Origin of the sequence: Streptomyces sp. NPDC015131 (genome assembly GCF_043079975.1) — a bacterium.
Taxonomy (GTDB): Bacteria; Actinomycetota; Actinomycetes; order Streptomycetales; family Streptomycetaceae; genus Streptomyces.
The window spans coordinates 1,054,496-1,111,433 of sequence record NZ_JBIBVB010000001.1; the positions used below are offsets into that span (position 1 = coordinate 1,054,496).

General features: G+C 75.0%; 52 protein-coding genes, 1 tRNA gene and 1 pseudogene (2 of these 54 cut by a window edge). 34 read left to right on the plus strand and 20 right to left on the minus strand.

What is annotated here, in order from left to right; translation table 11 throughout:
* The 7 genes and pseudogenes from ACF08D_RS04385 to ACF08D_RS04415 form a co-directional block, all read left to right on the plus strand.
* On the plus strand, positions 1-904 hold the 3' portion of the coding sequence (locus tag ACF08D_RS04385; RefSeq protein WP_392220986.1) for an aromatase/cyclase. 77 nt of this gene lie to the left of the window's left edge; the window shows 904 of its 981 coding nt (coding positions 78-981); its start codon lies beyond the left edge, outside the window; its stop codon occupies positions 902-904.
* Entirely contained in the window at positions 897-1,523 is a 627-nt protein-coding gene (locus ACF08D_RS04390) for a putative quinol monooxygenase (RefSeq protein ID WP_392220987.1), read from the plus strand. Before ACF08D_RS04385 ends, ACF08D_RS04390 begins: the two co-directional genes overlap by 8 nt.
* Before the next feature lie 105 nt (positions 1,524-1,628).
* On the plus strand, positions 1,629-1,841 hold the full coding sequence (locus tag ACF08D_RS04395; RefSeq protein WP_392220988.1) for an acyl-CoA carboxylase subunit epsilon: 213 nt from the start codon (positions 1,629-1,631) through the stop codon (positions 1,839-1,841).
* Positions 1,838-3,532: a fatty acyl-AMP ligase gene (locus ACF08D_RS04400; protein ID WP_392220989.1), complete on the plus strand. Its 1,695-nt coding sequence runs from the start codon at positions 1,838-1,840 to the stop codon at positions 3,530-3,532. Before ACF08D_RS04395 ends, ACF08D_RS04400 begins: the two co-directional genes overlap by 4 nt.
* Positions 3,529-5,295, plus strand: a complete 1,767-nt coding sequence (locus ACF08D_RS04405) for an acyl-CoA dehydrogenase family protein (protein ID WP_392220990.1) — start codon at positions 3,529-3,531, stop codon at positions 5,293-5,295. Before ACF08D_RS04400 ends, ACF08D_RS04405 begins: the two co-directional genes overlap by 4 nt.
* A 35-nt stretch (positions 5,296-5,330) precedes the next feature.
* Positions 5,331-6,563: an acyltransferase domain-containing protein gene (locus tag ACF08D_RS04410; protein WP_392220991.1), complete on the plus strand. Its 1,233-nt coding sequence runs from the start codon at positions 5,331-5,333 to the stop codon at positions 6,561-6,563.
* A gap of 366 nt (positions 6,564-6,929) precedes the next feature.
* Positions 6,930-7,262 (plus strand): annotated as a pseudogene (locus ACF08D_RS04415) (4'-phosphopantetheinyl transferase family protein); the annotation flags it as partial.
* 117 nt (positions 7,263-7,379) lie between these two features.
* Here ACF08D_RS04415 and ACF08D_RS04420 read toward each other — a convergent pair.
* From ACF08D_RS04420 to ACF08D_RS04435, 4 genes are all read right to left on the minus strand, one after another.
* On the minus strand, positions 7,380-7,994 hold the full coding sequence (locus tag ACF08D_RS04420; protein WP_392220992.1) for a DNA-binding response regulator: 615 nt from the start codon (positions 7,992-7,994) through the stop codon (positions 7,380-7,382).
* A gap of 40 nt (positions 7,995-8,034) precedes the next feature.
* Complete coding sequence (locus ACF08D_RS04425) at positions 8,035-9,168, minus strand: sensor histidine kinase (protein WP_392220993.1); 1,134 nt, start codon at positions 9,166-9,168, stop codon at positions 8,035-8,037.
* 257 nt (positions 9,169-9,425) lie between these two features.
* Positions 9,426-11,696, minus strand: coding sequence for a TOMM precursor leader peptide-binding protein (locus ACF08D_RS04430; protein ID WP_392220994.1), 2,271 nt, complete (start codon positions 11,694-11,696; stop codon positions 9,426-9,428).
* Positions 11,693-11,989, minus strand: coding sequence for a hypothetical protein (locus ACF08D_RS04435; protein WP_392220995.1), 297 nt, complete (start codon positions 11,987-11,989; stop codon positions 11,693-11,695). Before ACF08D_RS04435 ends, ACF08D_RS04430 begins: the two co-directional genes overlap by 4 nt.
* 258 nt (positions 11,990-12,247) lie before the next feature.
* On the opposite strand from ACF08D_RS04435, the gene ACF08D_RS04440 reads away from it, so the two are divergent.
* From ACF08D_RS04440 to ACF08D_RS04480, 9 genes are all read left to right on the plus strand, one after another.
* Positions 12,248-13,042 (plus strand): BTAD domain-containing putative transcriptional regulator, encoded by a 795-nt coding sequence (locus ACF08D_RS04440; protein WP_392220996.1) that lies wholly within the window; start codon positions 12,248-12,250, stop codon positions 13,040-13,042.
* 136 nt (positions 13,043-13,178) lie between these two features.
* Positions 13,179-14,768 carry an acyl-CoA carboxylase subunit beta gene (locus ACF08D_RS04445; RefSeq protein ID WP_392220997.1) on the plus strand — a complete coding sequence of 530 codons (1,590 nt, stop codon included), beginning with the start codon at positions 13,179-13,181 and terminating at the stop codon, positions 14,766-14,768.
* Between the two features lie 266 nt (positions 14,769-15,034).
* On the plus strand, positions 15,035-16,300 hold the full coding sequence (locus ACF08D_RS04450; RefSeq protein ID WP_392220998.1) for a beta-ketoacyl-[acyl-carrier-protein] synthase family protein: 1,266 nt from the start codon (positions 15,035-15,037) through the stop codon (positions 16,298-16,300).
* Positions 16,297-17,517, plus strand: coding sequence for a ketosynthase chain-length factor (locus tag ACF08D_RS04455; RefSeq protein WP_392220999.1), 1,221 nt, complete (start codon positions 16,297-16,299; stop codon positions 17,515-17,517). The genes ACF08D_RS04450 and ACF08D_RS04455 overlap by 4 nt, the downstream gene beginning before the upstream one ends.
* 144 nt (positions 17,518-17,661) lie before the next feature.
* Complete coding sequence (locus ACF08D_RS04460) at positions 17,662-17,931, plus strand: acyl carrier protein (protein ID WP_392221000.1); 270 nt, start codon at positions 17,662-17,664, stop codon at positions 17,929-17,931.
* A gap of 135 nt (positions 17,932-18,066) precedes the next feature.
* Positions 18,067-19,860, plus strand: a complete 1,794-nt coding sequence (locus ACF08D_RS04465) for an acyltransferase domain-containing protein (RefSeq protein ID WP_392221001.1) — start codon at positions 18,067-18,069, stop codon at positions 19,858-19,860.
* Positions 19,857-20,087: a DUF6059 family protein gene (locus ACF08D_RS04470; RefSeq protein WP_392221002.1), complete on the plus strand. Its 231-nt coding sequence runs from the start codon at positions 19,857-19,859 to the stop codon at positions 20,085-20,087. Before ACF08D_RS04465 ends, ACF08D_RS04470 begins: the two co-directional genes overlap by 4 nt.
* A gap of 175 nt (positions 20,088-20,262) precedes the next feature.
* The gene (locus ACF08D_RS04475) at positions 20,263-21,618 is read left to right on the plus strand and encodes a trypsin-like serine protease (RefSeq protein WP_392221003.1); all 1,356 of its coding nucleotides are present in this window, start codon (positions 20,263-20,265) and stop codon (positions 21,616-21,618) included.
* Between the two features lie 93 nt (positions 21,619-21,711).
* On the plus strand, positions 21,712-22,080 hold the full coding sequence (locus ACF08D_RS04480) for a DUF488 domain-containing protein (protein ID WP_392221004.1): 369 nt from the start codon (positions 21,712-21,714) through the stop codon (positions 22,078-22,080).
* Here the strand turns inward: ACF08D_RS04480 and ACF08D_RS04485 are convergent.
* Positions 22,070-22,939, minus strand: coding sequence for a hypothetical protein (locus ACF08D_RS04485; protein WP_392221005.1), 870 nt, complete (start codon positions 22,937-22,939; stop codon positions 22,070-22,072). The genes ACF08D_RS04480 and ACF08D_RS04485 overlap by 11 nt on opposite strands.
* Positions 22,936-23,712, minus strand: coding sequence for a phosphatase PAP2 family protein (locus ACF08D_RS04490; RefSeq protein WP_392221006.1), 777 nt, complete (start codon positions 23,710-23,712; stop codon positions 22,936-22,938). Before ACF08D_RS04490 ends, ACF08D_RS04485 begins: the two co-directional genes overlap by 4 nt.
* 155 nt (positions 23,713-23,867) lie before the next feature.
* Here ACF08D_RS04490 and ACF08D_RS04495 point away from each other — a divergent pair, with 155 nt between their 5' ends.
* Positions 23,868-24,479, plus strand: coding sequence for a TetR/AcrR family transcriptional regulator (locus ACF08D_RS04495; RefSeq protein ID WP_392221007.1), 612 nt, complete (start codon positions 23,868-23,870; stop codon positions 24,477-24,479).
* 3 nt (positions 24,480-24,482) lie between these two features.
* Here ACF08D_RS04495 and ACF08D_RS04500 read toward each other — a convergent pair whose 3' ends face one another.
* From ACF08D_RS04500 to ACF08D_RS04515, 4 genes are all read right to left on the minus strand, one after another.
* Positions 24,483-24,962: a DUF309 domain-containing protein gene (locus tag ACF08D_RS04500; RefSeq protein WP_392221008.1), complete on the minus strand. Its 480-nt coding sequence runs from the start codon at positions 24,960-24,962 to the stop codon at positions 24,483-24,485.
* Positions 24,963-25,034: 72 nt separating this feature from the next.
* On the minus strand, positions 25,035-27,266 hold the full coding sequence (locus tag ACF08D_RS04505; protein ID WP_392221009.1) for a GAF domain-containing SpoIIE family protein phosphatase: 2,232 nt from the start codon (positions 27,264-27,266) through the stop codon (positions 25,035-25,037).
* Positions 27,267-27,436: 170 nt separating this feature from the next.
* Positions 27,437-27,958 carry a 2'-5' RNA ligase family protein gene (locus ACF08D_RS04510; RefSeq protein ID WP_392221010.1) on the minus strand — a complete coding sequence of 174 codons (522 nt, stop codon included), beginning with the start codon at positions 27,956-27,958 and terminating at the stop codon, positions 27,437-27,439.
* 163 nt (positions 27,959-28,121) lie between these two features.
* Complete coding sequence (locus ACF08D_RS04515) at positions 28,122-28,469, minus strand: hypothetical protein (RefSeq protein WP_392221011.1); 348 nt, start codon at positions 28,467-28,469, stop codon at positions 28,122-28,124.
* 59 nt (positions 28,470-28,528) lie between these two features.
* Between ACF08D_RS04515 and ACF08D_RS04520 the strand changes: the two genes are divergently transcribed.
* Positions 28,529-28,786 (plus strand): DUF3253 domain-containing protein, encoded by a 258-nt coding sequence (locus ACF08D_RS04520; protein WP_392221213.1) that lies wholly within the window; start codon positions 28,529-28,531, stop codon positions 28,784-28,786.
* 8 nt (positions 28,787-28,794) lie between these two features.
* Here the strand turns inward: ACF08D_RS04520 and ACF08D_RS04525 are convergent, their stop codons facing one another.
* The 5 genes from ACF08D_RS04525 to ACF08D_RS04545 form a co-directional block, all read right to left on the minus strand.
* The gene (locus ACF08D_RS04525) at positions 28,795-28,932 is read right to left on the minus strand and encodes a hypothetical protein (protein WP_392221012.1); all 138 of its coding nucleotides are present in this window, start codon (positions 28,930-28,932) and stop codon (positions 28,795-28,797) included.
* A gap of 44 nt (positions 28,933-28,976) precedes the next feature.
* Entirely contained in the window at positions 28,977-31,361 is a 2,385-nt protein-coding gene (locus tag ACF08D_RS04530; protein ID WP_392221013.1) for an MFS transporter, read from the minus strand.
* Positions 31,362-31,418: 57 nt separating this feature from the next.
* Positions 31,419-32,648 (minus strand): beta-ketoacyl-[acyl-carrier-protein] synthase family protein, encoded by a 1,230-nt coding sequence (locus ACF08D_RS04535; RefSeq protein ID WP_392221014.1) that lies wholly within the window; start codon positions 32,646-32,648, stop codon positions 31,419-31,421.
* Between the two features lie 93 nt (positions 32,649-32,741).
* Positions 32,742-32,981, minus strand: coding sequence for an acyl carrier protein (locus tag ACF08D_RS04540; protein WP_392221015.1), 240 nt, complete (start codon positions 32,979-32,981; stop codon positions 32,742-32,744).
* 134 nt (positions 32,982-33,115) lie between these two features.
* Entirely contained in the window at positions 33,116-33,763 is a 648-nt protein-coding gene (locus ACF08D_RS04545; protein ID WP_392221016.1) for a TetR/AcrR family transcriptional regulator, read from the minus strand.
* 67 nt (positions 33,764-33,830) lie between these two features.
* On the opposite strand from ACF08D_RS04545, the gene ACF08D_RS04550 reads away from it, so the two are divergent.
* Positions 33,831-35,435 (plus strand): FAD-binding oxidoreductase, encoded by a 1,605-nt coding sequence (locus tag ACF08D_RS04550; RefSeq protein ID WP_392221017.1) that lies wholly within the window; start codon positions 33,831-33,833, stop codon positions 35,433-35,435.
* A gap of 10 nt (positions 35,436-35,445) precedes the next feature.
* Here the strand turns inward: ACF08D_RS04550 and ACF08D_RS04555 are convergent, their stop codons facing one another.
* Entirely contained in the window at positions 35,446-36,192 is a 747-nt protein-coding gene (locus ACF08D_RS04555) for a DNA alkylation repair protein (RefSeq protein WP_392221018.1), read from the minus strand.
* Between the two features lie 141 nt (positions 36,193-36,333).
* On the opposite strand from ACF08D_RS04555, the gene ACF08D_RS04560 reads away from it, so the two are divergent.
* From ACF08D_RS04560 to ACF08D_RS04580, 5 genes are all read left to right on the plus strand, one after another.
* A tRNA-Pro gene (locus tag ACF08D_RS04560) sits at positions 36,334-36,407 on the plus strand.
* Between the two features lie 236 nt (positions 36,408-36,643).
* The gene (locus ACF08D_RS04565; protein ID WP_392221019.1) at positions 36,644-38,146 is read left to right on the plus strand and encodes a Y4yA family PLP-dependent enzyme; all 1,503 of its coding nucleotides are present in this window, start codon (positions 36,644-36,646) and stop codon (positions 38,144-38,146) included.
* A complete protein-coding gene (locus tag ACF08D_RS04570) occupies positions 38,143-39,480 on the plus strand; it encodes a pyridoxal-phosphate dependent enzyme (protein WP_392221020.1) in 1,338 nt (445 codons plus the stop codon). Before ACF08D_RS04565 ends, ACF08D_RS04570 begins: the two co-directional genes overlap by 4 nt.
* A gap of 5 nt (positions 39,481-39,485) precedes the next feature.
* The gene (locus ACF08D_RS04575) at positions 39,486-40,694 is read left to right on the plus strand and encodes an aminotransferase class V-fold PLP-dependent enzyme (RefSeq protein ID WP_392221021.1); all 1,209 of its coding nucleotides are present in this window, start codon (positions 39,486-39,488) and stop codon (positions 40,692-40,694) included.
* 91 nt (positions 40,695-40,785) lie between these two features.
* The gene (locus ACF08D_RS04580; protein ID WP_392221022.1) at positions 40,786-41,547 is read left to right on the plus strand and encodes a class I SAM-dependent methyltransferase; all 762 of its coding nucleotides are present in this window, start codon (positions 40,786-40,788) and stop codon (positions 41,545-41,547) included.
* Positions 41,548-41,584: 37 nt separating this feature from the next.
* Here the strand turns inward: ACF08D_RS04580 and ACF08D_RS04585 are convergent, their stop codons facing one another.
* On the minus strand, positions 41,585-43,234 hold the full coding sequence (locus tag ACF08D_RS04585) for an FAD-dependent oxidoreductase (RefSeq protein ID WP_392221023.1): 1,650 nt from the start codon (positions 43,232-43,234) through the stop codon (positions 41,585-41,587).
* Positions 43,235-43,309: 75 nt separating this feature from the next.
* Between ACF08D_RS04585 and ACF08D_RS04590 the strand changes: the two genes are divergently transcribed.
* The 9 genes from ACF08D_RS04590 to ACF08D_RS04630 all read left to right on the plus strand — a co-directional run bounded on the left by ACF08D_RS04590 (position 43,310) and on the right by ACF08D_RS04630 (position 52,996).
* Positions 43,310-43,867: a helix-turn-helix domain-containing protein gene (locus ACF08D_RS04590; RefSeq protein WP_392221024.1), complete on the plus strand. Its 558-nt coding sequence runs from the start codon at positions 43,310-43,312 to the stop codon at positions 43,865-43,867.
* Positions 43,868-44,007: 140 nt separating this feature from the next.
* Complete coding sequence (locus ACF08D_RS04595; protein ID WP_392221025.1) at positions 44,008-45,402, plus strand: alanine racemase; 1,395 nt, start codon at positions 44,008-44,010, stop codon at positions 45,400-45,402.
* A gap of 31 nt (positions 45,403-45,433) precedes the next feature.
* Positions 45,434-46,414 (plus strand): ornithine cyclodeaminase, encoded by a 981-nt coding sequence (locus ACF08D_RS04600; RefSeq protein WP_392221026.1) that lies wholly within the window; start codon positions 45,434-45,436, stop codon positions 46,412-46,414.
* On the plus strand, positions 46,411-47,868 hold the full coding sequence (locus tag ACF08D_RS04605) for an MATE family efflux transporter (protein ID WP_392221027.1): 1,458 nt from the start codon (positions 46,411-46,413) through the stop codon (positions 47,866-47,868). Before ACF08D_RS04600 ends, ACF08D_RS04605 begins: the two co-directional genes overlap by 4 nt.
* Complete coding sequence (gene hisC, locus ACF08D_RS04610) at positions 47,865-49,004, plus strand: histidinol-phosphate transaminase (protein ID WP_392221028.1); 1,140 nt, start codon at positions 47,865-47,867, stop codon at positions 49,002-49,004. The genes ACF08D_RS04605 and hisC overlap by 4 nt, the downstream gene beginning before the upstream one ends.
* On the plus strand, positions 49,001-49,984 hold the full coding sequence (locus tag ACF08D_RS04615; protein WP_392221029.1) for a PLP-dependent cysteine synthase family protein: 984 nt from the start codon (positions 49,001-49,003) through the stop codon (positions 49,982-49,984). The genes hisC and ACF08D_RS04615 overlap by 4 nt, the downstream gene beginning before the upstream one ends.
* Positions 49,985-50,051: 67 nt before the next feature.
* Positions 50,052-51,074, plus strand: coding sequence for an ABC transporter substrate-binding protein (locus ACF08D_RS04620; RefSeq protein WP_392221030.1), 1,023 nt, complete (start codon positions 50,052-50,054; stop codon positions 51,072-51,074).
* Between the two features lie 9 nt (positions 51,075-51,083).
* On the plus strand, positions 51,084-52,181 hold the full coding sequence (locus tag ACF08D_RS04625) for a FecCD family ABC transporter permease (RefSeq protein ID WP_392221031.1): 1,098 nt from the start codon (positions 51,084-51,086) through the stop codon (positions 52,179-52,181).
* Positions 52,181-52,996, plus strand: a complete 816-nt coding sequence (locus ACF08D_RS04630) for an ABC transporter ATP-binding protein (protein ID WP_392221032.1) — start codon at positions 52,181-52,183, stop codon at positions 52,994-52,996. The genes ACF08D_RS04625 and ACF08D_RS04630 overlap by 1 nt, the downstream gene beginning before the upstream one ends.
* 41 nt (positions 52,997-53,037) lie before the next feature.
* Here the strand turns inward: ACF08D_RS04630 and ACF08D_RS04635 are convergent, their stop codons facing one another.
* On the minus strand, positions 53,038-54,039 hold the full coding sequence (locus ACF08D_RS04635) for a LacI family DNA-binding transcriptional regulator (protein ID WP_392221033.1): 1,002 nt from the start codon (positions 54,037-54,039) through the stop codon (positions 53,038-53,040).
* Positions 54,040-54,284: 245 nt separating this feature from the next.
* Here ACF08D_RS04635 and ACF08D_RS04640 point away from each other — a divergent pair, with 245 nt between their 5' ends.
* On the plus strand, positions 54,285-55,223 hold the full coding sequence (locus tag ACF08D_RS04640) for a carbon-nitrogen hydrolase (RefSeq protein ID WP_392221034.1): 939 nt from the start codon (positions 54,285-54,287) through the stop codon (positions 55,221-55,223).
* 24 nt (positions 55,224-55,247) lie between these two features.
* Here ACF08D_RS04640 and thiI read toward each other — a convergent pair whose 3' ends face one another.
* Positions 55,248-56,543 (minus strand): tRNA uracil 4-sulfurtransferase ThiI, encoded by a 1,296-nt coding sequence (thiI, locus tag ACF08D_RS04645; protein ID WP_392221035.1) that lies wholly within the window; start codon positions 56,541-56,543, stop codon positions 55,248-55,250.
* A gap of 13 nt (positions 56,544-56,556) precedes the next feature.
* A protein-coding gene (locus ACF08D_RS04650; RefSeq protein ID WP_392221036.1) for a ribonucleotide-diphosphate reductase subunit beta crosses the window boundary here: on the minus strand, positions 56,557-56,938 show its 3' portion. 308 nt of this gene lie beyond the right edge of the window; only the last 382 of its 690 coding nucleotides appear in the window; the start codon falls outside the window, past its right edge; the stop codon is at positions 56,557-56,559.

Genomic DNA, 56,938 nt, shown 5'->3' on the forward strand with positions numbered 1-56,938 from the left:
CGTCTACGGCCTGATCGCCGACGTCGCCGCCTGGCCCCAGGTGTTCGGCCCCACCGTCCACGTCGAGGTCCTCGACGACGTGCCCGGCGGCACCGGGGGCGAGCAGCTCCTGCGCATCTGGGCCATCGCCAACGAGCAGGTCCGCACCTGGACCTCCCGCCGCGTCCTCGACCCCGACGCCCTCACCATCACCTTCCGGCAGGTCGTCTCCGCCCCGCCCGTCGCGTCGATGGGCGGCGAGTGGCGCATCGAACCCGCCGAGGACGGCACCAGCCGGGTGGTCCTGCTGCACGACTACCGCGCCGCCGGCGACGACCCCGCAGCCGAGGAACTCATCGAACGCGCCGTCGACCGCAACAGCCGCGCCGAACTCGCCGCCCTCAAGACCGCCGCCGAGCTGGGAGACGCCCGCGACGAACTCCACTTCACCTTCCACGACTCGGAGACGATCGTCGGCGCCGCCGGCGACGTCTACGCCTTCCTGGACCGCGCCGACCTGTGGCCCGAACGGCTCCCGCACGTCGCGCGCCTCGACCTCACCGAGGACGAGCCCGGCATCCAGACCATGGACATGGACACCCGCAGCCCCGACGGCTCCCTGCACAACACCACCTCCGTACGGGTCTGCTTCGAGGACCGCCACATGATCGTGTACAAGCAGCTCAGAGTCCCCGTGGCCATGAGCGGCCACACCGGCCGCTGGGTCATCGAGTCCCAGGGCGACGGCACCGTGAAGGCCACCTCGTGGCACACCGTGACCCTCGACCCCGACGGCGTACGCAGCGCGCTCGGCCCGCAGGCCACCCTCGCCGAGGCCCGCGCGCTGGTCCGCAGGGCCCTCGGCACCAACAGCTCCACCACCCTGCGCCACGCCAAGGAATACGCGGAGGAAGCACGTGCCTGATCGCGACCCCAACGGGCCGATCACCGTCATCAACCGGTTCGAGGTCAAGGGCGACATCACCACGTTCGAACGCGAACTCCGGCGCCACCACGCCTTCCTGCGGCAGCGGCCCGGCTTCGACTTCCTCGTGACCGTCCGGCTCGCCGACCGGCCCAGGACCTACGTCCTGTTCGGCCACTGGAGCCGGCTCAGCGGCTTCCTGGACACCGCCCACGACGACGCGTTCGTCGCCCAGGTGCAGCGCCTGGGACCCCTGGTGGACACCGAGGCCGACCAGGCCCGCAGCGTGGAGCGGACGCTGCGGGCCGACGCCGCCGTCGGCGACACCGCCGTCGTCCTGCTCACCTGCCGGGTACGCGACCACAGCGCCTTCGAGAAGGCGTACGCCGCCCTCGGCGAGGTCTGCGCCCGCCTCGGCGGCTTCGGCGGCAGCGACCTGCTCCGCTCCATGGTGCGCCCGCTGTCCTACACCGGCGTCCAGTGGTGGCGGGACGCCGGGCACTGCGAACGGGCCCTGGCCTCCGGCGCCTACCGCGCCGCCCTCGCCGAACTGTCCGCCCACGCCACCGTCACCGCCGAACGCAGCCACCACCTGGCCTACGAACGGGTCGTCGGCTGACCCGCCCCGCACCGCGCACCGGCCGGAGCCGGGGACCAGCCGTCCCCGGCTCCGGTGCGTGCCGCCCGCGAGGCCCTCTCGAGCGCCCCGGCGCAGGCTTCCCCCATGGCAGAAGAGACAGGCATCACCGTGCTGCGCGGCGTGCCGGACGCGGCGGAACTCGCTGCCGTGACGACCGTGCTGCTGGCGCTGGCGCGCCGGCGGTCCCAGCCGGCCGACGAGCCGCCACCGGCCCCGTCCGCCGACTGGAGTGTCCGAGGCACCGGCGGAGCCACCCCCGCGGGCTGGCCCGCCCGACACCGGAGGGGGCGCCCGTGACCGCGTACCGCACCTACATCGACGCGTTCCACGACCGGGCCGCCGAGGCGCCCGGGCGCGACGCCCTCGTCCTGCTCGACGAGCGCGACGGACGGCTCACCCCCGAGCACATCACCTACGGGGACCTGGCCGCCCGGGTGCGCACCCTCGCCGGCCGGCTGCGCGCCCACGCCGCGCCCGGCGACCGGGTGCTCGTCCTGCACTCGTCCCGCAGGCTGTTCGCCACCGCGTTCCTGGCCTGCCTCCACGCCGGCGCCGTCGCCGTGCCCGTGGCACCGCCCGGCGGGCGCGGCCACCACGACGAGCGCGTCGCCGGCATCGTCAAGGACGCGGCGGCGGCCTGCGTCCTCACCGAGGCCGCGCACGCCGCGGACGTCTCGCAGCTGCTCGCCCGCACCGGCTTCGGCGAGGTCACCTGCCTGCTCACCGATGCGGCCCCCGCGGCCCCCGCCGCCCCGGAGCCGCCCGCCGCCGCGCCCGCGCCCGACGACGTCGCCTACCTCCAGTACACCTCCGGCTCCACCCGCGAACCGCGCGGGGTGATGGTGAGCCACCGCAGCCTCCTCGCCAACCTGGAGGCCATCCGGACCGCCCTCGGCACCGGCCCCGCCTCCCGGTTCGGCGGCTGGCTGCCGCTCCACCACGACATGGGCCTCGTCGGACAGCTGCTCCACCCGCTGTGGCTCGGCACCACCACCGTCATGCTCTCCCCGCAGAGCTTCGTCAAGAAGCCGTTCCACTGGCTGGACGCCGTCTCCCGGTACCGCCTCACCGTCAGCGGCGCGCCCGACTTCGCGTACGACCTGTGCCTGCGGCGCATCAACGACAGCCAGATCGCCTCGCTCGACCTGACCTGCTGGCGGACGGCCGTCGACGGCGGCGAGCCGGTGGACCCCGCCGTCCTCGCCGCCTTCGCCCGCCGGTTCGCCCCGGCCGGTCTCGACCCCCGCGCGCTCACCCCCGCCTACGGGCTCGCCGAGGCGACCCTGATGGTCTCCGGCGGCCCCGTGGACGGCGGCCCCGACCCGGCCGGCGGGCAGCCGGCCGTGTCCTGCGGGGCACCGGCGTCCGTGGAGGTACGGATCGTCGACCCGCGCACCGGCGCCGAGGTCCCCGCCGGGCGCACCGGCGAGATCTGGGTGCGCGGCGACAGCGTCGCCCCGGGCTACTGGCGGCGGCCCGCCGAGACGGCCGAGACCTTCGGCGCCCGGCTCGGCGACCAGGGCGGCTACCTCCGCACCGGCGACCTCGGCACCCTGGACCGGCACGGCCTGCTGCGGGTCACCGGCCGCATCAAGGACATGATCGTGGTCGCCGGGCGCAACCTCTACCCGCAGGACGTGGAGCGCACGGTCCAGCAGGTCAGCGGACTGTTCGGGCCGGCCAGCGTCTTCGCCGTGCCCGGGGCGCGGGAACGCGTCGTGGTGGTCCAGGAGCTGCGCGCCCGCGGCCACTACGACATCGACCTCGCCTCCCTCGCGGCCAGCGTGGAGGCCCGGATCGGCGAGGAGCACGAGGTGCGCACCGGGGGCCTGCTCTTCGTCCGGCCCGGCACGGTGCGCCGCACCACCAGCGGCAAGGTCGAACGCGCCGCGATGCGCCGCATGTTCCTGCGCGGCGAGCTGAGCCCGCTGCACCAGCGCGTCGACGGCGAGGTCGAGCGGCTGCTGACCGCGGGAGGCGGCACATGACCGCCCGGCGAGAGCACCCGGCGCCCGGCCGCCCCACCGCAGGACCGGACCGCGCCGACACCCTGGAACGGTCCTTCGGCCCCCTCGACGACCCGGCGAACCCCCTCGGCGGGGCCGCCTTCGTCGGCGCCGACCGGGCCGGGGCGCTGCCCGCCGGGGCCGAGGCCGTCCTCGACGCATACGGGATGAACGAGGAGTTCGTCCCCGAGGCGCTCGGCGGCCGGCTGCGGCGGATGGACGAACTCGGGCGCGTGCTGCGGCCCGTGTTCCGCCGCGACGCCTCCCTCGGCTTCGGGTACGGGCTCAACTGCTTCTTCGCGGCCACCCCCGTCTGGACCGCCGGCGCCCCGCACCAGCGCGAGCGGACCGCCCGGCTGCTCCTGGACGGCGAGCGCGTCGCCGTGGCCCGCCACGGGGTGGCCCACGGCAACGACTTCGTCCGCGACGAGTTCACCGCCCGCCCCGGACCGGACGGCACCCTGCTGCTCAACGGCAGCAAGACCGGCATCGCCAACGCCTCCCGGGCCCGCGGCCTGGTGGTCTTCGCCCGGACCGGCACACCCGGCCGGGCCCGCAGCCACACCGTGCTGTTCCTGGACCGCGCCGGAGTGCCGCCCGGCCGGGTCCTCGACCTCGGCCGCCGCAGCACCCACGGCATGCGGGGCGCCGAGTTCGGCGGGCTGACCTTCGACGACTGCCCCGTCGAGGACACCGCCCTGGTCGGCGCGGTGGGCGACGGCTACGAGCTGTCGCTGCGCTCCTCCCTGGTCATCCGGGGCCTGATCCCCTCGATCGTGCTGGCCGGCGGCGACACCGCGCTGCGCACCGTGGCCGCCTTCGCCGCCCGGCCCCGGGCCGACGGCCGCTCCTCGCTGGACGTCCAGCACGTCCGCTCGGTGCTGACCGGCGCCTTCCTCGACCTGCTGCTCATCGACTGCCTGGCCCTGGTCGCCACCCGGGCGCTGCACCTGATGCCCCGGCAGATGAGCGCCTACGCGGCGGTCGCCGCCTATCTGGCGCCGAAGCTCACCGCCGAGGCGATGGACGAGATGTCGGCGGTGCTCGGCGAGGAGACCTTCGCCCAGGACGGGGCGTACGGGATGTTCCAGAAGCAGCTGCGGGACCTGCCGGTCACCTCCCTGGGCCACGCCGGCAGCGCGGGCCGCCAGCTCAGCATCCTGCCGCAGCTGCCGTTCTTCGCCCGGCACGCCTGGTTCGCCGACCCCGAGCCGCCGGCCGGGCTGTTCGCGCTGGACGGCGCGCTGCCGCCGCTGGACCTGGCGCAGCCGGCGCTGCTGGGCGACGCCGACCCGCTGGCCGCGACCCTGGTGGCCAGCACCGACCTGCTGGAGTCCGCCCGGCCGCCCCGGGCGGGCCGGGACACCGGCGTCCTGCGGTTCCTGGTCCGGGCGTTCGCGATCGAGCTGGGCGATCTGCGCAAGGCGTTCGCGGAGGTGCCCCGGACCGACCGCGCCGCGCTGGCCAGCCCGCACAGCCTGGCGCTCGCCGACCGCTACACGCTGGTGCTGGCGGCGGCGGCCTGCCTGGGCGTGTGGCGGGAGCAGCAGGCGGCGGGGGGCGCCGCGGACCGGTTCCTGGCCGACACCGCGTGGCCGTCGGCCGCCCTGTACCGGCTGGCGCGGCGGCTGGGCCTGGCCCTGCCGGACCGGCCGGCGTCCGCGGAGCAGCGGGTGCTGGCCGAGGTCATGGCCCGGCTGCACGGCCGGCGCAGCTACGACCTGTTCAACTCCCCGCTCGCCTGACGAGCCCGCCCCTCGCCCCCGAAGGAGCACACACCATGCCCGCGCAGGAACCCGAACGCCCCGGCGGGGCCCACCGTGAATGGCTGCTGGAGCGGCTCGGCCACTATCTGGGCCGGCCCGTGGACGACGCGGTCCCCCTGTCCGAGTACGGCCTGGACTCGGTGGCCGCGCTGAGTCTGTACGGCGACATCGAGGAGGAGTTCGGGCCCCTCATCGACCTCGACGACATCCGGGCGTACCCCACGGTGCGCGAGCTGGCCCGCCACATGGTCCTGCGCGACGTCCGCCGGTCGGGCGCGCACCGGGCGAGGGCGGCGTTCGTGTTCACCGGGCAGGGCAGCCAGTACCCCGGGATGACGTCGGCGCTGTACCTGGACTCCGCCACCTACCGGGCGCACCTGGACGAGATCGCCGGGGCGCTGACCCCGTACCTGGGGCTGTCGGTGGTCGACCTGGTCCTCAGCGAGGACCCGCGCGTCCACCGCACCGCCTACACCCAGCCCGCGCTGTTCGCGGTGGAGTACGCCCTGGCGAGGACGCTGGAGAGCGCCGGGGTGGTGCCGGTGGCCGTCCTGGGGCACGGGATCGGCGAGTTCGCGGCGGCCACGGTGGCGGGCGCCCTCAACGCGGCGGACGCGGCGAAGCTGATCGCGATGCGCGGCGCCTTCATGCAGTACCTGCCGTCCGGCGGCGGCATGATGGCCGCCTGCGTCTCCCCGTACGAGATCGCCGAACTGGTCGTCGGGGAGCCGGGGGTGGGCATCAGCGCCGTCAACGCGGCCCGGGCGACAGTGCTGTCCGGCGAGGTGGCCGGGCTGGAGCGGATCGAGGCGGAGCTGGCCGGGCGCGGCATCACCTGCCGCCACCTGCCGGTGTCGCACGCCTTCAACTCGCCGCTGATGGAGCCGGTCGTCCCCAAGTTCGAGGCGGTCGCCCGCCGTGTGCCCGCCGGGACGCCGCGGGTGCCGTTCTACTCGACGGTCCTCGGCAGGCTCGCCACCGAGCCGCTGTACGCCTCGTACTGGACCGAGCAGCTCACCGCGCCCATCCGGTTCGCCGACGCGGCGCGCGGCATGTTCGCCCAGCAGACGCCCACGCATGTGGTCGAGATCGGGCCGCGCCCGGTCCTCTGCCCCTACCTGCGGCGCATGGGCGGGCCCGTCTGCATCCCGATGTGCCCGCGGCCGGACGCCGACGCGGTGGACCTCGCCGGGGTCATCTCCGCGCTGGGCGCCGGTCCGCTGGCCGCCGAACTCGCGGGAGCCTGAGTGGGCGCCCGTATCGGCCGGCCGCTGCCGGCCCTGGGACCGGGCGGCCCGTGGGACCGGGTGGGGGAGACCCTGGCGGGCACCGGGAGCGTGCTGGTGTACGGGACGATGCCCGGCTGGCTGCCGCGCGGCGGGAACGACTCGGTGCGCCGCCTGCTGGGCCGCGACTGGAGCCGGTACGAGCGGTTCGACCGGCCCCGGATGAGGGACCGTTTCGTCGCCTCCCGGCTGTTCCTGCGGTACACCGCCGCCATGGTGCTGGACACCACCCCGGACCTGGTCGACCTGTCGTACCAGCCGGGCGGCCGGCCCTATGTGCGCGGCTGCGACCAGATCGACGTCAGCCTCAGCCACACCGAGGAGATGATGGTCGTCGGGGTCACCCGCCGGGGCCGGATCGGCGTGGACGTGGAGCGCGCCGACCGCAGGCTGGCGGGCACCGGTTCGGAGCTGCAGGCGTGCACCCCGTACGAGAGGGCGCTGCTGGACGCCGGCGGTGAGCGGAGCCGCAACGACACGATGGTGCGGCTGTGGACGCTCAAGGAGGCGTACAGCAAGGCCCTCGGGCAGGGACTGCGGTTCCGTTTCACCGAGTTCGGGTTCGACCTGGGCGGGCACGGTGCCCGGCTGGTGCGGCCCGACGGGACACCGACCGGTGGGGACGAGTGGACGTTCGGCACCTTCGGGGTGGGGGAGCGGTACGTCGTCAGTGCCGCCGTCCACGACGCCGGGTTCGGCGACCTGTCGGACCTCTCGGTGGACACCGTGCTCGACCAGGGCATGCTCGACACCCTGCTGGGGGCGTCGGGGGGCGGGTCAGGGTATCCAGCCGGCCTCCTCGGCGATCCGGATGGCGTCGATGCGGTTGCGGGCGCCCAGCTTGCTGACGATGGCGGTGAGGTAGTTGCGCACGGTCCCCTTGGACAGGAACAGGCAGCCGGCGATCTCCGCGGCGTCCGCGCCCTGGGCGGCGAGCCGCAGGACCTCCAGCTCCCTGGGGGAGAGCGGGTTGACCGGTGAGTCCCAGGCGGTGAGCGCCAGTTGGGGGTCGACCACCCGCCGGCCCACGGCCACCGCGCGCACCGCCGACGCCAGCTGGTCGGGCGGGGAGTCCTTGAGCAGGAAGCCGGTGACATGGGCGGTCAGGGCCCGCCGCAGGGTGCCGGGCCGGCCCAGGCTGGTGAGGATCAGGGTGCGGCAGCCGGGCAGTTGTTCATGCAGGTCGGCGGCGGCGGTCAGGCCGTCCGTGCCGGGCAGGTCGATGTCGATGATCGCGACGTCCGGCCGGGTCTCCAGCGCGGCCTTCACAATGGTGTCCCCCCGGTCGACGGAGGCGACGACCTCCAGGTCCGGCTCCAGTTCCAGCAGGGCGATCAGAGCGCCGCGGATCATGTGCATGTCCTCGGCGAGCAGAATCCTCACGCACAGCATCGGTCCCCCCGCGCGCTACAGGTCCAGAAGGTCGTCATGGTCAGGCGGCGGCCGGTTCGGTCCTCCTGGGTACCGTCCCCCTCGCGTCGTCGTCCGCCGCCCGCGGTCGAACGGGCGCGTACGCCTCCAGGTGGAAGCGTCCGTCGTCACCGGGGCCGGCCGTGAGGCGGCCGCCGATCCTGGCGAAGCGCTCGCGCAGATTGTCCAGTCCGCTGCCCCCGGTCGGTGCCGGCGCGGGCGCCTTCCCCAGGGGCGCACCGTCGTTGACCAGGCTGAGCAGGACCGTTTCGGCGTCGATCGTGGCCGAAATGCTGCACCTCTGCACCTTACTGTGCCGGAGGATGTTGGTGACACCCTCGCGCAGCGCGGTCGCCAGCGCGGTGTCGACGACCGGGTGGAGGCGGCCGCAGTCGATGGCCACCTCCGCCCGCACGTCGGCCGCCGCGAGGATGGCCGCCGCCGTCTCGGCCTCGTCGCGCAGCGACATGTCCCGGTAGCCGCTGGACACCAGCCGTACGTCGGCCAGCGCCTGGCGCGCCACCGCGAGCAGCTCCGCCGTCTCGCCCCGGGCCTGCTCGGGGCGGACCTGGATGAGCCGGTGGATCAGCTCACCCTTCAGCGCGATGGCCGACAGGCTGTAGCCCAGCAGGTCGTGCAGGTCCCGGGCGAACCGCAGCCGCTCCTGGGAGACCGCCATCCTGGCCAGTTCCTCCCGGGTGGAGTGCACCTCGTGCACCAGGTCGGTCAGCCGGCTGAGCCCGTAGATCACCAGTCCGCACAGCATGCCCGCGATCAGGAAGTAGCCGACCTGGGGGGCCGGCTGGCCGAGCGCCGAGGCGTACGCCGGGATGCTCACCACCACCAGCCCGAACAGCGGCCAGGCCACCCGCGTCCGGAACGTCAGCAGCACCGAGGCGGCGAGCGGGCCCTCCATGCTGCCCCACGACAGCCCGTACCAGAACAGCGGCAGATAGGTCAGCAGGGTCTGGAAGGAGAGGAAGCCGACCTTCCGGCGCATGGACCAGGTACGGGCCGCCGGGGCGGACACCACGAACTGCACGGAGAAGACGACCAGCACCAGGCCGACGCAGACGGCCAGTTCGGCGCCGTGGGCCACCCCCGCCCGCAGCACGTTGAGCACGGTGACCGTCGCGTAGCAGAGCAGGGCCACCACGGTGATGCCCCGGGCCAGCCGCGGGGCGGGGATGTCGGGACGCGGGTGCGGACTTCCTGGTCCCGACGTGGAATGGCCGGGTTCCGTCCCTTCGTCTTTGGCCGAAATACCTGTGTTCTGTTCTCTGTCGTCGAATCTGTGCGGAACGGCATTCGGGGCGCGGTCCGGCATCTCGGCCTCCTCGGAAGGACAGTGGCGAACCGCATGCTAATAAGCAACTGTTCGGACTTGCCACCGATGGTGAGAAAAGCCGGGGATCATACGAACAACGGAACGGGATTCAGCTGATCGCAGGGGAGCGGACGATCCCGCCAACCCATGCGTACGGGCACGTCGAAGAGGCGTCCCGGCGCGAACCGGGCCCAGAAGTGCCGTAATCCCGGAACGAGGACTTTGACGACGGGCAGGCCCACGTCCGGACGCGTCTGATCGAGCACCAGCAATTCCATGCCATGGGCACGGACAAGGGATTCCGCGGCCTCCACGTCCCCGAGCAGATCGGCCCGGGGAACGTACCCGTAACCGGCCGGGCCGCGAGGCGTTTCCGCGGGATCGGGAAGAAGATACGGCTGGTTCCGGACGGTCGCCCCGCACCACCAGGCGCGCAGCGCGGCCGGTACGCCGGGTCTTCGGCGCAGCTCCTCCGGCGCACCGGAGTCCGGCGGGGGCAGCAGCTGGCACATCTCCGTGACCGCCCGCCGCAGCGCCAGCCGCGGGTCGAAGTGGGCGCCGAAGCCGAACGAGATCCGCTCCTCGCCCCCGCCCTCCCGCCGGGAGACCGCGGCCATCACCGGGATGCCGAAGTCCGCGGTGAGGTCCAGGACCCACAGCTCCCGCCCCGCCCGGGCGTACGCGGCGCGCGCCCGCGCCAGCCACGGCTCGTCGAACAGGTCGAGGTCGACCGCCGGACGGCGCAGCCGGTTGTACCACCACAGGGCCACCGCGTCCCGCTCCACCAGCTCCAGGAACCCCTGCACCACGGCGTCCTCCGGGCTGCTGCCGGCCGCGTTGCCGTTGGAGTCCGCCCACGGCGCCCGCTCCGCGCCGTCCGGCCCGGGCCCGAAGTACAGCATCGAGGTGGGCAGCAGCCGGTGCCGCCGCGCGGTCAGCGACCACACCGGGGTCCACTCCCGCCCGGCCGTCTCGTCGAACGGCGGCGGCACCGCGTTCATCGGAGTGCACCCGGCGTTCCACCGCTCCCGGTCGCGGAACTGCCACGCGGCGTACAGCTGGACGCGCCCGGGGTGCACGGCCTCGTCCCCCAGCTCCGCGAACGAGGCCCGCACCACCGCCTCGTCCCCGTGCCGGGTCCCGCAGTAGCGCTCCACCGCCTCGCACAGCGCGCCCGCCTCGGCCTCCTCGGGGGTCACGCCCTTGCCGCCGCTGTGGCCGCGCAGCCCCTCCGGGGCCGTGCCGCGCAGCGCCAGGTTCCGGCCTGCCACCCAGTGGTTGAGGCCCTCCGGGGTGCCCGGCGCCGGCCGCAGCCCGGCCACCACACCGGTGACCGGATCGACCAGGTGCCGGTAGCGCTCCAGCACCTGACCGGGCGTCAGTGACCGGTGGTTGCCCCCGGTCCCGCTCGCCTTCGGCCGGGACACCAGCACCACCGGCCGCCGCGCCCCGGCGGCGACCAGCCCCGCGTCCCCGCACCCGGCGCACTGCGGGCGCCGGGTCACCGGGTGGTGCGTGGTGCTCAGCGCCCGGGTGTCGAGCCGGCACACCGCGCCCTGCCCCGCGTACCGCATTCCGGCGGCCCACTTGAGGGCCTCCAGCACCGTGGTGTGCAGTCCCAGCATCCGCACGGCCGCCAGCGACGCCTCCGGCAGCGGCACCGGACCCGGCAGCCCGAGGGCGTGCCGGACCGGTGTCTGCGACGAGCGGTGCCCGCGCAGCCGGTGCGCCAGACACGACCAGCACGGCCCGTCCGCGGCGCCGAACACCGGCCCCACCCACACCTCCGGGCCACCGGGCCGGGCCAGCAGCCACGGCCGGCCCGCCGCCCGGTGTCGCGCGTCCACCTCGGCGAGCGCCGGGTCCAGATAGTCGTCGCACAGCACCAGACCGAACGACGCCCGGTCCTCGGACGGGGCGAGGACCAGCCCGGCGGCCCGGCACTCCGCCCGGGCCGCCGCACCGTCCGTACGCCCCAGCGGCACCACGTGCACCGGAGTCGACCGGACCGCCGCGGCGACCCCGGGCGCCCCGATCCCGGCCAGCTCCCAGTACGCCTCGGCCGCCGCGTCGTCCGCCGCCGGGTCCCGGTAGCCGACCAGGTCGGCCCGGGCCAGCGCGGCGATCACCCGGCCCGCCTCGGCCGCCGGCACCGCGGCCGTCGCCTCCGCGATCACCGCCGGGAGCGTCCGCGTGCCGTCCAGCAGCGGGGCCAGCACCTCCACCTGCGGGCCCCGCAGCACCGTGGTGCCCCGCTCCGACAGCAGGTACACCGCCTCACCGCTCACCGTCTCCACCCGCAGGTGCCGCTTGAAGCCCACCGGGAGACCGGCGGGAGCCGGATCGGTGACGGTCACGAGCGCTCCGCGGCGGACGGCCCGAAGCACGCCGGCCCGTGGGTGAAGTTGCAGAACGAGGCGGCGCCCGCGCCCGGCTGGTCGAGGTTCTCGACGAACACGTCCTCCGCGCCCACCAGGTAGACCGGCTCCGCCCCGGCGAGGCCGAACTCGGAGAGCACCGACAGCGGGTCGGTGGTGTACCGCTGCGCCAGGTCGGGCTCCAGACCCGTACGGGCGGTGAGCAGTGCGAAGCGGTGGGATGCGTCCACCGACGGGGCCGTACCGGTTTCGATCATCGTCGAGCCGATCATGAGTTCCCCTCCTGAGACGGTGCCCGTCCGGGCTCTCGCCCGGCGAGCCGTCGCCGACGTCCTGTGGGTCAGGATTCTGCGTCGCGTCTCTCCCGGCGGCACAGTGCCGGCTTCACCATCCCGCCATGACATTTTCACGTCCCCCTTCATGAGCCGCTCACTGGGGCACGGCCGCCCCCGGTGCCAGGCTCGAGCCACGCTCCGCTCCGAGGGCCGGCAGCGGGAGTGACGGGGAACCGAGGCAAACGGGAACGAACAATGGAGATCAACGTACTGGGACCGCTCACCGCCATCGAGCACGGGATCTCCGTGGTCCCCACCGCGGGCAAGCCGCGCCAGATCCTCGCGCTTCTCGCCCTCCAGGCCGACCGTGTCGTCACGGTCCCCACCCTGATGGAGGAGATCTGGGGCGAGGACATCCCGCGCAGCGCGGCCACCACCCTCCAGACGTACATCCTCCAGCTCCGCCGCAAGATCGCCGCCGCGCTCGACGGCGACCCGCTCCGCCGCGCCAAGGACGTGCTGGTCACCCAGCACGGCGGCTATCTGCTCCAGGTCCAGCCCGGCCGGGTGGACGCCCAGGAGTTCGGCCGCCTCGCCGCCGCCGGGCGCGACGCCCACGAGGCCGGCGACCACCGCGCCGCCTCCCGCCTCCTCGGCCGCGCCCTGGACATGTGGCACGGCCCCGCCCTGGTCGACGTCCGCGTCGGCAGCGTCCTCGAACTGGAGGTGCTGGGGCTGGAGGAGGACCGGATGGCCGCACTGGAGCGGCGCATCGACGCCGACCTGCACCTGGGCCGGCACACCGAGATCGTCCCCGAGCTGCGCGTCCTGGTCGCCAAGCACCCCATGCACGAGAACTTCTGCGCCCAGCTCATGACCGCGCTGCACCGCTCCGGCAGCTCCTGGCGCGCCCTGGAGTCCTACCAGCGCCTGCGCACCACCCTCATCGACGAGCTGGGCCTGGAGCCCTCGCCCCGCCTCCAGCGGCTGCACCAGGCGGTCCTCTCCTCCGACCCGGGCCTCGACCTGCACGTGCCCGCCACCAGCTGACCCGCCACCAGCCGACCCGCCCCCGGGCCGTCCCGCACGGCCTCCGCCCCCGAACCGCCCCCGAGGCGGGCCGGGGGCGGTGGCGCGCCCCCGCCTGCTCCACCGCCCTTCGAGGCGGCGTTCCTACGTTCGGCCAATGACGATCCTGGACGAGCTCACGGTCACCCCCGCCGCCCCCGACCTGCGGCGCGCCACCGGCGAACTGCGCCGCCTCAAGGAGGAGGTGAGCCGCGGACCCGACCCGGTGGCCACCCGGCGGCAGCACGAGAAGAACAAACTCACCGCACACGAACGCCTGGAACTCCTCTTCGACGCGGGGACGTTCACCGAGATCGAGCCGCTGCGCCGGCACCGCGCCACCGGCTTCGGCCTGGAGGAGCGCAAACCGCACGGCGACGGCGTCGTCATCGGCTGGGGCCTGGTGCACGGCCGCACCGTCTTCGCCTACGCCCACGACTTCCGGGTCTTCGCCGGAGCCCTCGGCGAGGCGCACGCCGCCAAGGTCCACAAGGTCATGGACCTCGCCGAGGCCGCCGGGGCACCGCTGGTGAGCCTCAACGACGGCGCCGGCGCCCGGATCCAGGAGGGCGTCACCGCGCTGGCCGGCTACGGCGGGATCTTCCGCCGCAACGTCGCGGCCTCCGGGGTGATCCCCCAGATCAGCGTGATGCTCGGGCCCTGCGCCGGGGGCGCCGCCTACTCGCCCGCCCTCACCGACTTCGTCTTCATGGTCCGCGACACCGCGCAGATGTTCATCACCGGACCCGACGTGGTCCAGGCGGTCACCGGCGAGCGGATCAGCCACAACGGACTCGGCGGCGCCGACGTCCACGCCACCACCTCCGGCGTGTGCCACTTCGCCCACGACGACGAGGAGACCTGCCTGGAGGACGTGCGCTACCTGCTCTCCCTCCTCCCGGCCAACAACCGGGAGATGCCGCCCGCCGCCGCCTGCGACGACCCCGCCGGCCGGCGCACCGAGGCGCTCACCGACATCGTCCCGGCCGACCCCGGCCGCTCGTACGACATGCGCGCCGTCATCGAGGAGATCACCGACGACGGCGAGTACCTGGAGATCCACGAGAACTGGGCGCCCAACGTGGTGTGCGCGCTCGCCCGCCTCGACGGCCACCCCGTCGGCATCGTCGCCAACCAGCCCGCCTCCCTCGCCGGCGTCCTCGACATCCACGCCTCGGAGAAGGCCGCCCGGTTCGTGTCGACCTGCGACTCCTTCAACATCCCGCTGGTCACCCTGGTCGACGTCCCCGGCTTCCTGCCCGGCGTCGACCAGGAGCACAGCGGCATCATCCGGCACGGCGCCAAACTGCTGTACGCGTACTGCAACGCCACCGTGCCCCGCATCTCCCTGGTCGTCCGCAAGGCGTACGGCGGCGCCTACATCGTGATGGACTCCCGCTCCATCGGCGCCGACCTCTCCTTCGCCTGGCCCACCAACGAGATCGCCGTGATGGGCGCCGAGGGCGCAGCGAACGTCATCTTCCGCCGCGAGATCGCCGCCGCCGACGACCCCGAAGCGGTGCGCGCCCAGCGCATCAAGGAGTACAAGTCCGAGCTGATGCACCCGTACTACGCCGCCGAACGCGGGCTCGTCGACGACGTCATCGACCCCGCCGACACCCGCGCCGTGCTCATCAGGTCGCTCGCCATGCTGCGCACCAAGCGGGCCGAGGTGCCCGCCCGCAAGCACGGCAACGTCCCCACGTAGTGGGGCGTCCGGGCAGGTCCACGCCCGCGCGAGCCACGGTCGAGAGCACAGCCGTTCCATGGCTCCACCGGACGGGGCGGCCCGCCAAGAGCGGGCCCGCCGGCCGGTGCCCGGCGGGCCGGGGCGGGGAGGCCCTGACCCTGAACCGCCCCGGCCGCCCAACCGATGCAGGAGCGTCACGGACGAAGGGATCGACAGTGACCCCCACAGTTCCATCCGGCTGGTGCGCCGCGCCGCACCCGGCCCCGTCGAAGGCCAGGTAGCCCATGCGCAGAGTCGCCATCACCGGCCTGGGCGTCGTGGCCCCGGGAGGGGTCGGTGTCAAGGAGTACTGGGACCTGCTCACGGCGGGACGCACCGCCACCCGCAGGATCACCTTCTACGACCCGTCCCCGTTCCGCTCGCAGGTCGCCGCCGAGTGCGACTTCGACCCCCGGGCCGCCGGGCTGTCGCCGCAGGAGATCCGCCGGCTCGACCGGGCCGCGCAGTTCGCGGTGGTCTCCACCCGCGAGGCCCTCGCCGACAGCGGCCTCGACACCTCCGCGCTCGACCCCGGGCGGGTCGGCACCTCGCTGGGCAGCGCGGTCGGCTGCACCACCAGCCTGGAGCGCGAGTACGTCGTCGTCAGCGACGGCGGCCGGCTGTGGAACGTGGACCACACCTACGCGGTCCCCGAGCTGTACCGGCACTTCGTGCCCAGCTCGATGGCGGCCGAGGTCGGCCGGGCGGCGGGCGCCGAAGGACCGGCCGCCGTGGTCTCCACCGGCTGCACCTCCGGCCTGGACTCGCTCGGCCACGCCGTCGAGCTGATCCGGGAGGGCACCGCCGACGTGATGATCGCCGGCGCCACCGAGGCCCCGATCTCACCGATCACCTCGGCCTGCTTCGACGCCATCCACGCCACCACCCCGCGCAACGACACCCCCGAGAGCGCCTGCCGCCCCTTCGACCGCACCCGCAGCGGCCTGGTCCTCGGCGAGGGCGCGGCGATCCTGGTCCTGGAGGAGCTGGAGAGCGCCCGGCGGCGCGGCGCGCACATCTACGCCGAGATCGCCGGATTCGCCTCCCGCTGCAACGCGTACCACATGACCGGACTCAAGCCGGACGGCCGCGAGATGGCCGAGGCCATCGACGTCGCCCTCGCCGAGGCCGCGCTCGCCCCGGACTCCGTGGACTACATCAACGCCCACGGCTCCGGCACCAAGATGAACGACCGCCACGAGACGGGCGCCTTCAAGCGCAGCCTGGGCGCCCACGCGTACGCGACCCCGATCAGCTCCATCAAGTCCATGATCGGGCACTCGCTCGGCGCGATCGGCTCCCTGGAGATCGCCGCCTGCGCCCTGGCCATGGAGCACGGTGTGCTGCCGCCCACCGCCAACCTCCACGAGCCCGACCCCGAGCTCGACCTGGACTACATCCCCCTGACCGCCCGCGAGAAGAAGACCGACGTGGTCCTCAGCGTCGGCAGCGGCTTCGGCGGATTCCAGAGCGCCATGGTGCTCGCCCGTCCGGAGAGGAGAACCGCATGACCACGGCAACGGTGGTGACCGGACTGGGCGTCACCGCACCCAACGGCCTGGGGACCGAGCAGTTCTGGAAGGCCACCCTGGCCGGGCGGTCCGGCCTCGGACCGGTCACCCGCTTCGACGCCGCCCCCTACCCCTCGCGCGTGGCCGGCGAGGTGTCGGACTACGTCGCCGAGGAGCACATCCCCAGCCGGCTGATGCCGCAGACCGACCACATGACCCGCCTCGCGCTGACCGCCGCCGACTGGGCGCTGGCCGACGCCGGGATCGACCCGGAGCGGATGCCCGAGTTCGGCATCGGCGTGGTGACCTCGGCGTCCGGAGGGGCCGTCGAGTTCGGCCAGCGCGAGCTGGAGAACCTGTGGAGCAAGGGCAAGGAGTACGTCAGCGCGTACCAGTCCTTCGCCTGGTTCTACGCCGTCAACACCGGCCAGATCTCCATCCGCCACAAGCTGCGCGGCCCCAGCGGCGTGCTGCTCACCGAACAGGCCGGCGGCATCGACGCCATCGGGCAGGCCCGCCGCCACGTCCGCAAGGGCTTCCCGGCCGTCATCTCCGGCGGGGTCGACGCCGCGATCTGCCCCTGGGGCTGGGTCCCGCAGATCGCCTCCGGGCTGATGAGCACCGTGAACGACCCGGAGCGGGCCTATCTGCCCTTCGCGGCCGGCGCCTGCGGCTACGTCCCCGGCGAGGGCGGCGCCATCCTCATCACCGAGGACGAGCGGTCCGCCCGCGACCGGGGCGCCGAACGGGTCTACGGCGAGATCGCCGGATACGCGGCGACCCTCGACCCGGCGCCCGGCACCGGCCGCCCGCCGGGGCTGCGCAGGGCCGCCGAGAACGCCCTGGCCGACGCCGGGATCACCCCGGCGGACGTCGACGTCGTCTTCGCGGACGCCGCCGGCACCCCCGCGGCCGACCGCGAGGAGGCCGAGGCCCTCGCCGCGCTGTTCGGGCCGCACGGCGTCCCGGTCACCGCCCCCAAGACCATGACCGGACGGCTGCTCGCCGGCGGCGCGGCCCTGGACGTGGCGACCGCGCTGCTCGCCCTGCGCGACGGGGTGATCCCGCCCACCGCCCATGTCACGGAGCCCGCCCCCGAGCACCGGATCGACCTGGTCACCGGGGAGGCCCGGGAGGCCCGGCTGCGCACCGCGCTGGTGCTCGCCCGCGGCCACGGCGGCTTCAACTCCGCGCTGGTCGTCCGCCGGACGGCCTGACCCCCGGTCACCCCCGGGCCGCATCCGCACCGCCCACCCCCCACGGCACACCCGCACCACACCCCTCCGCCGGACGCACCACTCAGGAACCGGCGGCGGGCCGGCAGTGACACCGAACAGCCCAACGAGAGGACGGCACCGACCATGACCACGACGACCACCACCGTCACCCTGGCCGACCTGACCCGCATGCTCCGCGAGAGCGCCGGCGAGGAGGAGGGCGTCGACCTGGACGGCGACGTCATCGACACCCCCTTCATGGACCTCGGCTACGACTCCCTCGCCCTGCTCCAGGTGATCGGCCAGATCCAGCGCGAGTACGGCATAACGATCCCCGACGACGCCGTCGTCGACGCCGAGACCCCGGGGGCGCTCCTCGCCCTCATCAACGCCGGCCAGGGCTCCGCCGCCTGATCCGGTCCCCAGACGCGGCCGCCCCGCCGGCATCCCCCGGTGGCGGGGCGGCCGCCCGGACCCCGACCCCCGGTCCGCCCCGCACTCCGTCACGCACCCGCCGGCCGCCGAGCCGCGGCCCCACGAGGAGGAAGCATGTCGCTCACGTCGGACAGCGCGGTCGTCCGGAGACTGGTCGTCAGCCCCGGCCCCGCACACGAGCAGCGGGCCCAGTCGGTGGCCTCGGCCGCCGCCGTCTCGGCGGTGCTCCGCGCCTTCGGCCGGCCGCCCGGGCAGCTCCCGGTGCGCACCGTCGTCTACCTCGGCGCGGCGGCGCTCGACCCCGACCTGGGCCCCGTCCAGGAGGGCTTCACCGTCCGCACCGCGCTCACCCCCGGCCGCGCGCTGCGCCTGGCGCACCGCGAACTCCACGACGGCACCGCCGACTTCGCCATGGTCGCCGGCTTCGGCGAGCCCGACCCGCACACCATCACCGTCCACGCGGTCAAGCGCGCCGCCGAGGCGGTCGCCGACGCCGACCGCGTCCTCGGCGTCCTCGACGTGTCCGGCACCGACGAGGACGCCGTCCCGCCCCTGCGCCCGCTCCACCACGGGCGCCGCTCCACCGCGCCCGAGCACCACCGGCTGCTGCTCTGGTCCGGCCGCGACGCCGACGACGAGATCCGGGTGCGCGGCGAACTGCTGCCGATGCTGAGCGGACTGCACGGCGAGGCGTTCCCCGCGCTGCCCACCGCCGTGCCCTGCGGGACGCCCCCGGGGCCGGTGCGCGGCGCGGCCGTGACCGTCGCCGCGCTGGCCGCCGGGGCGGTCCACAAGGCCACGGCGGTACGGGCCGGACGGCCCAGGCCGGTCGCCCTCCTCTTCCCGGGCCAGGGCTCCCAGCACTCCGGCATGGCCCGGGGCCTGTACCGCAGGGAGCCGGTGTTCACCGCGGCCGTCGACGCCGTGCTCGGCCACATGGGCGAGGAGGGCGCGCGGATCAGGCGGGACTGGCTCACCCCCGGCGAGCCGGTGATCCCGGTCGACGACGTACGGCGCGCCCAGCCGCTGCTGTTCGCCGTGGACTACGCGCTCGGCCGGATGGTCCTCGGCTGGGGCGTCCGCCCCGCGGCGCTCCTCGGGCACAGCGCCGGCGAGCTGGTCGCGGCGGTGATCGCCGGGGTGGTGTCACTGCCGGACGCGGTCGCCATGGTGATGAGCCGGGTCCGCGAGGCGGTCCGGATCCCGCCGGGCGGCATGCTCGCCGTCGCCGCGAGCGAGGACCAGGTGCGCCCGTACACGGGCGGGGACGTCGCCGTCGCGGCGGTCAACGCCGCCCAGCAGGTGATGCTCGCCGGTGCGGCCGGGCCGCTCGCCGAGGCCGAGGCCCGGCTGCGCACGGACGGCTTCACGGTCGTCCCGGTGCCGGCCACCAGCCCCTTCCACTCCCCGGCGATGGCGCCCGCCTCCGACGCGGTCGAGGCCGACTACCGCCGCATCCCGTTCCGGGAGCCCGCCCTGCCGCTCTACTCCGGCTACACCGGCGCGCTGATGCGCCCCGAGGAGGCGCTCAGCCCCCGCTTCTGGGCGCGGCAGATCACCGACACCGTGTACTTCCGGCCGGCGCTGGAGGAGCTGCTCGCCATCGAGGACGTGCTGCTGGTCGAGGCCGGGCCGCGCCAGACGCTCACCGCGTTCGCCCGCAGGCACCGGGCCGTACGCCTCGGGGCGAGCGCGGTGACCCCGCTGCTCCCGGCCCGCCGGGGCACCGCGGAGGGAGACCGCCAGTCGGTGCTGGCCGCCGCCGCGCGAATCTGGACGGAGGGCCACGACCTCGACATGGACGCCGTGTCGCGGGTGTGGACCTGGAGCGACGAGGAGGCGCCGGCCCCGGTGGCCGCCGGCGGCGCGGCCGGCCCGCGCGAGCCGGCGGCGGCCCTGGGCTCATGAGGACGGTCGCCCGTTTCCTGCGCGGCTGCTACGACGCGCTCACCGCGGCCGGCTGGGTGTGGCTGGGCGTGCCGGTGCCCCCGCCGGCCGCGCCGCCCCCGCCGCTGCGGCCCCCGCCGCCCGGCCACCCCGAGCGGCTCCGCCCGGACCTGCCGCCGAGCAGCGCCGAGCGGGCGCTGTGGCGGCAGTTCGGGGAGCCCATGGGCCGGGCGGGGAAGGAGCGGTGAGCCCCGGGGGCGCGGGGGAGCGGTGAGACCCGGGGGCGTTACGCCGCATGGCGGGCGCCCCTGTCTCCCGTAAAGCCGAAGAAATGACAATCCGACATCGATGGACGCCCCGTCGGAAACCTCTGGATCGGCACGTCTTCCCCGGAAGAGACCCCCGAACAGAGGTGACCCCTTGATGCTCCACAGACACGCCACAGCCGCGTGCGCCACGCTCACCGCCGTCGGCGCGCTCGTGCTGGCCGGCTCGCCCGGCGTGTTCGCCGCCGAGGCCCCCGCGCCCCCGTCCACCCCCGCGGTGGCCGGCCCGCCCGGCGCCGACAAGCCGTCCCCCGCGCTGCTCGACGCCCTCCAGCGCGACCTCGGCCTCACCCGCGAACAGGCCGAGACCCGGCTGAAGAACGAGGCCGAGGCGGGCGCCCGGGCCGGCCGCCTGCGCAACACCCTCGGCGAGCGCTACGCCGGGGCCTGGGTGAGCGGCCCGGTCTCCGCCACCCTCACCGTCGCCACCACCAGCGCCGCCGACACCGCGGCGATCCGGGCGGGCGGCGCCGAGGCGAAGGTGGTCCGCCACGGCCTGGCCCGCCTGGAGGCCGCCAAGGCCAAGCTGGACAAGGGGTCCCTGCGGACCAGGACCACCGACGCGCCCGTCTGGTACGTCGACCTCCGCGCCAACACCGTGACGCTGGAGGCCGCCGAGAACAGCGCCGCCGACGTCTTCCTCACCGCGACCGGCGTCGAGCGCGACCTCGTCAGCGTCAAGGCGACGACCGAGCGCCCGCGGCCCTTCGCGCACGACATCGTCGGCGGCCACGCCTACTACATCGGCAGCAGCCGCTGCTCGGTGGGCTTCTCCGTCACCTCCGGCGACCAGCAGGGCTTCGTCACCGCCGGCCACTGCGGCCGGCCCGGCGCCGAGACCAGCGGCCACAACAAGGCCGCCCAGGGCGCCTTCAAGGCGTCCACCTTCCCGGGCAAGGACATGGCCTGGGTCGCCACCAACGCCGACTGGACCGCGACGGCCCACGTCAAGGGCCAGGGCGAGCAGAACGTCGAGGTCGCCGGCTCCACCGAGGCCATCGTCGGCGCCTCCATCTGCCGCTCCGGCTCCACCACCGGCTGGCACTGCGGCACCGTCGAGCAGCACGGCGCCAGCGTCTCCTACCTCCAGGGCACCGTGAAGGGCCTGACCCGCACCACGGTCTGCGCCGAGCCCGGCGACTCCGGTGGCCCGTACGTCTCCGGCACCCAGGCCCAGGGCGTCACCTCCGGCGGCTCCGGCAACTGCAAGGACGGCGGCACCACCTTCTACCAGCCGGTCAACCCGATGCTCCAGGAGTACGGGCTGACGCTGAAGACCGGCGCCGGCGAACCGGGCGACACCGGCAAGGCCGGCACCTGGGCCCCCGGCAAGGTCTACCGGGCCGGCGACCGGATCACCCACGAGGGCGTCGCCTACCGCTGCGTCCAGTCCCACCAGGCGCAGCCGGGCCGGCTGCCCTCGGGCACCGCGGCGCTCTGGCAGCGCGCCTGACGACCGGTCGGGCGGGCGGGGCCCGGACCGGCCACCGGCCCGGGCCCCGCGGCGAAGCCGCCCGGCCGGCCCCACCCACCCAGGAGGAGACGCATGGCGCGAGCCGACCGGAGCCCCCGGGTCCGCCGGGTGTACGAGCCGGCCGGGGACGGCGACGGCCCGCGGGTCCTCGTCGACCGCCTCTGGCCGCGCGGGCTGTCCAAGGCCGACGCCCGCATCGACGAGTGGCCCAAGTCCCTCACCCCCTCCACCGAGCTGAGGCGCTGGTACCACACGGCCGGGGACGACGCGTACGAGGAGTTCCGCCGGCGTTACGAGGCGGAGCTCGCCGCGCCCGAGGCGGCCGACGCCCTCGCCCGGCTCCGCACCCTCGCCCGGGAGGGGCCGCTCACCCTGCTGACGGCCTCCCGCGACCCCGGGCGCAGCCACGCGGCCGTCCTGGCCGACCTGCTCAGGGCGTGACCGGACGCGGCTCGGGCTCCGGCGCCCGGGGCGCGGGCACCCGGCCCGGGCCGCCCGCCGTCAGCAGCAGTACCCCGCGCGCGGCCACCGCGCCCGAGACGGCCGCCACCGCCCAGCCGGCCGCGCCGCCGCGGAAGGACTCGCCCAGCAGCGCCACCCCGATGACGGCCGCCGCCGCCGGATTGGCGAGGTTCACCACCGCCAGCGGAGCCGCGAGCCCGCCCCGGAACGCCGCCTGCGACAGCAGCAGCCCGCCCGCCGCGAACATTGAGACCAGCACCGCGAGCAGCGCCGTCTGCCACCAGGCGGGCGCCTGGCCCGGCAACTGGCGCGCCACGGCGGCCGTGACGGTCTGCGTCAGCGCCGACGCCACCCCGGACGCCACGCCCGACGCCGTCGCCAGCCCCAGGCCACGGCCCCCGCGGCGTACCAGCACGGCGATCCCCGCGGCCGTCACCGCCGCCACCGCCAGCGCCTCCGGCAGCGACAGCGCGTCGCCCGGCCGCGCCGGGCCCACCACCGCGACCAGGCCCAGCAGTCCGCCGAGCGTCCACAGCGCCCCGCGCCACTCCGCCCGGCCCACCCGCCGCCCCTCGTAGGCCGCGCCCACCGGCAGCGCGGCGACCAGCGTCAGCGCCCCGAGCGGCTGCACCAGGGTGAGCGGCCCGTAGTGGAGGGCCGCCACATGGGCCAGCGCCCCGGCGGCGTTCAGACCGACCGCCCACCACCACAGCGGGCGGCCCAGCAGCGCCCTGGCGCCCGCGCCCCCGGCGGCCAGCCGCGCCTGGGCGACCGCCGCCAGGGCGTACCCGCCCGCCGACGCCAGCGACAGCACCACGGCGAGCACGGTGGCCCTCACGGCGTCACCGCCACCGGCCGGAGCACCGGCCGCCGCCGGACGGCACCGGGCGGCCGGACCACCAGCAGGACGGCGCCCAGCAGCACCGAGGCCACCAGGGCGTCCAGCCAGTAGTGGTTGGCCGTGCCGACGACCACCAGCAGGGTCAGCAGCGGGTGCAGCAGCCACAGCGCCCGCCACCGCCCGCGGGTCGCGGCGATCAGCCCCACGGCGACCATCAGCGCCCAGCCGACGTGCAGGGACGGCATCGCCGCGAACTGGTTGGCGAGCCCGTCCGCCTCGGGGACGGCGCCGTAGACCGACGGCCCGTAGACCCGCGCGGTGTCCACCAGCCCCGCCTCGGCCAGCATCCGCGGCGGCGCCAGCGGCACCAGCAGATGGAGCGCCAGCGCGGCGGCGGTGAGCCAGGCCAGGGCGCGCCGCGCCCAGACGTAGTGCGCCGGGCGGCGCCAGTACAGCCAGGCCAGGAAGGCGACGGTGGCGGGGAAGTGCACCCACGCGTAATAGGCGTTGGCGGCGCGCACGAACGTCCCGCCGTCCAGCAGCAGGTGCTGCACCAGCGCCTCGCCGGGCAGGTGGGCGGCGCGCTCCAGGTCCCAGACCCGGCCGGCGTTGCCGAAGGCGCGCCCCTCGTGGCCGTCCGCGAGGAGCCGGCCCGCCTTGTAGACGAGGAAGAGCGCCGTCACCAGCACCAGTTCGCGGACCAGGGGCGGCCGTGGCACAGCGGTCGTCTCCGGCCCGGCATGACGTGTCCCGGCGGTCCCGGCAGCCATTTCCCGGCCTCATTCACAGTTCAATCGGACGCAAACGAGTGAAGCGTAGATCTGTTCTTATCGAGACGCAAGCGTATCGATACGCTTGCGTCTCGTTTGAGCGGGTCATACTCTCGGACGTGCACCGACGGGCCCCGCTCCCCCTGGAGGAAACGATGTCCACGCAGGCCGCGACCGCCGCCTCGCGCCGCAGCAGGATCAGCCCGGAGCGCGAGCAGGAGCTGTACGGGGCGGTGCTCGACCTGCTGCGCGAGGGCGGGTACGACGCGGTCACCATGGAGGGCGTCGCCGCCCGCACCAAGTGCGGCAAGGCCACCCTCTACCGCCAGTGGAGGACCAAGTCCCAGCTGGTGACGGCCGCGCTCGACAAGAGCCGGTGCGCGCTGTTCACCGGGATCGACACCGGCACCCTCGCCGGCGACCTCCGCGCCGCCGCCGTCGCCGTCGCGGCCCGCCGGGGGCGCGACACCGAGCTGATGGAGGCCGTCGGACAGGCGTACCTCCAGCACCCCGACCTGCGCCGGGCCCTGCGCGAGACGGTCATCGAACCGGAGGTCGCCGCGCTCGACGCGATGCTCCGGCGCGGCGTGGAGCGCGGCGAGATCGCCGCCGGGAACCCGGCCGTCCCCTTCGTCGCCCCGGGCCTCCTCGGCGTCCTGCGCGTCGAGCGGCTCTTCGAAGACCGGCTCGGCGGCGCCGAGGCCCTCCCCGCGTACGTCGAAGCGGTGATCCTCCCCGCCCTGGGCCTCGCCCCCGGCGCGCCCTGACGGTCACCCCAGGAGCCGGGGCGCCTCCGCCGCCGCGTCCACCGGCTCCGCCGCCGCCCCCACCCGGCCCGCCAGCGTCCGCGCCCACACCACCAGGCCCGGCACATCGAGCCCGTACGGCCGGCCGGTGAACCCCGCGACCCGGTCCGCGCCCCGCTCCAGCAGCCGCGCCCCGCCCGCCGTGTTGCCCCGCGCCGCGTGCGTCAGCCCCACCGCGAGCTGGGCCAGCCCCCGCCACAGCTCCCGTTCCGCCTCCGGCCCCGCCTTCCAGGCGTCCTCGAACACCTCATGGGCGTGGAACGGCATCCCCGCGTCCAGCAGCCGCTGCGCCTCCCGCAGCGTCTCGGCGGGATCGCGCACGACCCCCTCCGGCTGCCGCTCCACCCCCGCCGCCCCGTACGGCAGGGGCCGCCCCAGCCCGTCCCTGGGCCGCGCGTTGCGCGCCCGCCCCTCCTCGTCCCGGTCCCTGCGTGCCCTGTCCATGCCCCCATTGTGACCAGCTACGGGCCCCGCAATCCGCGCCCCGGCCCGTCCGCGTACCGCCGCGAAGGCTCCTCAGCCGGCGGGCAGCGCCGTCAGGACCAGCGCGGCCTGGTCGTCGTCCACCGCGCTGCCGCCGGTGAACGCCCGCACCGCGCGGGTCACCGCGCCCAGGGCGTCCTCGGCGGTACGGTGCGGCCCCCCGCTCACCGCGCGCACCAGGCGCTCCTCGCCGAACTGCTCGCCCCGGCCGTCCCGCGCCTCGGTGATGCCGTCCGTGTACAGCAGCAGGCTCTCGCCCGGCGCCAGCCGCAGCCGGTGCGGCGGCAGATGCGGATCGGCGCTGATGCCGATGAGGCAGCCCGCGCTGTGCACCGGCCGGGCGGGCTCCCCGGGGACCAGGTGCAGCGGATAGGTGTGGCCCGCCCGGACGAACGACACGTCCAGCCCGCCGCCCGCCACCGGGGTGAGGCGACCGCACAGCAGGGTCACAAAACCGGTCCCATGGCTGTCCGGCCGGTCCAGCAGCGCCCTGTTGACCGCCTGGACGACCGCCTCGGGGCCCGGCAGCAGGGGCGCGACGGCCCGCGCGGTGTGCCGCACCAGGGCCGTGGTGCTCGCTGCGGTGGCACCGCGCCCGCACACGTCGCCCAGCAGGAACGCCCAGGTGCCGTCGGCGAGCGGAAACACGTCGTAGAAGTCGCCGCCGATGTCCAGGCCCTCGCCCGCCGGGTGGTAGTACGTGGCGATCTCGGTGCCCGGCACGGCCGGCACCCGGGGCAGCAGCAGCCCCGCCTGGAGGTCGCGGGCCAGCGCCGCCCGCTGGGTGTACTGGCGCGCGTTGACGGCCGCGGCGGCGGCCCGGCGGGCCAGCTCCTCGGCGAGGGCGACGGTGTGCCCGTCGAAGACGTCCTCACCGGTGCTGAACAGCGACAGGGTGCCGAAGGCGTGGCCCCGGTCGAGCAGCGGGACGCACAGCCGGCCGGTGACCTTCAGCTCGTGCCACGGGCCCGGCCCGGCGGGCGCCCTCCGGGCGACCTCGGTGGTTCCGGAGGCCAGCACCCGCGCCACCGCGTCGTCACCGCCGGCGGACGGGCCCGCGACCGGCACGGACGAGGACAGCAGCTCCTCCTCGTACGGCCCCGGCGCGGCCACGGCGACCCGGCACAGCCGCCCGGTGTCGACCACGTCCACCGCGCACAGCGGGGCCAGCGCGGGCGTACAGGCGGCGGCGAGGCGCTGGAGGGTCTGGTGGTAGTCCAGGTCGGCGCCCAGCGAGGTGCTGGCCTCCAGCAGGAACGCCAGGTCGTCGCGCGCCGCCTTCTCCCGGGCCTCGGCGGCGGCGCGGGCCTGCTCGACCAGGTGTCGCTCGATCGCCAGCGCCGCGGTGTCCGCGAACACCCGGGCCAGCGCGAGATCGGACTCCTGCGGTCTGCGGGGCGTGCGGTGGTACATCGCGAACGTGCCGAGCAGCGCCCCGTCCCGGCCCATGATCGGGGTCGACCAGCAGGCCGCGAGCCGGGCGCGCACGGCCAGGTCGCGGAAGTCGTCCCAGTAGGGGTGGGTGGCGATGTCGCTGACGACGACCATCTCGTGCCGGTGGGCGGCGGTGCCGCACGAGCCGACGCCGTCACCGGTGGCGATCCCGTCGATCGCCCGGTTGTAGAAGTCGGGCAGGCTCGGGGCCGCGCCGTGCCGCAGGTGCCGGCCGTCCGCGTCGGCCAGCAGCACCGACACGATGACCTCCTCCGGGGACAGCTCCTCGATGACCCGCGCCATGCCCTCCAGGACCTGGCCCAGCGGCGCCTGGCGGGCGATCTGCTCCAGCAGCGCCCGGTGCTCCGCCGTCAGCCGCTGGGCGTGCTTCGCCTGGGTGGTCTCCACCCCGATCACCCGGACGCCGACGACCCGCCCGGCCGCGTCCAGCCGCGGCTCGTAGGTGAAGTCGAAGAACGCCTCCCGGGTCTCGGCCCCGGAGCCCAGCAGCACCCGGGCGTCCCGCCCGGTGTGGCTCCGGCCGGTGCGGTAGACCCGGTCCAGCAGCGCCAGGAACCCCTGCTCGGCCAGCTCCGGCATCAGCCGCCCCAGCGGCACCCCCGTACGGACCCGGGAGTCGCCGCCCACGGCGTGGAGGAAGGCCGGGTTCGCGGCCTCCAGCAGGTGCTCCGGCCCCGTGAGCGACGCGAACAGGGCCGTGGAGCGGCCGAACAGCGCGCGCAGGTCCCGTTCCGCCGCACCGTCCGGCGCGGCGGAGCGGCCCTCCCGGCCCTCCCGAGGGTGGTGCTGCTCTTGCGGTACGCGGGCCATCACCCGGTCACCCTCTCACTCGCCGAACGTGTCGTGGACCGGTGCCCGCGTCGTTCTGTCTCCACCTGGCCCTGATCGGACCTTCCGATGATAGATACTGCCCGCGAACCCCCGATCGGAACGGCCCCGCCGCCGGTGAGGGGCACCGCCCCGCCCGCGCGGCGGCGGGCTCAGACGGCGGCGGTCGTCCGGGTCACCGAGTCGTAGGTGCGCGCCGCGACCCACCGCCCCGCGAACACGCCGCCCGCCGCCCCGAACAGCTCCCCGTCCGTGAGCGGCCAGACCGCCCCGCGGCCACGCCCCAACGTGAGGTGCGGGCACCACCGCACCGGGTCGTGCAGCGGGTTCGGCGGGGCGCACCCCGAGGCGTCCCGCAGCGCCCGCCACACCGCCCCCTGCAGCCGCAGGAGGGGCTCGTCGCGCCGGACCGCCCAGGCGAGCACGTTCGCCCGCCCGCCGAACCGCACCGTGCCGTCGAGGACCAGCGGGACCGGCAGCACCCGCAGGGCCTCCGCCAGCCCGGCGCGCGCCCCGGGCGCCGGCTCCGCCGCGGCGGCGAGCGTCAGATGCGGCCGGTTCGTCGGGTGCCGGTGCGCCGCCAGGCTCACCAGCCCGGCCCGCCGCAGCCGGGCCCACACCTCCCGGACGGCCCGCTCGGTCGCCTCGTCCGGGAGCAGCTCCACACTGAGCACGCGCGTCCTAGGTCGTGTCTTCAAAGTCCCGTCTGGCCGTCGACTCCTGGCACGCACGCTCGCGGCGTTGTCGTCAGTCGCCAATGCTCCGCAGTGGCTCCTTCCTCCGCCTTGCGATCGCACGCACCAGACGCCGCCGGCCCCGCCCTCCGGGCGGACGACGCTACTTTGAAGACACTCCCCAGCCGCCGTCCGCCGCGCGGTCCAGCTCCGCCAGGCCCCGGCTCCAGCGGGCCCGCCGCTCCGCGTCCGTCTGCTCCCACCAGGGCGTGCCGCGCTCCCCGAGGGCGGTCTTCGCCGTCCCCACCCGGTCCCGCGCGGCCCGCTCCGCCTCCGGGTCCCCGGCGCGCCGGGCGGCGCCGACCGCGCGCCGCGCCGCCATCAGATGCACCCGCAGCCGCGCCGCCGCGTCCTCGGGGATCTCCGGGTCGGTGGCCCGCCAGCGGCGGCCGTCCACCACGATGTACCGCCCGTCGGGGGTGCGGCCGGGCTGCCGCGCGTGCGCCGTCACACCCACCAGCCTGCCACCGGGGGTGGGACACTGGCAGGGTGACCGACGGCGGACAGCGCATGGAACGGCGCCTGGAGCAGACCATCCTGGAGCTGCTGGAGCGCCGCGCCCCCACCGCCACGATCTGCCCCTCCGACGCCGCACGGGCCGTGTACGAGGGGGACGACGACGGCTGGCGCGCCCTCATGGAACCGGCCCGGCGCGCCGCCCGGCGCCTCGTCGAGGCCGGGGAGGTCCAGATCACCCAGTCCGGCCGCCCCGTCGAACCGGACGCGGCCCGCGGCCCGATCCGCATCCGCCGGGCCCGCCACCCCTAGAGCCTCTCTCACCGCCGCCGCCGCCGCTGCCGGGCCCGGGCCGCGAACGCCAGGCCCGGGCCGGCCACGATCATGAGGACGAGCGCCCACCAGGGCAGCCCGTCGAGTCCCTTGTAGGCGTACGGGGCGGAGCCGGCGGGCACCATCGGCAACCTCCTCGGTCGGATGCCTCACGCCTGCCCCCGGCACCTCACCCCACGCCCCCGCCGCCCGGCTCGACCGCCGCCGCGCCGGGCGCGGGCACCGGCCCGGCACCGGCCTCGGCGGCTGCCCGCAGGACGGCCGGGAGGGCGTGCCGCACCTGGTCGGCGTACCCGGCGGGGGAGGGATGGCAGCCGTCCTCGCTGAACATCCCGGCCGGGTCCGCCCGGAAGCGGTCCACGGGTAGGGTGACGGCCCGCGCGCCCGCCCGCTGGGCCGCGTCCCGCTGGAGGGCGGCCAGCCGCCGGGAGCGACGGGCCGCCGTGCCGTGGATCCAGCGGCGCGTGCCGGCCGCGACGGTGTAGTCCGGGCAGGTCACCACCACGACCGACCAGCCACGACGGCGCAGCTCGGCGGCCACGGCGCCGAGCCGGCGGGCGCACCGCGACAGCCGTACCGGCAGCATCACGTCGTTCCCGCCGACCACCACCACCGCGACACCCGGCCCGGTACCGGCGCGGGCCACCTGGTGGCGCAGCGCACCCGTGACGGCGCCCGCGTGCGCGTGCACCCGCAGCGCGACGGGCGCGCCCGTGTGCCGGGCCACCTCGCGGGCGATCAGCGCGCCCGGCGTCGTGTCCCGGCCGTCCGCCCCCACCCCGGCGCCGAGCGAGTCGCCCAGGACGGCGAGGACGAGCGGGGCGCCGGCGCCGGTCCCGTACCGCCCGGTGGCGAGGGGCACCCGGAGTGCCGCGACGGTGGTGGGGCGGGTCATGACGGCGGTCATGTACGCCCGGACGAGCGCGGTGCGCAGCCGGACGCCGGCCCGGCGGCGGGGCCGGGCGGCCGGTGCGGCCCTCCCCGTGGTGGGCAGGCCCCGCCACGCCACGGCCGTCCCGAGGGCGGCGACCGCTGCCGCGACGGCGGCGGCGCCGGTCAGCCCGTCCAGGAAGGCGTCCTCGGCGGCGGCCAGCAGGGCGGACCCGCGGGGGCCGTCCAGCGAGGCGGCGGCGGTCCGGGCGGCGAGCACATTGTCGCTGACGGCCTCGACCCAGGCGGGCGGGGCGGCCACCCCGGCGAGCGTCTCGCGCAGGTGGCCGGTGTAGAGGGCGGCGAGGACCGAGCCCTGGACGGCGACCCCCAGCGCCGAACCGACCTGCCGGGTGGCGTCGTTGACGGCGGAGCCCACCCCCGCCCGGTGCGGCGGCACCGCGCCCATCACGGTCTCGGTCGCCGCCGCGGCCGTCAGCCCGGCCCCGATCCCGGCCAGCACCTGGACGGCGAGGAGCCGGGCGTACCCCGACGAACTGTCCGTACCGGCCAGGACGGTGAAGGCGACCACCACCACGCCCAGGCCCGCCGTCACCGGCAGCCTGGGCCCGTGCCGTGCCATCAGCGGCAGGGACAGCGCGGCTCCGGCGGCGAGCCCCGCCGGCAGCGGCAGAGTGCGCAGACCCGCCTCCCAGGGGGTGTGCTGCCACACGCCCTGGAGGTACAGCGTGATGACGAACAACGCGCCGAACAGGGCGAACGACATCAGCGCCACCGAGACGGACGCCGCCGCGACGCCCGGCAGGCGCAGCAGGCGTGTTGGCAGCATGGGGTGCGGGCAGCGGGCCTGCTGCCGGGCGAACGCGGCCAGCAGCAGGACGGCCAGGGCGAAGGCCAACAGGATCCCGCCGCTGGTCCAGCCCCGCGCCGGGGCCTCGATGACCGCCCAGACGAGGGTGAGCAGCCCGGCGGCCGACAGCACGGCGCCCGTCAGGTCCAGCGGCCCCCCTCGGGCCCCCCGCCCGCCGCCGGACGCGGAGGCCGGGACCAGCAGCAGGGCCAGGGCGGCGGCGGTGAGGGCGATGGGGACGTTGACCCAGAAGGCGGCGCGCCACGAGAAGTGCTCGACCAGCCAGCCGCCGGCGAGCGGCCCGGTCATCCCGCCGAGCCCGCCGACGGCGGTCCACAGCGCGATGGCCCGCCGCCGCAGGGCCGGTTCGTCGAACAGGCCGCTGATGAGGGACAGCGTGGCGGGCATCAGCAGCGCGGCCCCGGCGCCCATCGCGCAGCGCGCGGCGACGACCTGGCGCACGTCGTCGGTGGCGCCCCCGGCCGCGGAGGCCGCCGCGCACACCAGCAGCCCGCCGACGAACGCCCGCCGCCGCCCCAGGCGTTCGGTGAGCGCGCCGGCGGACAGGACGGTGCCGCCGAGGAGCAGCGCGTACCCGTCGACGGTCCACTGCACCTGCGTCATGGTCGGGCCGAGGTCCCGCTGGAGGTCGGGCACCGCGACATTGAGGACGGTCAGGTCCAGGCCCAGGAGGAACAGGCCCAGGCACACCACGGCGGTGGCGGCCCAGCGGCGCACGGGGGAGGGCGGCGGGCCGCCGGACGGATCGGTGGGGGCGGTCGGTCGCGGCGGGTGCGGCTCACTGGTGTGCATCACTGTCCGGTCGTCCGGGGAGGGCGGCGTGGGGGGAGGGCGGCGTCGGGGAGGGGGTCAGGGCGCGGCCAGGACCAGGACGGCGTTCTGCCCGCCGAAGCCGAAGGAGTTCGACAGGGCGACGTCGAACGCCACCGGGCGGGGGCGCACCGTGACGAGGTCCAGTTCCCGGCCCTCCTCCTGCCGGCGGGTGTTGGCGGTGGGCGGGACGGTCTGGCGCTCCAGCGAGAGGACGGTCAGCGCCGCCTCGACCGCGGCGGAGGCGCCCATCGCGTGGCCGAGGACGCTCTTGGTGGCCGTCACCGGCGGCGGGGAGCCGTGGAACAGCCGCAGCAGCGCCAGCGCCTCGGCGGTGTCCCCGGCCGGGGTGGAGGTGCCGTGGGCGTTGACGTGCCCGACGTCGCCCACCGCGCAGCCGGCGTCGGCCAGCGCGGCGCGGGCGGCGCGCTCCGCCCCCTCGCCCGCCGGGTGCGGGGCCACCGGGTGGTGGGCGTCGGCGCCCGCGCCGAACCCCCGGAGCACGGCCCGGACGCGGGCGCCGCGCCGGCGGGCGTGCTCCGGCCGCTCCAGCACCAGCACCGCGGCCCCCTCGGACAGCACGAACCCGTCGCGGCCGGTGTCGAACGGCCGCATGGCCGCCGCGGGGTCGCCGGTACGGCGGGACAGGGCCTGCAACTGGGCGAAGCAGGCCGCCGCCATCCGGGAGCGGCCCGACTCGCCGCCACCGGTGAGGACGATGTCGCACGCCCCCGACAGCAGCATCTCGCGGGCCACACCGATGGCGGTGGCGCCCGAGGCGCAGGCGCTGGCCACGGTGAAGTTCGGCCCCCGGGCGCCCAGGTCGAGCGCCACCTCGCCGGCCACCATGTTGGGCACGCTGCGCGGCAGCGCCGTCGGGGACACCGCCAGCGGCCGGTCCTGGGCGAGGGCGGCGAACTCCCTGGCGTACGTGTCCAGGCTGTTGCAGCCCGAACCCAGGACGACGCCGATCCGGTCGGCCCGCGGGCCCCCCGGCTCCAGCCCGGCGTCGGCGGCGGCCCGCCGGGCGGTCACCAGCGCCAGGTGCGCGTACCGGTCCAGACGCCGGGCGAGCCTGCGGCCGTACACGGCGTCGGGCTCGAACCCGTCGACCCGGCAGGCGAAGTCGACGGGGAGCCCGGCCAGTTCGGGATCGGTCCGCGCCAGGCTCCGGCCCTGGCACACCGCCTTCCACGTCTCCTCCACCCCGTGGCCGCCGGGGGTCAGCAGACCGATCCCGGTGACGGCGACGTCACGCTCGCGCGGCACGGCCGGCTCCCTTCGTCCGCCGGTACGGGGCACGCACCGGCAGGCCGCCGGGCGCCGCCGGGCCCGCGCCGCGCGCCTCCGGCCCGTGCGGGCTCACGCCGATGCGGGGGCCGGCGACGCCGCTGCGGTCTCGAACCGCTGCGCCAGCTCGCCCAGGGTGCTGTCCAGGTCGACGTCCGTCACCCGCACACTCGTCTCCTCGGAGACCATCACGGACAGTTCCGCGAGGGCCAGCGAGTCCAGTTCGAGGCCGCGCAGGGATGCCTCCGGCGTCACCCGCTCCGCCTCGATGCCGAATTCGTCCGTCAGCAGTCCGGCCAGCAGTTCGTACACGCGCCGCTCCTCGTCGTCCGTCGTGACTGGGTCGAGAAGAGACAATGGCCCACCGCCGGCGGCGGCCGGGCCGGACGGCGGCCGGGCGCCCGGCAGGTTCACGCGCCCGGCGCAAGCACCGGCGGACGCCCCGGTCAGCCGGTGGCGGTGCCGCCGGCGAGGAGGGCCGGGCCGGCCGCGAGGAGCCGGGCGCAGCGCCGGGTCATGTCGTCGGGCGACTCACCGGGGTGCCGGATCCACCAGCGGACCAGGGCGGTGCACAGCCCGCGCCAGGCGTACGCGAGGGCGTCGGCGTCGAGCGGGTCGGCGGGCCCGGCGGCGTCCAGCAGGGCGGCGGTGCCGGTGGTGGCGAGGGCGTCGACGGCGGCCCGGTGGTGCGCGGCCCGCCGGGCGGCCTCGCTGCCGGGCGGCAGGGTGGTGTCGTAGAGGACGAACCAGTCCTCGCGGCGGCCGTCCAGGGTGGTGAACAGGGCGCTCAGCACCCGCAGGGCGGTGGGCGGCGCACCGGGGGAGCGGTCGGCCAGGGCGGTGCGCACGGCGGTCAGCAGCCGGTCGCCGACCGGGTCCAGGCACGCCAGGTACAGGTCCTGCTTGCCGCCGAAGTAGTGGTGCAGCAGCGGTTTGGTGACCCCGACCCGGGCGGCGACGGCCGCCATGGTGGTGGCCTCGTAGCCGTGGCGGCCGAACTCCCCGGTGGCCGCGGCCAGGATCTGGCGCTCGCGGACGGCCCGGGGCACGCCCTTGGTCCCGGCCCGGCCGGCACCCTCCCCGCTGGTTGTCATGCACGGGATATTACCCTACGGTCAATTCCCGTCGGGTCACTTCTCCGGACCTCGCTGGGAGCCGCCCATGCCCGCCGCCACGCCCGCCCCCGGTCCCTCCCGCGCCCGCTCCTGGTGGGGCTGGGGGTACGAGGACGCCCAGCCCGACGACGCCGAGTGCGCCGCCCTGGGCGCCCTGCTGCCGGGCACCCTCCCGCGCCCGCTGCCCCCGCCGCGCGTCGCCGGCCTGCGGATCGCCCGCCCCGGGGCGACGCCCCCGGCCGCGCTCGCCCACCTGGTCTCGGACGACCCCGCCGACCGGGCCGCCCACGCCATGGGCAAGGCGTACCGCGATGTGATGCGGGCCCTGCGCGGGCGGCCCGGCCGCATCCCCGACCTGGTCGCCCGCCCCGCCAGCGGGCAGGACGTGGCCGACCTGCTCGACTGGGCCGGCGGGCACGGCGTCGCCGTCGTCCCCTACGGCGGCGGCTCCTCGGTGGTCGGCGGCGTGGAGTACCGGGGCGACGCCCACCGCGCGGTCCTGTCGCTGGACCTGACCGCGATGGACCGGGTGCTGGCAGTGGACCCGGTGAGCGGCGCCGCCCGCATCCAGGCGGGCGCCCTCGGCCCCGTACTGGAGGCGCGGCTCCGCCCCCACGGGCTCACCCTGCGCCACTTCCCGCAGAGCTTCGAGTTCTCCACCCTCGGCGGCTGGCTGGCCACCCGGGCGGGCGGCCACTACGCCACCGGCCCCACCCACATCGACGACTTCGTCCAGTCCCTGACCGTCGTCACCCCGGCCGGGACCGGCACCTCCCTGCGCCTGCCCGCCTCGGGCGCCGGCCCCTCGCCCGACCGGCTCTTCCTCGGCTCCGAGGGGGCGCTCGGCGTCATCACCGAGGCGTGGATGCGCCTCCAGGAGCGGCCCCGGCACAAGCTCTCCGCGTCCGTGGCGTTCACCGGCTTCCGGCGCGCCCTGGACGCGGTGCGCGCCATCGCCCGCTCCGGTCTCGCACCGGCCAACTGCCGGCTCCTCGACCCCGGCGAGGCGCTGCTGTCCGGCGCATCGGCCGACGGCTCCAGCGTCCTGATCCTCGGCTTCGAGTCCGCCCGCACCCCCGTCGGCGGCCCGCTCGCCGCCGCCCTGGAGATCGCCCGCGACCACGGCGGCCGGGGCGAGGCGCCGGGGGCGGACGGCGGCGCCCCGGGCGACGCGGCCGTGAGCGCCTGGCGCTCGGCGTTCCTGCGCATGCCGTACCTGCGCGACGGGCTGGCCCGGATGGGCGCCGTCGTCGAGACCTTCGAGACCGCCGCCACCTGGGACGCGCTTCCCGCGCTGATCGACGCCGTACGCACCGAGGTGGGCGCCGCCGCCCGGAAGGCCACCGGGCACCCGGCCACCGTCAACTGCCGCCTCACCCACGTCTATCCCGACGGGGCCGCCCCCTACTTCACCGTGGCCGTCGCCGGCCGGCCCGGCGACGAGGTCGCGATCTGGGACGACATCAAGGCCGCCGCCCTCGACGTCCTGCGCCGCCACCGCGCCACGGTCACCCACCACCACGCGGTCGGCCGCGACCACCGCCCCGGCTACGACCTCCAGCGCCCCGAGCCCTTCGCACTGGCCCTGCGCGCCGCCAAGGACGCCCTCGACCCGCACGGCGTCCTCAACCCCGGCGTCCTGGTCGGCTGACCCGACGCCCTCACCCCCGGCCGTGCCGGTACGCCTCCAGGACCTCCTCCCGCCGTACGGCGTCGAGCCGGCGGACCGCCTCCCGGACCGTCACGCCCGAGGACCGCCCGGCGCGCGGCAGGATCCAGGCGTACACCTCGTCCGGGTGCTTCCCGCCCGCCTGCCGCAGCACCCACCCGAGCGCCTTGCGGACGAAGAACCGGGGGTCCTCCAGCAGCGGGTCGGCGACCTCCGTGAAGACGGGCCAGTACCGGCCGAAGCCGTCCCGGTCCCCGAGCGGGACCAGGAAGGACAGCACGCCCGAGCGCCTGATCCACTGCTCCTCCTCGGCGGCCCACCCCCGGCAGGCGTCCAGGGCGCCGGGGCACCGCAGCAGCAGTCGGCCCGCGACCGACCCCGCGAGCAGGTCGACCAGCGCCCAGGTGCGGCTGTCCCGCAGCAGCTCCTCCAGCAGCGCGGTGTCCTCCGCCACCAGTACCCGGACCCGCCGCTCCAGCAGGACGCCCGCCGCGATCCGGGACTCGTGCACCTCCGGACGCCACAGCTCCCGGGCGCAGGACACCACCTGCGCGCGGCCGAGCGGCCCGTGCACCCGGAGCGCCCCGGCCACCAGGTCCCGGACGACCGGCATCCGCACCCCGTAGTGCCGCAGGTCGCTCTTCAAGTAGCGCTTGGCCCACTCCGCGGTCCCGGGATCACCGGCCGCGCGCAACCCCGCCGTCACCTCCTCCACCAGCGCCGCCACCACCGCGTCCACGGGCCCGCTCCTCTCCGCCGTACTGCACCGGACGCGAAGCCACCGGCCGCGTCCGGCCGCCCCGGGACACGATCCCCGTCCCGGAGTGAGGTAATGTTCTCTTGCGCGTCCACCACGGCGAAGGCCACGGGACACGCGCATCGGGACGTGGCGCAGCTTGGTAGCGCACTTGACTGGGGGTCAAGGGGTCGCAGGTTCAAATCCTGTCGTCCCGACTTTACGAAGTCGCAGGTCAGGGGCCGGTTCGGAGACATCCGAACCGGCCCCTGACGCGTTTCCCGGGGCCCGGTGGTCCCGCCGGGGGCGGGGCGTCGCGTATCGGCCGACCGCGCGGGGGCAACTTCGAACTCTTGCCCTCATCTGGCTTAGCGATACCTGCGGTGGGAAACGACTACTGGCGGGCGGTCGCCGGTACGGCCGGGGCGGCGACCGGTGGACCAGGGGAGTGCTGGTGGAGGACGCGCCGCTGTATCTGCGACCGCGGGTGGACCCGCCGCTCGCCTCGCTCCTCCGGGACGCGCCGTTCCTGCACGCGCTGTGCGACGCGCTGGGATCGCCGCTGAACGTGCTGCTCCCGGAGGTGGTCGCACAGAACGCCGAGCGCTTCCGGTCCGTCTACCGGCGCCATCACCTTTCCGGGCGGGTGTACTTCGCGCACAAGGCCAACCGGTCCAGCTCCCCGGTGCGGAGGCTGGCCGCCTGCGACCCCGCCGCCGTCGGGATCGACGTCGCCTCGCTGGGCGAGCTGCGCCATGCGCTGAGCTGCGGCTTCACCGGCGACCGGGTGATGGCCACCGGCCCCAAGGACCGTGAGTTCCTGTGGCTGGCCGCCCGGGTGGGGGCGACGGTCAACCTGGACTCCCCGGGCGAGCTGGAGCAGCTGGCCCGGCTCGTCCGTACGCACGGCCTGGACCGGGCGCCCGTCCTGGTGCGGCTGTCGGAGTTCGAGGCGGACGGCGGGCACACCGGAGCCGGTACGCGGATGCTGTCGCGCCGCAGCCGCTTCGGCACCCCGGTGGCCGCGGCCGGCGCGCTGTGGGAGGCGCTGGAGCGGCACCGCGACGCCGTCGAACTGGCCGGGCTGGCCTACCACCTGGACACCACCGGACTGGAGGAGAAGGCCAGGGCGCTGGAGCGCTGCGTGCTGCTGATGGACGAGTGCCGGGCGCGAGGGCTCGGGCCGCGCGGCATCGACATCGGCGGCGGGTTCGGCGTGGGCTACGTCGCCGACGCGGGCGAGTGGGAGCGGTGGACGACCGCGCTGAGCGAGGCGGTGCTCGGCCTGCGCCCGCCCCTGACCTGGCGCGGCCACGGCTACGGGCTGCGCAACGAGGGCGGCACCGTGCGCGGCACCGCGGCGCTGTACCCAGCCCACCGGCCCGTCGCCGGACCCGGCTACCTCGACGCCCTCCTCTCCCGCCCCTCGCCCGTCCTGGGCCGCCCACCCGCCACCCTGCTCCTGGAGCACCTGAACGACCTGTACGTCGAACCGGGGCGGGCCCTCGTCGACCAGTGCGGCCTGACGCTGGCCCGGGTGCTGGACGTGCGGCCCACCGGGGACGACCCGGCCCGCCACCTGGTGCGCCTCGGCATGAACGCGGGCGACGCCGGCCTGGAGGAGCACGGTGTCCTCGTCGACCCCGTCCTGCTGCCCCGCGCGGGAGAGGCCGCCCCCGGCGGTGACGGGCCCGTCGGGGTCCACCTCGTCGGCAACCTCTGCCTGGAGGCCGACCTGATCACCCGCCGGCTGGTGCACCTGCCCCGGCTGCCGCGCACCGGGGACCTGCTGGCATTCGTCAACACCGCCGGATACGCCATGGACTTCCACGCCCACCGCGCGCAACGCCAGCCCGTGGCCCGGACAGTGGCGGTCACGGAGGCGGACGGTGGCCGGCACTGGTGCCCCGACGAGGACTACTGGCCGCTCACCGACCCGCAGGGAGTGCCGTCTTGAGGTACGACAGCATCACCGATGCCCTGGGCAACACGCCGCTCGTCCGCATCGACCCGTCCGTGCACGGACTGCGCCACATCGACCTGTACGCCAAGCTGGAGATGCTCAACCCGTTCGGGTCCGTCAAGGACAGGCCCGCCTGGCACATGGCCCGCCCGCACCTCCAGCAGGCGGCCGGCGGCGACGCCACGGTGGTGGAACTGTCCAGCGGCAACACCGCCAAGGCCCTCGCCCTGCTGGCCGGCATGCACGGGCTGCGGTTCAAGAGCGTGACCAACCGGATGCGCGTACCGGAGATCAAGGAACTGCTGCTGCTCCTCGGGGCGGAGATCGAGGAGCTGCCCGGGCAGAGCGAGTGCCTGGACCCCACGGACACCGACGATCCGCTGACCCGCTTCCACCAGGCGCTCTCCGACCCCCACAGCACCTACCTGCACACCGACCAGTACTTCAACCCGCGCAACGTCGAGGCGCACGCGGCCGGCACCGGGCCCGAGATCGTCAAGGACCTGGACGGCCGGGTGCCCGACTGGTTCGTCGCCTGCGTGGGCACCGCCGGCTCCTCGACCGGGGTCGCCCGGGTGCTGCGCGAGCACGACCCGACGGTCCGCGTCCTCGGACTGGTCGCCGACAAGGGCGACTTCATCCCCGGCATCCGCACCATCGACGAGGTCCACCAGGTGGGCCTGTTCGACCCCGCGACGTACGACGCGATCGCCTCCGTCACCTCCCAGGAGGCCATCGACGGCATGGTGACCCTCATCCGGCGCTGCGGACTGCTGTCGGGACCGACCGGCGGCGCCGCGTACCACGGAGCCGTCCGGCGCCTGGCGTCCGTCGACGCCGAACTGGCGGGCACCGGCAGCCGCCGGACGGCGGTGTTCATCGTCTGCGACCGGGCCGAGAGCTATCTCAGCTATGTACGCGCCCGGCGGCCGGAGCTGCTGGGCGCCGCCCGCCGCGGCCACCTGGCCGCCTCGCTCACCGACAGCGAGGTCCGCGCCGGGGCCCGGACGGTCGGGGTCGACGAAGCCCGGCACTGGCTGGCCGGCGGCGACCCCCGTCCGCTGGTGGTCGACCTGCGCGGGCCGCACGCCTACGCCGCGCTGCACATCGAGGGCTCGGTCAACATCGTCGACGAGCTGTTCGAGGAACTGGTCCGCACCGGGCTGCCGTTCAGCAAGAGCACCCCGGTGCTGCTCGCCTGCCCGGTGGGCGAGAAGTCGCTGCGCTACGCCGCGCTGCTGACCCGTATGGGCCACCCGGACGTGCGCAGCCTGGCGGGCGGTGTCGTCGCCTGGCGGGACGCGGGCGCCCCGCTGGTGCGGGAGTGAAACCGGTGAGCGGAGCGGCCCACGACACGGACGAGGCGTGGCAGCGGTCGGTGCGGGCGCAGTTCCCGATCATCGTCGCGCACCCGGAGCTGGCGTACCTGGACAGCGCGGCGACCTCGCAGAAACCCCGGGCCGTGCTGGACGCCGTGCAGACGTACCTCACGACCTGCAACGCCAACGCGGGGCGCGGGGCCTACCCCTGGGCCAACCGGACCACCGAGCTGATCGAGCGGGCCCGGCACCGGGTCAAGGAGTTCCTCGGCGACCCCGAACCGGACCGCTCCGCCGTCCACTTCACCGCCGGCACCACCGAGGGCCTGCGGGTCGTCGCCCACGACTGGCTCATGGAGTACCTCGCCGACGGCGACGAGATCCTGGTCCCGTTCGCCGACCACCGGGCCAACCTCGACCCCTGGCTGGAGACCCGGAGCCGGCTGGCCGCCCGCGGTGTCACGGTCCACGTCCGCGCCCTGCCGTACCAGGAGGCGTCCGGCGACTACGACCACCGCGCGCTCGCCTCGGCCGTCGGGCCGCGTACCCGCTTCGTGGCCGCCACCCACGTCCACCATGTGTACGGCGGCGACATGAACGTCCACCGGCTGCGCGCCGCCGTCGGCCCGCACGTACCGATCTGCCTGGACGCCGCCCAGAGCGCCGGCCACCTTCCCCTCCGGGTCGGCGATCCGGCGCTGGACGTCGACTTCGTCGTCTTCTCCGGGCACAAGGCGTTCGCGCTGCCGGGCACCGGAGCGGTCTGGGCCCGCAACACCCGCGGTCCGGTGCTGCGGCCCGCCGGATGGCAGGGCACCCCCAACACGGTGGGCGTGGTCTCGCTGCTGGCCGCGCTCGACTGGCTGGACACAGTCGGGGTCGCCCGCGTCGGCGCCCATGTCACCGCGCTGGCCACCCGGCTGACGGACCGTCTGCGCCGGCTGGACGCGTACGAGATCCTCGGCTGCCCCGCCAGCCTGGCGTCGGACACGGCGCTGCCCCCGGCGCAGCGCCGACAGGGCATCGTCACCTTCCGGCACCGCTCCATCCCTTCGGACGATCTCGGGTTCATCCTCTTCAGCCACGGCTTCATGGTCCGCGCCGACAGCCTCTGCCAGGCGGGCGCCGACGACAAGGACGGCTCCGTGCGGGTGAGCCCGCAGGTGTACAACACCGCCGAGGAGGTGGACCGCCTGCTGACCGTGCTCACCGATCTGGCGTAAGACCCAGGGATATCAGCTATTGATAACCGTTTCCACCTGTAGATTGCCCGGTACCGGCGGCAGGTGGAGAACGGAAGAGGTGGCGCGACCGGTGGGCGTGAGCATGGCAGCGGCCAGGACGTGGGTGGAGCGCTGGGAACAGCAGCAGCAGCGGTACGCGGTCGACCGCGAGGAGCGCTTCACGGTGATCTCGGACGTCGTCGAGCACATCTGCGCCGGCCGCCCCCGGCCGCTCCTGCTCGACCTGGGCTGCGGGCCCGGTTCCCTGTCCGCCCGGCTCGCCCGCCGCCTGCCGGACGCCGAGATCGTCGCGGTCGACATGGATCCCGTCCTGCTGGAACTGGGCCGCACCCACCACGGGGACGCCGCCCGGTATGTGGACGCGGTGATCGGCGAGGACGGCTGGACCGGCGCCCTCGGGCTGGACCGCGGCCTCGACGCCGCCGTGTCGACCACCGCCCTGCACTACCTGCCCGCCCCCGTCCTGCTGGAGACCTACCGCGCCATCGCGGTGCTCCTGCGCCCCGGTGGAGCCCTGGTGAACGGGGACCACTTCCCCGCCACTGAGGGGCCCTGCTCGCACCTGACCGCCCATGTGGGGCGCCGCCGCGCCGAGCGGTCCGGCGGCCACGGCCACGAGGACTGGGACTCCTGGTGGCTGGCCGCGGCCGCGGACCCCGACCTGGCCGGCCTGTTCGCGCGCCGGGAGCGGGCCCGCCCGGCGTCCGGCGCCGCCAACCACCATCTGCCGCTCGGCCGGCACGCCGAACTGCTGCGCCGGGCCGGGTTCCGCCATGTCGCCCCGGTGTGGCAGGTGGGCGACAGCTGTGTGCTCGTGGCGCTCAAGGACTGACCGGCCCGGCACCCCGGGCCGCGCGGCGGCGTACCCGTCAGACCGCTCGCCGGATGGCGCGCAGCACGACGTCGTCGACATGGTGGGTGCTGACCGCGCCGGGGGGACGCGGCCGGGTCTCGTGGACCTCGACCTCCCAGGTGCCGGGGTCGGCGGCGAGCGCCGCGGCGATCTCGGCCACACCGACGAACGCCTCCGGGTCGTACATCCGGGTCTGCGTCGCGACGTCCACCGGGCCGTGCGCCGGGGCGGGGTCGTGGTGCACGACCAGGAGCGTGCCGCCGGGGGCGACGGCGGCGAGCAGGCTGCGCAGCCCGCGCCGGTCGGGCGTCCGCTTGAACGAGCCGTACTGCAGGGAGACCAGGTCGAAGGTCGCGGTGCCGAACGGCGCCGGATCGTTGGCGTCGCCGCGTACGAGGTCGACGGCGAGCCCGCGGCGCTCGGCCTCGGCGCGGACCCGCGCGAGCGCGTTGCCGGAGATGTCGGTGGCGGTCACCTTCCAGCCGCGCTCGGCCAGCCAGAGCGCGTCGGCGCCCTCGCCGGTGCCGACGTCGAGCGCCCGGCCCGGGGCCAGCCCGGACACCTCCTGGACCAGGGTGCCGTTGGGGTTGCCGCTCCAGGTCCGGTCGGGGCCCCCGTACCGCTGGTCCCAGTCGGCCTCCTCGCCCGAGTGCCGGACGGTGTCGCGCAGATCCTCCTCGGCCAGGCTGAAGGCGATCATGGCGCCCGTCCGGCTGCCCTGGGCGGCCGACGGCAGCACCTGCAGGCTCGGGTCGGTGACGTTCCCCGCGGCGTAGATGCCCGGTACGGCGGTCTCGCCGCGCGGGTCGACCGCCAGGACGTCGCCGGCACCGGACGGGTGCGGGGTCGCGGCGAGCCCGACTCCGGCCAGCACACCGGTTCGTGCCGTGAACCGCGGGCCGACCACGACCGCGTCGGCCTCCAGCACGCGACCGCCGTCGAGTTCGACCCCGGACACCTCCCCGTCCGGCCCGGTGAGGACCCGGCGGACCACGCCGCGCTCGACCGGGACGCCGGAGGAGGCGAGGGCGGCGACGGCTGCCTCGTCCAGCCCGGCCGGGTCGTGCAGCACGACGGTCAGCCGGTCGGTCAAGTGCCGGAACAGCGGGGCCGGGTGGAGCCCCAGGGGGTGTGTGACGATCTGCACCAGGCGCTGGTCGCGCACCTCGAAGCCGTGGCAGAACGGGCAGTGGATCACACCGCGCCCCCATGCCTCGGCGACCCCGTCGATCTCGGGCAGCTCGTCGGACAGGCCGGTCGCGACGAGGACGCGCCGGGCCACCAGCGTGTGCCCGCCGGTCAGGTCCAGCCGGAACCGGCCGTCGTCGCGGCGGTGCACCCCCAGGACCCGGCCGGCGAGCACCTCCCCGCCGTACGCGCGCACCTCGGCGCGGCCGGTCTCCCTCAGCTCGCCGGGCGAGGCGCCCTCGTGCCCCAGGTAGCCGTGCATATGTGCGGCCGGGGCGTTGCGCGGGGTGCCGTCGTCGACCACGACGACGCTGCGCCGCTGGCGGGCGATCTGCAGGGCGGCGCCGAGGCCGGCGGCCGAGCCGCCGATCACCGCGACGTCGCAGTGCCGCTCCTGGGTGGGGGGCCGGCCCTCGCCGCCGTGCGCGCCATGGTCGGAAGGGGATGAATGCCGGGTGTGCCCGGAGTGCTGGTTCATGGTTCCGACCGTACGACGCCCGGCGGTCTTCGCAAAGCGTCTTGCGCAATCCGCAAGGAGTGCCAGGATGGACACATGAACGGAATCGCCGACATCGAGGCCCTGGCGCGGTCGCGCCTGCGCAGCATGCGCACCACCCTGGGGTATTCGCTCGACGAGCTGGCCGAGCGCACCAACCTCAGCCCGTCGACCATCAGCCGCGTCGAGACGGGCAAGCGCACCCTGAGCCTCGATGTGCTCGTGCCGCTGGCCAATGCCCTGCATGTCAGTCTCGACGTGCTCTTCGAGGTGCCCACGGACGAGGACGTCGTGATCCGTCCGGTCGCGCACAGCAGTGGCGCGCGGACGACCTGGCACCTGAGCCGGCCGGACGGGCGCACGGTCGCGATGAAGATGCGCCTGGAGCCGTCCGCCGCGCGGCCCGCGCAGCGGGTGCATCCGGGCCACGACTGGTTCCTGGTCCTGGAGGGGCGCGTGCGGCTCTGGCTGGGCGAGCGGCAGATCGATGTCGCCGAGGGGGAGGCGGCGGAGTTCGCCACGATGGTCCCGCACGCGATCACCGCACTGGACGGCCCCGCCGAGCTGATCATGATCTTCGACCGTGAGGGGCAGCGCGCGCATGTGCACCAGTGAGCGGGCGGGAGGTGCGGTCGCGCCCTCGGTGCGCCGACCTCCGCCCGTTTTGCCTCGCTTGTTCCTGTCCGTGCCTCATGAATGGACCGAACTCCGACCGCTTGTTGAAAATGAGTGTCATCATCAGATAGAAGTACGGGGTGCTCACCTCACAGTCGGCGCCGGGGCTTTCGACGGCCGGAGTGCGCCCCTTCGCGCTCCCCGCCCTCCGGCACCCCACGGTTTCCACGCTTCTGGCCGATCACCGCACCCTGCTGTCCGACCTGCTCGACGGCCTGGGGTCACCGCTGCACATCGTGCTGCCGGAGATCTTCGAGGAGAACGTCACCGGCCTCCGGCAGGCGTTCGCCGAGGCGGGCGCCACCGCCGACCTCCTGTACGCCAAGAAGGCGAACAAGGCCGACTGCTACATCCGTTCCGCCGCCGCCCTCGGGATCGGAGTCGACGCCGCCAGCACCCCCGAACTGGTCAAGTCCCTGGCCGGGGGAGTGCCCGGACACCGCATCGGCATATCCGGCCCGGAGAAGGACGACACCCTCCTCACCCTCGCCGTCCAGCACGACTGCCTGGTCGCCGTCGACTCGGTCAGCGAACTGCGCCGGCTGGCCGCCGCCGCGTGCCGCGCACACAGCCGGGCGCGAGTGCTGCTGCGGTCCCGCACGACCGGTCAGCCCGGCAGCCGCTTCGGGATGTCCCCCGCCGAGCGTGACGCGGCCGTCGGCCTGTGCGCCGAACTCACCGGCCACATCACGCTCCAGGGCTTCTCCTTCCACCTCAACGGCTACTCCGCCGAGGAACGCGCGCGCGCCGCGAGCGAGATGATCGACCACTGCCTCGACGCCCGGCGGCGCGGCTCACCCACCGCCACCCTGGTCGACATCGGGGGCGGGCTGCCGGTCCGCTATGTCGAGCCACGGCTCTGGGACGCGTTCGTCGAGCAGAACGCGCCCTCCCACTACCACGCGGCCAAGGACTTCAACGGCTTCTATCCGTACGGGGGACAGCCCGCCGCCCAGGCGGTGCGCGCGATCATGACGCACCCGGTCGACGGCGCCGGGAGCCTCGCGCGGAAGGCGGAGCGCCACGGCATCCGGTTCGTCGTCGAACCCGGCCGGGCCCTGCTGGACCAGGCCGGCTTCACCCTCTTCCGCGTCCAGCAGGTCGACGACCGGCGCGACACCGACGGGTACGCGATCGTCACGGTCGCCGGCAGCAGCTTCAGCCTCTCCGAGCAGTGGTTCCAGAGCGACTACCTGCCCGACCCGCTGCTGTTGTCCGCCCGGCCCGCCGCCGACGAGCTGTTCCCGGCCTGTGTCGCGGGCTCGACCTGCCTGGAGAGCGACCTGGTGACCTGGCGGAAGATCGGCTTCCCCCGGCCCGTGCACCGCGGTGACCACCTGGTCTACCTCAACACGGCCGGTTACCAGATGGACTCCAACGAATCACCGTTCCACGACGCGCCGCTGCCCCTGAAGGCCGTCCTCCGCCTCGGCGGCGGCCAGGCCGGGCCGCGCTGGTGCCTGGACGGAATCTGACGTGACACCCCGATTGAAGGAGCACCCCCGCATGTCACAGAGCTACGCCCCGCCCGGGCAGTTGTGGCTCCTGCCGCAGTCCCAGCAGGAAGGGCTGGACCTCGACCACCGCCAGGTGATCGAGGTCGTCGAGCGGGCCTACCGCGCACTGCGCGAGGGCGGCTCGGACAACCCCGTCAAGACGATCATCGACGATCCCGGCCACCACTCGCTGAGCTACTCGATGGTGGCGAGGGACGGGGGCAGCGGCACCGTCTGCTTCAAGGCCGTCTACGAGTTCGACCCGCGCCGCACCCGGGACAGCTACCGGTTCCACTCGTTCGTCTTCCTCGTCGACGACACCACCGGAGCGCCCGTCGCGCTGATGGACGTGGTGAAGCTCGGCCCCCTGCGGTCGTCGGCCACCACCGCGCTGTTCGCCCGCGCGGCCTGCCCCGACGCCCGGACCGCCCTGGTCGTCGGCACCGGGGTGCAGGGGCAGGCGGCCCTGCCGATGCTGGTCGCCGCCCTGCCGGGACTGGAGCGCCTCCAGGTGGCCGGGACCTGGCCCGAGGGCCTGCGCGCGGTCCAGGACAGCGTCGAGGGCCGCGAGGTCGAGATCGTCGGGGATCTCCGGGAGGCCGCCGGCGAGGCCGACATCGTGATCGGCGCCGCCGGCCTGTCCGTCACCCAGGAGGTCCGGCGGGACTGGCTGAAGCCGGGCTCCGTCGCCGTACTCCTCGGATACGGCGTGCACGCCGACGTGTGCCACGGCGCGGACTACCGGATCGCCACCGACACCGCCCAGATGCACGCCACCTGCGACGACCTGCGGGGCGACGACGGCAGCCTGCCGTCGGTCGACGCCCAGCTGCCCGACGTCCTGCTCGGCCGGGCACCCGCCCGGCGCACCCCGGACGACGTGGTCTTCGCCTACAACAGCGGCATGGCGGTCACGGACGCCGCACTGGGCCGGTACATAGCCGACCTCGCGCAGGCGAGCGGGCGCGGGGAAAAGGTCAACTTCTGGTGAGCGGTACCCGTACGACCGACACGACCGACACGACGGACACTGCCGCCGCCCCGACGGAGGCCGGCGCCGGCTGGTGGGTCACCCACTCCCGGGCGCTGCTCAGGCTCGCGTTCCCGCTGATCCTGACCAACTTCGCGTACGTCGCGCTGACCACCGTGGACATCGTGATGCTGGGCAGGCTCGGGGCGGTCGAGATCGCCGCCGCCGGTCTGGCCATCGCGCTGTTCAATCAGTTGCGCACCACCGGGACCGGCCTGGTCACCGGGGTCAGCAACCTGGTGGCCGAGGCGCGGGTGCGGGACGACCGGGAGCGGATCGGCGCCCTGCTGTTCGCCGGCTTCTTCTGGGCGACCGTCTGCGGTGTGGTGTTCTGCGCCGCGCTGCTGCTGATCGGACCGCTGCTCCTCCTGCTCGGCCAGGACCCGGAGGTGGTCGACAAGGCCGGTGACTTCCTGCTGGTGCTGGCCCCGGGCATGCTGCCCTGCCTGTGGTTCCAGAACCTGCGGCACGTCACCACCGGCCTCAAGCGCCCCGGCCCGCTGCTGGCCATCACCCTGGCCTCGGTCGGCGTGACCATCGCCCTGAACTACGCACTGATCTATGGCGAGTTCGGCCTGCCGGAGTTCGGATTCACCGGCGTCGCCATCGCCACCGTCACGGTGTTCCTGCTGTCCTTCCTGGCGTTCGTCGCGGTGATCCTGCGCGACCCCCTGCTGCGCCCGTACCTCACCGCGCCCGCCGCGCGCCGCTGGGACGGGGACGCGGTCCGGTCGGTCTGGCGCCTCGGCCTGCCGATCTCGGGAACCTACGCCTCGGAGGCCGGGTTCTTCAGCGTCCTCACCCTGATCATCGGCTCCCTCGGGGTCGACGCCCTGGCCGCGCAGACGGTGCTGAACCAGATCGTCTACATCGTCTTCATGATCTCGGCCGGACTGTCCCACGCGGCGTCCATCCACATCAGCGAGGCCGACGGCCTCGACGACTACCCCACGGCACGCCGCACGGGGCTCCTGGGCACGGCCTGGGGCGTGATCGCGACGCTGCTGATCGCCGTCCTGTACCTGGTGATCCCGGAGCCGATCGTGTCCCTGTTCCTGTCGGCCGAGCACGCCGGCAACACCGACATCGTCGCGCTCACCGTGACCGGGCTGCTGATCGCCGCCCTGATGCAGGTCTTCGACGCCACGCAGAACATCGGCAACGGCATCCTGCGCGGCATCGGCGACACCGCCGGGCCCTTCCGGATCTCCCTGGTCGGCTACTGGCTGATCGGGCTGCCCGCCGGCTACCTGCTCGGCGTGACCGCCGACTGGGGCGTCGAGGGCGTCTGGATCGGCCAGACCATCGGCCTCGCGGCCACCGCCGCCATCCTCCTGGTCGCGTTCCTGCGCCGCGTCGACCGGCTCCACCGGGAGACCTCGGGCGCACCCGTCCCGCGATCGGAGCCGTCATGAACCCCGTCCTCGCACCGGCCACCTCCGCACCCCTGATACGCGGCGAAGTGGCGGGCCTGCCGCTCTACGACCCCGGCGCCGACCCGGACGAGGTGGCCGCCCTCAGCGGCGGCCGCGTGATCAAACTGTCCAACAACGAGAGCCCGTACGGCGTCTCTCCCGCGGTCACCGACGCCGTACGCCGCACCCTGGCCGGCGGTGTCTCCCGCTACCCCGACCCCACCGGCAAGCGGCTCGCCGAGGCCGTTGCCACCACCCTGGACGTGCCCGCCGGGCACATCGTCCTCGGCAACGGCTCGGAGAACATCCTGGAGTTGCTGTGCCAGGCGGTGCTCGACCCCGGTGACCTGGTGGTCACCCAGGCGCCCGGGTTCGCCCTGCACGAGATCTTCCCCCGCGTGATGGGCGCCCGGGTCACCAAGGTCCCGGTGACCGACGACTTCGGGTTCGACCTGGCCGCCTGGCGGGACGCGCTGGCCGCGGGCCCCAAACTCGTCTTCCTCGCCAACCCCTGCAACCCCACCGGCGCGGTGATCGGCGCCGGTGAACTGGAGCAGGTCGTCGCCGCCGTACCCGAGTCGGCGCTGCTCGTACTGGACGAGGCGTACGGCGAGTTCGCCCGCACCGACCCCGCGTACCCCGACGGGCTGGAGGCCCTGCGCCGCCTGGACCGGCCGTGGATCGTGCTGCGCACCTTCTCCAAGGCGTACGGCCTGGCGGCCTTCCGGGTCGGGTACGGCATCGCCTCCGACACCGCCCTGATCCAGGCACTGGACCGGGTCCGCACGCCCTACAACGTCAACCAGCCCGCCCAGGACGCCGCCATCGCCGCACTCGGCGACCACGAGCACCTGGCCGGCACGGTGCGCCGGACCGGCCTGGAGATCGCCAGGGTCACCGACCGGCTGCGCGGCGCGGGACTGCGCGTGGTCCCGTCCGCGACCAACTTCCTGTTCATCGACACCGGTCACCGATCCGACCGCGTCGCCCGCGAGCTGCACCGCGCCGGAATCATCGTCAAGGCGTGGCGCGAGCCGGGATACGAGACCTACATCCGAGCCTCCCTGTCGACACCCGACGAGAACGACGTGTTCGTGCGGTGTCTGACGGAGATCTGCGCGAAGGGAACGCTGTGATCACGAGCAAGGTATCCGACCTGATAGGCCGCACGCCCCTGCTCACCCTGCCGGTCGCGGACGGCATGGCGACCGTCCTGCTGAAGCTGGAGCAGTTCAACCCCACCGGCACCGCCAAGATCCGGATGGCCAGGAACATGGTCGACGAGGCGGAGGAGGCCGGGCTGCTCGCCCCCGGCGGATGGCTCGTCGAGTCCACCTCCGGCAACACCGGGCTCGGCCTGGCACTCGTCGCCGCCGAACGCGGCTACAAGTTCACCGCCGTGGTCGACAACCACTCCAGCACCGACAAGCTGCGCGGCATGCTCGCCTACGGCGCCGACATCCTCAACGTCGCCGGGGACGAGGAGGGCCTCGCCACCGCCGAGCGCGACACCGTGGCCGAGCGGCTCGCGGCCGAGCACGGCGCGTACTGGACCGCCCAGCACCGCAACATGGGCAACCCCAACGGCTACCGGCCGCTCGCCCGCGAACTGCACGACGACCTCGGCGACGGCATCGACTACCTGTACGGGGCGGTCGGCACCGGCGGCTCGCTCTGCGGCACCGCCCGCGTCCTGCGGGAACGCATCCCGGACCTCACGGTCGTCGGCGTCGAGCCGGTCGGGTCGGTCGTCTTCGGCGGGCCGGGCGCGCCGTACCACCAGTCCGGGACCGGTACGCCCGAGGGCTCGGAGATCGGTGGCGTCGTCGACTACGACGTGATCGACGAGGGGGTCAAGGTCAGTGACGCGGAGGCCTTCGAGACCTGCCGCTACCTGGCCAGGAACGTCGGCGTCCTGATCGGCGGCTCGGCCGGCGGCGTGGTCTTCAAGGCCCTGGAGCGCGCGCGGACCGCCGGGCCCGGCGCCACCGTCGTCGTGCTGGTCTGCGACGGCGGCGACAAGTACCTCGACACCGTGTTCAACGACGACTGGATGGCGGCGAACGGCCTGTTCGACGAGCAGGTCCACCTCCGGCTGGCCGCGATGCTCCGGTAGCGGCGCCCTCGCCCGATCTCGTACCGCCCGCACGCCCTCACGTACCGACTCTCCCCGAGCAAGGACCATGAAGAAGACCACCACAGCACTCGCCGCCCTCCTGGCGTTCACCGTCGCGGGCTGCGCCGGCGACACGACCTCCGGCGCCGCCGCCGGCAAGGACACCGCCGACGGGAAGAACGCCACGGCCCACCCGTTCACCCTCGACAACTGCGGCACCAAGGTGACGTACACGTCCGCGCCCCGGAAGGTCGTCACCCTGAACCAGGCCGCCGCCGAGATCCTCATCCACCTGGGCGTGGGCGACCGGATCGCCGGCACGGGCTACGAGATCGAGAAGCCCTCGGCCGATGTCGCCGGGCAGTACAAGAAGATCCCCCAGCTGTCCGCGAAGGGGGGCACCGTCAAGCACGAGAAGCTCCTCGAAGCACAACCCGACTTCGTCTACAGCTCGTTCGCCAGCTTCCTCACCAAGGAGGAGGCCGGCGACCGCAAGGAGCTGCACGACCTGGGCGTACCGACCTACCTGACCGAGTTCGACTGCGCGTACCACCAGGCCGTGCCCGACGCGAACTTCGACATGCTGTTCGAGGAGTACCGCCGGCTCGGGAAGATCATGGGCGTGCCCGAGGCGGGGGAGAAGCTGGCGGCCGAGCAGAAGGCCGTGGTCGACAAGGCGGTCGGCGAGGCCGGGAAGCGGGACAAGCCGCTGAAGGTCATGTGGTTCTACTCCACCTTCGAGGGCACGCCGTGGGCCGCCGGCCCCGGTGGCCTGCCGCAGCACATCTCGCAGCTCGTCGGGGTCGAGAACATCTTCGCCGACGCCAAGACCAAGTGGGCCGAGGTCAGTTGGGACGAGGTCGCCGCCCGCAACCCCGACGTCATCATCCTGGCCGACCTGACCCGCGGCGAACCCAACGACACCGCCAAGGAGAAGATCGCACTCCTCAAGAAGGACCCCCTCACCAGCAAACTCGCCGCGGTCAAGGGCAACCGGTTCATCACCCTCCCCGGCGCGGCGATGGATCCGAGCTACGGCAGTGCCTCCGTGGTCCCCGCCCTGGTCGGCGGACTGAAGAAGCTCGGCTGACCCCCGGCGATGACGACCACCTCCCACACGACCCCCGCGCGCACCGGCACCCCGCCCACCGGCGGTGAGAAGGTGCCGGTGCGCCGGCGGCGCGTCCCGGCCGTGGTGCTCCTCCTCCTGGCCGTCGCCGGACTCCTGGTGTCCGTGGTCACCGCGACCCTGTTCGGGAGCGCGGACATCCAGGCCCTGGACGTCGTCTCGACGATCCTGCGCCACACCGGCCTGGAATCCCTCGCCCCCACGCCACCGCTGCCGGGCCTCCACGACGCCCTGATCTGGCAGTCCCGCTTTCCGCGCGTCCTGCTCGCCGCGGCCGTCGGCATGGCCCTCGCGGTCTCCGGCGCGGTCCTTCAGGCGGTCACCAGGAACCCCCTGGCCGACCCCTATCTGCTGGGCGTCTCCTCCGGCGCCTCCACCGGGGCGGTCGCGGTGCTCCTGCTGGGCATCGGCGGAAGCATCTCCCTGTCGACCGGCGCGTTCGCCGGCGGCCTGGTCTCCTTCGCCGTCCTGCTGGTCCTGCTCGGCGGGGGCCGCGTGGCCAGCCCCTCCCGCGTGGTGCTCACCGGCGTGCTGGTGTCCCAGTTCTTCGCCGCGGTCACCTCGGTGATCCTCATGGTCAGCGGCGACGCCAACTCCACCCGCGGCTTCACCTACTGGCTGCTCGGCACCTTCGCGGGCGCCCGGTGGGAGGGGGTGGCCGTCACCGTGGTGGTCATCCTGGCCGGCGTGGCCGCCGTCCAGTTCTTCGCGCCCGCCCTCGACGCCTTCACCTTCGGCTGGGACTCCGCCGAGGCCCTGGGCGTCAACGTCACCGCGGCCCGCGTCTGGCTGATGGTGCTGACCTCGGTCATGACCGCCGCCGCCGTGGCGGCCTCCGGCGCGATCGGCTTCATCGGGCTGCTCGTCCCCCATGCCGTACGCATCCTGGCGGGCCCCACGCACCGCTCCCTGCTTCCCCTGTCCGCGATCGTCGGCGCCGTCTTCCTCATCTGGGTGGACGTGTTCGCGCGGACGGCGTTCTCGCCCCACGAACTGCCGGCCGGCGTCATCACCGCGCTGCTGGGCGCGCCCGCCTTCGCCCTGGTCCTGAAGCGTCTGGAGTCCTGATGGGCAGCATCACCACCACCCGGCTCTCCTGGTCGGTCCAGGGCCACCGGCTGCTCGACCACATCGACATGGAGGCCCGGGACGGGCAGGTCGTCGGCCTCCTCGGCCCCAACGGCTCGGGCAAGTCGACGCTGCTGCGCCTGCTCGCCGGACTGCGCCGCCCCGACACCGGGGACGTCCGCATCGACGGCACCGGCCTGCACGACCTCGGCCGCCGGGTGCGGGCCCGGCGCCTCGCCGTCGTCGAGCAGGACGTGACCGCCCACCACCACGTCACGGTCCGCCAGGTCGTGGAGCTGGGCCGCACCCCGTTCCGCGGCCGCTTCGACGCGCTGACCGACCGCGACCGGCGGATCGTCGACGCGGCGCTGGAACGGACCGACATCACCGCCAGGCAGCACCGGACCTGGCACACCCTCTCCGGGGGAGAGAGGCAGCGCGCCCAACTCGCCCGCGCCCTCGCCCAGGAGCCCCGGGAGATCCTGCTCGACGAACCCACCAACCACCTCGACATCCGCCACCAGCTCGAACTGCTCGACCTGCTGACCTCGCTGGACGTCACCTGCGTCGTCGCCCTGCACGACCTCAACCTCGCCGCCCGGTACTGCGACCACCTCGTCGTCCTCGACCACGGCCGGGTGGCGGCGGCGGGCGCCCCCGAGGCCGTCCTCACCCCGGACCTGATCGAGACGGTCTACGGCGTCCGGGTCCTCGTCGACCGCGAGCCCACCACCGGAACCCTCCGCATCACCTACCTGGCCGCCACCGCCGCGGGAGCGACGGCCACGACAGCGCCGCAACCGGATCTCCCGTAGGGCTCACGCCTCCCCGGGGCGTACCCGGGGCGTCCCGCGGCTCAGGCCGGTGGCGCCGTCGAGGCGCGGGCCTCCAGCGACCAGGCGTGCGGCCGGACGGTGTCCGGGGCGGCGCGGTCGAGCAGGATGTCGCAGAGCAGCGCGGCACAGGCCCGCCCGTAGTCGGCGGGGCGCAGGTCGATGGCGGTGACCGGCGGATCGCCCGCGCGTACGGCGGCGCCGTCGACGCACGAGGCGACCAGGAGGTCCCGCCCCGGGACCCGGCCCGCCGCCACGGCCGCGCGCAGGACGCCCACGGCCGCCCCGTCGGGGCCGCAGATCACCGCGTCGGTCGCCGGATCGCGGGCCAGCAGCTCCCGGGTGGCACCGGCGGCCTCGCCGGCGCTCGCCGCGAACGGGACCGGACGGACGGCGACGGGCACCCCGTGGGCGGCGCTCCAGCTCTCCGCCGCCGTCCGCAGCGCGCGCGCCCAGGCCGACTCGGACCGGGGCGCGAGCAGGGCCGGCCGGCGGGCGCCGCGCTCGTGGACGTGGTCCAGCAGGGCGGTCAGGGAGGCGGCGTTGTCGCAGACGACGGCGGCGCTCGGGGCGGGCGCCGGGCCGAGGTGACGCTCACCGGTCACGACCGGCAGGCCCGCGTCGAGCAGCCGGGGGACGGTGACGTCGGCGGCGTCGGGGTCGATGACGAGCAGCCCGTCCATGCGGGAGGCCGGCGGGCCGTGCGTCCCGCCCCGCGCGCCGAGCAGGATGACGTCCAGCCCCTCCTCCTGGCAGCGCTCGACGGCTCCGAAGGCGAGCGTCATGTAGTAGTCGAGCCGGGTCGCGGTGTGCGGGAGGTGGAGGCCCACGGCGCCGGTGCGCGAACGGCGCAGCCGCCGGGCGGCGCTGTTGGCGCGGTAGCCCAGCTCCTCGGCCACGTCCCGGACGCGCCGGCGCGTCGCCTCGGCCACCCGGCCCGACCCCTGGAGCGCGTCGGAGGCGGTGCTCTTGGACACCCCGGCGGCTCGGGCGACATCGATCAGGGTCACGGTGCGGGCGGTCACGCCGGGAGTCTATCCGGTCGGCCTCCCGCTGCCGGAACGTTCCGGCAGCCAGCGGCCCACTCGTACGCCGGAAGATTCCGGCGCAGGTGACGACGGTCCCGCCGGAACGTTCCGGCAGAGGCGGCGAACCTCTTGCCGGAACGTTCCGGCAGGGGTTACGGTCAGGCTGCCGGAACGTTCCGGCACACCTCCGCCCACCCCCGTGCCGGAACGTTCCGGCACGCTCTCCACCCGTCTGGATCCCCATGCGCGTCATCACCGCCCTCACCCCGCCCGCCTCGCCGGCCCGCAAGCGCCCGGCCGACCGCTCCCCGCTGCGGGTCGCCGCCGTCCAGCAGCGCTGGCACCGCGACCCCGCCGAGCACCGCGCCGCCCTGATGGAGGGCGTGCGGCTCGCCGCCGCCGAGGGCGCCCGGGTGGTCTGCCTCCAGGAGCTGACGCTCTCGCCGTACTTCGCGGTGGTCCGCAAGGCCGACCACCCCGAGCCGGCCGAGCCCGAGGACCTGCGCACCGGCCCGACCCTCGCCTTCGCGTCCGAGGCCGCCCGCATCCACGGCGTGTACGTGCACGCCTCCCTGTACGAGCGGGCCCCCGCGCCCGGCGGCGAGGACGACGGCCTCGGCTACAACACCGCCGTCCTCGTCGCCCCGGACGGCACCCTGGTCCGGCGTACCCGCAAGACCCACATCCCGGTCTCCGAGGGCTACTACGAGGACCACTGGTTCCGGCAGGGCCCGGCGGGGGACGACGCCTTCCCGACCGTCGAGGTCGACGAGGCCCGGCTGGGCCTGCCGACCTGCTGGGACCAGTGGTTCCCCGAGCTGGCCCGCGCCTACTCGCTGGCCGGCGCCGACGTGCTGGTGTACCCCACGGCCATCGGCTCCGAGCCCGGCCACCCCGGGTTCGACACTCAGCCCATCTGGCAGCGCGTGATCACCGGCAACGCGGCGGCCAACGGCACCTTCATGGTGGTGCCCAACCGCATCGGCTCCGAGAACGGACTGACCTTCTACGGCAGCTCGTTCATCGCCGACCCCTACGGCCGGGTGCTGGCCCAGGCGCCGCGCGACGAGCCCGCCGTCCTGGTGGCGGAGCTGGACCTGGACGCCCGCCGCGACTGGCTGGAGCTCTTCCCCTTCCTCACCACCCGCCGCCCCGACGCCTACGCCCCGCTCACCGTCTGACCGGCGGGCCCGTCGCGGCGCCCGTCAGACGGGCGCCGCGCACCGGCCGGCGGCGGGGTCCCGCGGGTCCTCCTCACCGTCCGCTCCGGGCCGCAGCACCTGCGCCGAACCGAGCAGCGCCTCCACCACCTCGTCCAGGTCGAGGCGCCTCTCGACCGACCGCAGCTGCGGCAGCCGCGCCCGGGTGCTGACCCGGGGCGGGGCGAGCAGGCTGCAGCAGTCCTCGTCCGGCAGGACCGAGATGCCGGCGGTCCCGATGGACCGGGCCTCGTCGATGATCTCCTGCTTCTCCCAGCCGATCAGCGGGCGCAGCACGGGCAGCGCGGCGGCCTCGTCCACCGCCGCCAGGTTCGCCAGGGTCTGGCTGGCCACCTGCCCCAGGCTGTCGCCGGTCACCAGCGCCTGGGCGCCGGTGCGGGCGGCCAGCGCGGACGCGGTCCGCACCATCAGCCGGCGCTGGGCCACCACCTGGAGCCGTCCGGCCCCGGCCACGGCGAGCTGCTTCTGCGCCGTGCCGAGAGCCATCACGTACAGCTCGCCGGGCGGCTGGTGGCGGTTGAGCTCCCGGGCCAGGGCGTACGCCTTGTAGACCGACGACGGGTTGGTGTACGGGGCGCCGTTGAAGTGCACGAAGTCGCACGCCAGCCCCCGCCGCATGGCCCGGTGGGCGGCGACCGGGGAGTCGTACCCCCCGGAGAGCAGGACCAGGGCCCGGCCGCTGGCCCCCACGGGCAGCCCGCTCAGGCCGGGCAGCCGCTCCCAGGACAGATAGGTCTCCTTGCGGTCGATCTCCACGCTCAGGGTCACGTCCGGCGAGGTGAGGTCGACGTGGAGGCCCGGCACCGCCCCGAGGACGTGACTGCCCAGGTGCGCCTCCATCCGGGAGGAGGTCAGCGGGAAGCGCTTGTCCCGCCGCCGCACCCGTACCGCGAAGCCGCGCACCCGGCGCCCGGCGGCCACCTCGCCCAGCACGTCCGCCGCCGCGGCGCTGATGCCCTCCAGGGTGCTGGGCACCCGCACGGCGGGTTCGACCGTGTTGAACCCGGGGACCCGGCGCGCCCGCTCCACCAGGGCGTCCCGGGGGACCTGACCGCCCAGCACGGTGACGTTCTGGGCGGTCTTGATCCAGGTGGAGCCGCCGACGCCGCGCAGCGCCACGCGCAGGTTGTCGTGCAGCCGCTCGGTGAACCGGTGGCGGTTGCGCCCCTTGAGGAAGACCTCACCGTGCTTGAGCAGCACGCACGGGCCGTAGGCCGCCGCGGGCGCGGCGTCCTCCGGTTCCCGGGGGGCGGGTATGGGGTGGTTCTCGTGTCCGTGCATCCGTCCGTCTTCCTCAGAAGTCCCAGTCGTCGTCGGAGGTGTCCTCCGCCTTGCCCATGACGTACGACGACCCGGAGCCGGAGAAGAAGTCGTGGTTCTCGTCGGCGCCCGGCGACAGCGCCGCCAGGATCTCCGGGTTGACCTCCGTCCCCGCTGCGCCGAAGCGGGCCGGGTAGCCGAGGTTCATCAGCGCCTTGTCGGCGTTGTAGCGGACGAAGACCGCCACGTCGTCCATCAGCCCGAGCGGCTCGTACAGCTCGCCCGAGTAGCGCAGTTCCAGCTCGTACAGCTCCTCCAGCAGCTCGTACGTGAAGGCCCGCATCTCCTCCTGCCCGGCGGGAGTCCGCCCCTCCAGGCCGCGCTGGTACGTGTAGCCGGAGTAGTAGCCGTGCACC

Coding starts and splice junctions, on each gene's coding strand:
- ACF08D_RS04395 (WP_392220988.1), top strand. CDS start 1,629: ATGGCAGAAGAGACAGGCATCACCGTGCTGCGCGGCGTGCCGGACGCG.
- ACF08D_RS04405 (WP_392220990.1), top strand. CDS start 3,529: ATGACCGCCCGGCGAGAGCACCCGGCGCCCGGCCGCCCCACCGCAGGA.
- ACF08D_RS04410 (WP_392220991.1), top strand. CDS start 5,331: ATGCCCGCGCAGGAACCCGAACGCCCCGGCGGGGCCCACCGTGAATGG.
- ACF08D_RS04420 (WP_392220992.1), bottom strand. CDS start 7,994: ATGCTGTGCGTGAGGATTCTGCTCGCCGAGGACATGCACATGATCCGC.
- ACF08D_RS04435 (WP_392220995.1), bottom strand. CDS start 11,989: ATGATCGGCTCGACGATGATCGAAACCGGTACGGCCCCGTCGGTGGAC.
- ACF08D_RS04440 (WP_392220996.1), top strand. CDS start 12,248: ATGGAGATCAACGTACTGGGACCGCTCACCGCCATCGAGCACGGGATC.
- ACF08D_RS04445 (WP_392220997.1), top strand. CDS start 13,179: ATGACGATCCTGGACGAGCTCACGGTCACCCCCGCCGCCCCCGACCTG.
- ACF08D_RS04450 (WP_392220998.1), top strand. CDS start 15,035: ATGCGCAGAGTCGCCATCACCGGCCTGGGCGTCGTGGCCCCGGGAGGG.
- ACF08D_RS04455 (WP_392220999.1), top strand. CDS start 16,297: ATGACCACGGCAACGGTGGTGACCGGACTGGGCGTCACCGCACCCAAC.
- ACF08D_RS04460 (WP_392221000.1), top strand. CDS start 17,662: ATGACCACGACGACCACCACCGTCACCCTGGCCGACCTGACCCGCATG.
- ACF08D_RS04465 (WP_392221001.1), top strand. CDS start 18,067: ATGTCGCTCACGTCGGACAGCGCGGTCGTCCGGAGACTGGTCGTCAGC.
- ACF08D_RS04470 (WP_392221002.1), top strand. CDS start 19,857: ATGAGGACGGTCGCCCGTTTCCTGCGCGGCTGCTACGACGCGCTCACC.
- ACF08D_RS04475 (WP_392221003.1), top strand. CDS start 20,263: ATGCTCCACAGACACGCCACAGCCGCGTGCGCCACGCTCACCGCCGTC.
- ACF08D_RS04480 (WP_392221004.1), top strand. CDS start 21,712: ATGGCGCGAGCCGACCGGAGCCCCCGGGTCCGCCGGGTGTACGAGCCG.
- ACF08D_RS04490 (WP_392221006.1), bottom strand. CDS start 23,712: ATGGCTGCCGGGACCGCCGGGACACGTCATGCCGGGCCGGAGACGACC.
- ACF08D_RS04495 (WP_392221007.1), top strand. CDS start 23,868: ATGTCCACGCAGGCCGCGACCGCCGCCTCGCGCCGCAGCAGGATCAGC.
- ACF08D_RS04500 (WP_392221008.1), bottom strand. CDS start 24,962: ATGGACAGGGCACGCAGGGACCGGGACGAGGAGGGGCGGGCGCGCAAC.
- ACF08D_RS04505 (WP_392221009.1), bottom strand. CDS start 27,266: ATGGCCCGCGTACCGCAAGAGCAGCACCACCCTCGGGAGGGCCGGGAG.
- ACF08D_RS04520 (WP_392221213.1), top strand. CDS start 28,529: ATGGAACGGCGCCTGGAGCAGACCATCCTGGAGCTGCTGGAGCGCCGC.
- ACF08D_RS04525 (WP_392221012.1), bottom strand. CDS start 28,932: ATGGTGCCCGCCGGCTCCGCCCCGTACGCCTACAAGGGACTCGACGGG.
- ACF08D_RS04530 (WP_392221013.1), bottom strand. CDS start 31,361: ATGCACACCAGTGAGCCGCACCCGCCGCGACCGACCGCCCCCACCGAT.
- ACF08D_RS04545 (WP_392221016.1), bottom strand. CDS start 33,763: ATGACAACCAGCGGGGAGGGTGCCGGCCGGGCCGGGACCAAGGGCGTG.
- ACF08D_RS04550 (WP_392221017.1), top strand. CDS start 33,831: ATGCCCGCCGCCACGCCCGCCCCCGGTCCCTCCCGCGCCCGCTCCTGG.
- ACF08D_RS04585 (WP_392221023.1), bottom strand. CDS start 43,234: ATGAACCAGCACTCCGGGCACACCCGGCATTCATCCCCTTCCGACCAT.
- ACF08D_RS04590 (WP_392221024.1), top strand. CDS start 43,310: ATGAACGGAATCGCCGACATCGAGGCCCTGGCGCGGTCGCGCCTGCGC.
- ACF08D_RS04600 (WP_392221026.1), top strand. CDS start 45,434: ATGTCACAGAGCTACGCCCCGCCCGGGCAGTTGTGGCTCCTGCCGCAG.
- hisC (WP_392221028.1), top strand. CDS start 47,865: ATGAACCCCGTCCTCGCACCGGCCACCTCCGCACCCCTGATACGCGGC.
- ACF08D_RS04620 (WP_392221030.1), top strand. CDS start 50,052: ATGAAGAAGACCACCACAGCACTCGCCGCCCTCCTGGCGTTCACCGTC.
- ACF08D_RS04625 (WP_392221031.1), top strand. CDS start 51,084: ATGACGACCACCTCCCACACGACCCCCGCGCGCACCGGCACCCCGCCC.
- ACF08D_RS04630 (WP_392221032.1), top strand. CDS start 52,181: ATGGGCAGCATCACCACCACCCGGCTCTCCTGGTCGGTCCAGGGCCAC.
- ACF08D_RS04640 (WP_392221034.1), top strand. CDS start 54,285: ATGCGCGTCATCACCGCCCTCACCCCGCCCGCCTCGCCGGCCCGCAAG.
- thiI (WP_392221035.1), bottom strand. CDS start 56,543: ATGCACGGACACGAGAACCACCCCATACCCGCCCCCCGGGAACCGGAG.